Annotated in this window: 52 protein-coding genes (2 of these 52 running past the window's edge); 28 read left to right on the top strand and 24 right to left on the bottom strand. The window is 66.1% G+C overall.

Annotated elements, in window-relative coordinates; genetic code table 11:
* Positions 1-208: the start of an MBL fold metallo-hydrolase gene (locus AB7F10_RS04985; RefSeq protein ID WP_428564878.1), read on the bottom strand. It extends 668 nt beyond the left edge of the window; only the first 208 of its 876 coding nucleotides appear in the window; its start codon is at positions 206-208; its stop codon lies beyond the left edge, outside the window.
* Between the two features lie 87 nt (positions 209-295).
* Here AB7F10_RS04985 and AB7F10_RS04980 point away from each other — a divergent pair, with 87 nt between their 5' ends.
* From AB7F10_RS04980 to AB7F10_RS04965, 4 genes are all read left to right on the top strand, one after another.
* A complete protein-coding gene (locus tag AB7F10_RS04980; RefSeq protein ID WP_428564881.1) occupies positions 296-637 on the top strand; it encodes an ArsR/SmtB family transcription factor in 342 nt (113 codons plus the stop codon).
* A 27-nt stretch (positions 638-664) separates the two neighbouring features.
* Positions 665-1201 carry a rhodanese family protein gene (locus tag AB7F10_RS04975; protein WP_428564884.1) on the top strand — a complete coding sequence of 179 codons (537 nt, stop codon included), beginning with the start codon at positions 665-667 and terminating at the stop codon, positions 1199-1201.
* Between the two features lie 4 nt (positions 1202-1205).
* On the top strand, positions 1206-1994 hold the full coding sequence (locus tag AB7F10_RS04970; protein WP_428564887.1) for a sulfite exporter TauE/SafE family protein: 789 nt from the start codon (positions 1206-1208) through the stop codon (positions 1992-1994).
* Positions 1995-2067: 73 nt separating this feature from the next.
* The gene (locus AB7F10_RS04965) at positions 2068-2466 is read left to right on the top strand and encodes an MAPEG family protein (protein ID WP_428564890.1); all 399 of its coding nucleotides are present in this window, start codon (positions 2068-2070) and stop codon (positions 2464-2466) included.
* A gap of 64 nt (positions 2467-2530) precedes the next feature.
* Here AB7F10_RS04965 and argC read toward each other — a convergent pair whose 3' ends face one another.
* From argC to AB7F10_RS04950, 3 genes are all read right to left on the bottom strand, one after another.
* Positions 2531-3589, bottom strand: a complete 1059-nt coding sequence (argC, locus tag AB7F10_RS04960; RefSeq protein WP_428564893.1) for an N-acetyl-gamma-glutamyl-phosphate reductase — start codon at positions 3587-3589, stop codon at positions 2531-2533.
* 288 nt (positions 3590-3877) lie between these two features.
* Positions 3878-5260: a heterodisulfide reductase-related iron-sulfur binding cluster gene (locus AB7F10_RS04955; protein WP_428564895.1), complete on the bottom strand. Its 1383-nt coding sequence runs from the start codon at positions 5258-5260 to the stop codon at positions 3878-3880.
* Positions 5261-5374: 114 nt separating this feature from the next.
* Positions 5375-6358 (bottom strand): MBL fold metallo-hydrolase, encoded by a 984-nt coding sequence (locus tag AB7F10_RS04950; RefSeq protein WP_428564898.1) that lies wholly within the window; start codon positions 6356-6358, stop codon positions 5375-5377.
* A gap of 306 nt (positions 6359-6664) precedes the next feature.
* On the opposite strand from AB7F10_RS04950, the gene AB7F10_RS04945 reads away from it, so the two are divergent.
* Positions 6665-7144 carry a GlcG/HbpS family heme-binding protein gene (locus AB7F10_RS04945; RefSeq protein ID WP_428564901.1) on the top strand — a complete coding sequence of 160 codons (480 nt, stop codon included), beginning with the start codon at positions 6665-6667 and terminating at the stop codon, positions 7142-7144.
* 50 nt (positions 7145-7194) lie between these two features.
* On the opposite strand, the gene AB7F10_RS04940 is transcribed toward AB7F10_RS04945, so the two are convergent.
* A complete protein-coding gene (locus AB7F10_RS04940) occupies positions 7195-7725 on the bottom strand; it encodes a DedA family protein (RefSeq protein WP_428564904.1) in 531 nt (176 codons plus the stop codon).
* A gap of 156 nt (positions 7726-7881) precedes the next feature.
* Between AB7F10_RS04940 and parE the strand changes: the two genes are divergently transcribed.
* The 3 genes from parE to AB7F10_RS04925 all read left to right on the top strand — a co-directional run bounded on the left by parE (position 7882) and on the right by AB7F10_RS04925 (position 12945).
* Positions 7882-9969, top strand: a complete 2088-nt coding sequence (gene parE, locus AB7F10_RS04935; protein ID WP_428564907.1) for a DNA topoisomerase IV subunit B — start codon at positions 7882-7884, stop codon at positions 9967-9969.
* A 291-nt stretch (positions 9970-10260) separates the two neighbouring features.
* On the top strand, positions 10261-11697 hold the full coding sequence (locus tag AB7F10_RS04930) for a DEAD/DEAH box helicase (protein ID WP_428564910.1): 1437 nt from the start codon (positions 10261-10263) through the stop codon (positions 11695-11697).
* Between the two features lie 183 nt (positions 11698-11880).
* The gene (locus AB7F10_RS04925) at positions 11881-12945 is read left to right on the top strand and encodes a GGDEF domain-containing protein (RefSeq protein WP_428564913.1); all 1065 of its coding nucleotides are present in this window, start codon (positions 11881-11883) and stop codon (positions 12943-12945) included.
* 25 nt (positions 12946-12970) lie between these two features.
* On the opposite strand, the gene AB7F10_RS04920 is transcribed toward AB7F10_RS04925, so the two are convergent.
* The 10 genes from AB7F10_RS04920 to AB7F10_RS04875 form a co-directional block, all read right to left on the bottom strand.
* Positions 12971-14212 carry a porin gene (locus AB7F10_RS04920; protein ID WP_428564916.1) on the bottom strand — a complete coding sequence of 414 codons (1242 nt, stop codon included), beginning with the start codon at positions 14210-14212 and terminating at the stop codon, positions 12971-12973.
* 110 nt (positions 14213-14322) lie between these two features.
* Positions 14323-14778, bottom strand: a complete 456-nt coding sequence (locus AB7F10_RS04915) for a TfoX/Sxy family protein (RefSeq protein WP_428564919.1) — start codon at positions 14776-14778, stop codon at positions 14323-14325.
* A gap of 9 nt (positions 14779-14787) precedes the next feature.
* Entirely contained in the window at positions 14788-15180 is a 393-nt protein-coding gene (locus AB7F10_RS04910) for a HesB/IscA family protein (protein WP_428564922.1), read from the bottom strand.
* A 65-nt stretch (positions 15181-15245) separates the two neighbouring features.
* The gene (locus AB7F10_RS04905) at positions 15246-15644 is read right to left on the bottom strand and encodes an SUF system Fe-S cluster assembly protein (protein WP_428564925.1); all 399 of its coding nucleotides are present in this window, start codon (positions 15642-15644) and stop codon (positions 15246-15248) included.
* A gap of 10 nt (positions 15645-15654) precedes the next feature.
* Positions 15655-16902: a cysteine desulfurase gene (locus AB7F10_RS04900; protein ID WP_428564974.1), complete on the bottom strand. Its 1248-nt coding sequence runs from the start codon at positions 16900-16902 to the stop codon at positions 15655-15657.
* Positions 16903-16924: 22 nt separating this feature from the next.
* Complete coding sequence (sufD, locus tag AB7F10_RS04895; RefSeq protein ID WP_428564928.1) at positions 16925-18244, bottom strand: Fe-S cluster assembly protein SufD; 1320 nt, start codon at positions 18242-18244, stop codon at positions 16925-16927.
* Entirely contained in the window at positions 18241-18999 is a 759-nt protein-coding gene (gene sufC / locus AB7F10_RS04890) for a Fe-S cluster assembly ATPase SufC (protein WP_428564931.1), read from the bottom strand. The genes sufD and sufC overlap by 4 nt, the downstream gene beginning before the upstream one ends.
* A gap of 9 nt (positions 19000-19008) precedes the next feature.
* Positions 19009-19329, bottom strand: coding sequence for an antibiotic biosynthesis monooxygenase (locus tag AB7F10_RS04885; RefSeq protein ID WP_428564934.1), 321 nt, complete (start codon positions 19327-19329; stop codon positions 19009-19011).
* Positions 19329-20852 carry a Fe-S cluster assembly protein SufB gene (gene sufB, locus AB7F10_RS04880; protein WP_428564937.1) on the bottom strand — a complete coding sequence of 508 codons (1524 nt, stop codon included), beginning with the start codon at positions 20850-20852 and terminating at the stop codon, positions 19329-19331. The genes AB7F10_RS04885 and sufB overlap by 1 nt, the downstream gene beginning before the upstream one ends.
* A 98-nt stretch (positions 20853-20950) precedes the next feature.
* Positions 20951-22108 (bottom strand): cysteine desulfurase family protein, encoded by a 1158-nt coding sequence (locus AB7F10_RS04875; RefSeq protein WP_428564940.1) that lies wholly within the window; start codon positions 22106-22108, stop codon positions 20951-20953.
* Positions 22109-22343: 235 nt separating this feature from the next.
* Between AB7F10_RS04875 and AB7F10_RS04870 the strand changes: the two genes are divergently transcribed.
* A complete protein-coding gene (locus AB7F10_RS04870; RefSeq protein ID WP_428564942.1) occupies positions 22344-23006 on the top strand; it encodes an alpha/beta hydrolase in 663 nt (220 codons plus the stop codon).
* Between the two features lie 26 nt (positions 23007-23032).
* Here AB7F10_RS04870 and AB7F10_RS04865 read toward each other — a convergent pair whose 3' ends face one another.
* Positions 23033-23239, bottom strand: a complete 207-nt coding sequence (locus AB7F10_RS04865; RefSeq protein WP_428564944.1) for a hypothetical protein — start codon at positions 23237-23239, stop codon at positions 23033-23035.
* A gap of 158 nt (positions 23240-23397) precedes the next feature.
* Between AB7F10_RS04865 and AB7F10_RS04860 the strand changes: the two genes are divergently transcribed.
* Complete coding sequence (locus tag AB7F10_RS04860) at positions 23398-23658, top strand: GlsB/YeaQ/YmgE family stress response membrane protein (RefSeq protein WP_428564947.1); 261 nt, start codon at positions 23398-23400, stop codon at positions 23656-23658.
* A 117-nt stretch (positions 23659-23775) separates the two neighbouring features.
* Complete coding sequence (locus AB7F10_RS04855; RefSeq protein WP_428564950.1) at positions 23776-24387, top strand: SET domain-containing protein; 612 nt, start codon at positions 23776-23778, stop codon at positions 24385-24387.
* Here the strand turns inward: AB7F10_RS04855 and AB7F10_RS04850 are convergent.
* On the bottom strand, positions 24371-25453 hold the full coding sequence (locus AB7F10_RS04850; RefSeq protein ID WP_428564953.1) for an anhydro-N-acetylmuramic acid kinase: 1083 nt from the start codon (positions 25451-25453) through the stop codon (positions 24371-24373). The genes AB7F10_RS04855 and AB7F10_RS04850 overlap by 17 nt on opposite strands.
* A gap of 144 nt (positions 25454-25597) precedes the next feature.
* Here AB7F10_RS04850 and tyrS point away from each other — a divergent pair, with 144 nt between their 5' ends.
* Positions 25598-26851 carry a tyrosine--tRNA ligase gene (tyrS, locus tag AB7F10_RS04845; RefSeq protein ID WP_428564956.1) on the top strand — a complete coding sequence of 418 codons (1254 nt, stop codon included), beginning with the start codon at positions 25598-25600 and terminating at the stop codon, positions 26849-26851.
* 103 nt (positions 26852-26954) lie between these two features.
* Here the strand turns inward: tyrS and AB7F10_RS04840 are convergent, their stop codons facing one another.
* On the bottom strand, positions 26955-30500 hold the full coding sequence (locus AB7F10_RS04840) for a hypothetical protein (RefSeq protein ID WP_428564959.1): 3546 nt from the start codon (positions 30498-30500) through the stop codon (positions 26955-26957).
* A gap of 279 nt (positions 30501-30779) precedes the next feature.
* On the opposite strand from AB7F10_RS04840, the gene AB7F10_RS04835 reads away from it, so the two are divergent.
* Positions 30780-31256: a peroxiredoxin gene (locus tag AB7F10_RS04835; protein ID WP_428564962.1), complete on the top strand. Its 477-nt coding sequence runs from the start codon at positions 30780-30782 to the stop codon at positions 31254-31256.
* 112 nt (positions 31257-31368) lie between these two features.
* The gene (locus AB7F10_RS04830) at positions 31369-32709 is read left to right on the top strand and encodes a peptidoglycan DD-metalloendopeptidase family protein (protein ID WP_428564977.1); all 1341 of its coding nucleotides are present in this window, start codon (positions 31369-31371) and stop codon (positions 32707-32709) included.
* Positions 32710-32817: 108 nt separating this feature from the next.
* On the opposite strand, the gene prfB is transcribed toward AB7F10_RS04830, so the two are convergent.
* A protein-coding gene (prfB, locus tag AB7F10_RS04825; protein ID WP_428564965.1) for a peptide chain release factor 2 occupies positions 32818-33952 on the bottom strand; the annotation gives its coding sequence in 2 pieces (ribosomal slippage) (positions 32818-33882 and positions 33884-33952; 1134 coding nt in all).
* A gap of 183 nt (positions 33953-34135) precedes the next feature.
* On the opposite strand from prfB, the gene AB7F10_RS04820 reads away from it, so the two are divergent.
* Positions 34136-34600 (top strand): hypothetical protein, encoded by a 465-nt coding sequence (locus tag AB7F10_RS04820; RefSeq protein ID WP_428564968.1) that lies wholly within the window; start codon positions 34136-34138, stop codon positions 34598-34600.
* 7 nt (positions 34601-34607) lie between these two features.
* Here AB7F10_RS04820 and AB7F10_RS04815 read toward each other — a convergent pair whose 3' ends face one another.
* Together AB7F10_RS04815 and AB7F10_RS04810 are read right to left on the bottom strand one after the other, a co-directional pair.
* The gene (locus AB7F10_RS04815; protein WP_428564971.1) at positions 34608-37064 is read right to left on the bottom strand and encodes a penicillin-binding protein 1A; all 2457 of its coding nucleotides are present in this window, start codon (positions 37062-37064) and stop codon (positions 34608-34610) included.
* Positions 37065-37270: 206 nt separating this feature from the next.
* Positions 37271-38464: an N-acetylmuramoyl-L-alanine amidase gene (locus AB7F10_RS04810; protein WP_428564980.1), complete on the bottom strand. Its 1194-nt coding sequence runs from the start codon at positions 38462-38464 to the stop codon at positions 37271-37273.
* A 645-nt stretch (positions 38465-39109) separates the two neighbouring features.
* Here AB7F10_RS04810 and AB7F10_RS04805 point away from each other — a divergent pair.
* A complete protein-coding gene (locus tag AB7F10_RS04805; RefSeq protein ID WP_428587109.1) occupies positions 39110-42016 on the top strand; it encodes an Rne/Rng family ribonuclease in 2907 nt (968 codons plus the stop codon).
* Positions 42017-42019: 3 nt separating this feature from the next.
* Positions 42020-42292: a PsiF family protein gene (locus tag AB7F10_RS04800; protein WP_428557415.1), complete on the top strand. Its 273-nt coding sequence runs from the start codon at positions 42020-42022 to the stop codon at positions 42290-42292.
* 39 nt (positions 42293-42331) lie between these two features.
* Here AB7F10_RS04800 and AB7F10_RS04795 read toward each other — a convergent pair whose 3' ends face one another.
* The gene (locus tag AB7F10_RS04795; protein WP_428557416.1) at positions 42332-43507 is read right to left on the bottom strand and encodes a pyridoxal phosphate-dependent aminotransferase; all 1176 of its coding nucleotides are present in this window, start codon (positions 43505-43507) and stop codon (positions 42332-42334) included.
* A gap of 258 nt (positions 43508-43765) precedes the next feature.
* Between AB7F10_RS04795 and AB7F10_RS04790 the strand changes: the two genes are divergently transcribed.
* The 9 genes from AB7F10_RS04790 (at position 43766) to AB7F10_RS04750 (ending at position 53127) form a co-directional block, all read left to right on the top strand.
* Entirely contained in the window at positions 43766-45175 is a 1410-nt protein-coding gene (locus AB7F10_RS04790; protein ID WP_428557417.1) for a M48 family metalloprotease, read from the top strand.
* Positions 45176-45236: 61 nt separating this feature from the next.
* Positions 45237-46001: a DsbA family protein gene (locus AB7F10_RS04785; RefSeq protein WP_428558380.1), complete on the top strand. Its 765-nt coding sequence runs from the start codon at positions 45237-45239 to the stop codon at positions 45999-46001.
* Between the two features lie 260 nt (positions 46002-46261).
* The gene (locus tag AB7F10_RS04780) at positions 46262-47389 is read left to right on the top strand and encodes a carboxylate-amine ligase (RefSeq protein WP_428558381.1); all 1128 of its coding nucleotides are present in this window, start codon (positions 46262-46264) and stop codon (positions 47387-47389) included.
* 185 nt (positions 47390-47574) lie between these two features.
* Positions 47575-48027 carry a type II 3-dehydroquinate dehydratase gene (gene aroQ / locus AB7F10_RS04775; RefSeq protein WP_428557418.1) on the top strand — a complete coding sequence of 151 codons (453 nt, stop codon included), beginning with the start codon at positions 47575-47577 and terminating at the stop codon, positions 48025-48027.
* Positions 48028-48061: 34 nt separating this feature from the next.
* A complete protein-coding gene (gene accB / locus AB7F10_RS04770; RefSeq protein WP_428557419.1) occupies positions 48062-48514 on the top strand; it encodes an acetyl-CoA carboxylase biotin carboxyl carrier protein in 453 nt (150 codons plus the stop codon).
* Positions 48515-48643: 129 nt separating this feature from the next.
* A complete protein-coding gene (accC, locus tag AB7F10_RS04765; RefSeq protein WP_428557420.1) occupies positions 48644-49996 on the top strand; it encodes an acetyl-CoA carboxylase biotin carboxylase subunit in 1353 nt (450 codons plus the stop codon).
* A gap of 114 nt (positions 49997-50110) precedes the next feature.
* Positions 50111-51634, top strand: a complete 1524-nt coding sequence (locus tag AB7F10_RS04760) for a sensor histidine kinase (protein WP_428557421.1) — start codon at positions 50111-50113, stop codon at positions 51632-51634.
* Positions 51631-52068 (top strand): response regulator, encoded by a 438-nt coding sequence (locus AB7F10_RS04755; protein ID WP_428557422.1) that lies wholly within the window; start codon positions 51631-51633, stop codon positions 52066-52068. Before AB7F10_RS04760 ends, AB7F10_RS04755 begins: the two co-directional genes overlap by 4 nt.
* 9 nt (positions 52069-52077) lie before the next feature.
* On the top strand, positions 52078-53127 hold the full coding sequence (locus AB7F10_RS04750; RefSeq protein ID WP_428557423.1) for a sensor histidine kinase: 1050 nt from the start codon (positions 52078-52080) through the stop codon (positions 53125-53127).
* A 6-nt stretch (positions 53128-53133) separates the two neighbouring features.
* Here the strand turns inward: AB7F10_RS04750 and AB7F10_RS04745 are convergent, their stop codons facing one another.
* On the bottom strand, positions 53134-53511 hold the full coding sequence (locus tag AB7F10_RS04745; protein ID WP_428557424.1) for a response regulator: 378 nt from the start codon (positions 53509-53511) through the stop codon (positions 53134-53136).
* A 477-nt stretch (positions 53512-53988) separates the two neighbouring features.
* Between AB7F10_RS04745 and AB7F10_RS04740 the strand changes: the two genes are divergently transcribed.
* Together AB7F10_RS04740 and aat are read left to right on the top strand one after the other, a co-directional pair.
* Positions 53989-55872 carry an autotransporter outer membrane beta-barrel domain-containing protein gene (locus AB7F10_RS04740; RefSeq protein ID WP_428557425.1) on the top strand — a complete coding sequence of 628 codons (1884 nt, stop codon included), beginning with the start codon at positions 53989-53991 and terminating at the stop codon, positions 55870-55872.
* A 31-nt stretch (positions 55873-55903) separates the two neighbouring features.
* A complete protein-coding gene (gene aat / locus AB7F10_RS04735) occupies positions 55904-56575 on the top strand; it encodes a leucyl/phenylalanyl-tRNA--protein transferase (protein ID WP_428557426.1) in 672 nt (223 codons plus the stop codon).
* A gap of 4 nt (positions 56576-56579) precedes the next feature.
* Here aat and AB7F10_RS04730 read toward each other — a convergent pair whose 3' ends face one another.
* Positions 56580-56712, bottom strand: partial view of a DUF2155 domain-containing protein gene (locus AB7F10_RS04730; RefSeq protein WP_428557427.1) — the 3' portion only. The gene runs 881 nt beyond the window's last position; only the last 133 of its 1014 coding nucleotides appear in the window; its start codon lies beyond the right edge, outside the window; its stop codon occupies positions 56580-56582.

Below are 56712 nucleotides of genomic sequence, written 5' to 3'. Positions count from 1 at the left end.
CCCACGTAATCGTAACGCCCTCCTTTGTCGCCGCCGACAGCAGGGCGTCGGCCGACGTCGTCGACCCCTTGCCGCTGCGGTAGTCGAAATCGAGCACAGGATCGATCACCGCGCCCAGCCGGCTCACCGGATCCCACACCAGATAGCTCACGGTATTCGTCGGCTCGTCGAAAAACGCCCGGATCGCGGGCTTCGTCTGCTGTGGCATTGCTGCCTCCGTTATCGGCGGTTCTTGGTATTGACTTATATATTAGAAAATACTAATTTAGCAATATCTAACGTACAGGATACACCGATGAACGCTCTCGCCGCCCGCTCCCGTTCCAAGGCTGCCGCCATGCCCGGCATCAGCGACTTGTCTCGCAAGGCTGGGGAAGCAGCCTTGCTGCTGAAGCTGCTGGCCAATGAAAACCGGCTATTGATCCTGTGTCAGCTCGCCGCCGAGCGTGAAATGTCGGTCGGCGCCATTGCCGGTGCGGTCGGGTTAAGCCAGTCCGCCCTCTCGCAGCATCTTGGACGGATGCGCGAGGACGGTCTCGTCGCCACCCGTCGCGACGGCCAGACCATTTACTACCGGATCGCCGATCCGAACGCGAGCAAGCTGTTGTCCGTGCTGAAGGCGATCTACTGCCCGTAATAATCGAGAAGAAGAAAGGCCCTCGTGATGACAGACCTGAAGACGATTTCACCGCAGCGTGCCGCCGAGCTTATGCGCCAGGGCGCCGTTCTCGTCGATGTGCGCGAGGCCGATGAGTATGCGCGCGAAAAGATTCCCGGCGCGCGCCATCACGCGCTGAGCCGCATCGATGCCGAGCATCCTGCCCGTCCCGGCGACGAAATTCTCATCTTCCATTGCCGCTCCGGCGCCCGCACCAAAGGCAACGCGCCGCGCCTTGCGCAGGCCGCTGGCTCATGCGCAGCCTTCGTACTTGAAGGCGGGCTCGATGCGTGGAAGAAAGCCGGCCTTCCCGTCGCGCAGGATCGCCGCCAGCCGCTCGAGATGAATCGCCAGGTCCAGATCGCAGCCGGCAGCCTGATCGTCGCCGGCGTTGCACTCGGATGGCTGGTGAATCCAAACTTGTTTGCGCTCTCCGGCTTCGTCGGCGCGGGTCTGATGTTCGCCGGCATCACCGGCACCTGCGGCATGGCGCGCTTGCTCGACCTAATGCCGTGGAACCGCCGCACCGCTTCGGCAGCGTAACGGCATGACCGTGTTGCCGACCATTCTGGCGCTCGGCTCCGGCGGTCTGGTCGGCTTTAGCCTCGGTCTCGTTGGGGGTGGCGGCTCGATCCTTGCCGTCCCGCTCCTCACCTACGTGGTCGGCGTGCCTTCAACTCACGTCGCGATCGGCACGAGCGCGATTGCCGTAGCCGCCAGCGCCGCCTTCAATCTCGCCGGTCATGCACGCGCGCGGACCGTAAAATGGCCGTGCGCCGTCGTCTTCGGACTCTCAGGTGTGACGGGAGCCGCGCTCGGCGCCCATCTTGGCAAGCTGATGGACGGCGGGCGGCTGCTGACCCTGTTCGGCCTGCTAATGATTGTAGTCGGGGCGCTGATGCTGCGCACCCGCCATCACGGCGGCGATCCCGACGTGAGGCTCGGCGCGGACAACGTGAAACATCTGCTGCCGCTATTGGTCGGCATCGGCTTCATCGTCGGTCTCGCGTCCGGCTTTTTCGGCATCGGTGGCGGCTTCCTGATCGTGCCCGGACTGATCGGGGCCACCGCCATGCCCCTCATCAACGCCATCGGCTCGTCGCTCGTTTCGGTGACGCTCTTCGGCCTCACCACCGCCGGCAGCTATGCCCTTTCCGGTTTCGTCGACTGGGCGTTGGCCGGCCTGTTCGTCGCCGGCGGCGCGGTCGGCGGCCTCGCCGGCATCGGCCTTGCTCGGCACCTCGCCAGTCATAAGCACGTCCTGTCGATCACCTTTGCCGGCATCATCATCGCCGTTGGGGTCTATGTCGTCGTGAAGTCGTTGATAGCTTCGTGACGCCATAGTCCGGCGACACCCCGCATCCGTTCCGCTACACTCCCGGCGGCGAGTCTCGCGAGGGAGTGACCCCATGACCAAAGAACTGATGTGGCTGGCGCTGACGGCGATGCTGACCGGCGTGCTGTGGATTCCCTACATCCTGGACCGCATCGTGGTGCGCGGCCTCGTCGGCTCGATGGCCAATCCCTCGCGCAACGACAAGCCGCAGTCGCCCTGGGCGCAGCGGCTCTATTTCGCCCACACCAACGCGGTCGACAATCTCGTGGTGTTCGCCGCGCTGGTGCTGGTGATCGACGCCGCCGGCAAAGGCTCGGCGACCACCGCGACGGCCTGCGCGGTCTATTTCTGGGCGCGGCTCGCCCACGCCGTCATCTACGCGCTCGGCATTCCGTTCGCGCGCACGATCGCCTTCGCGATCGGCTTTGCCGCGCAGGTGGTGCTCGCGCTCGCGATCTTCAATCTGGCCTAGGGCACGATCCCGAAAAGCGGGAACCGGTTTTCGGGCAAGATCATGCCCGAGCAAAAACCGGCTCCTACGGGAACAGCGCGACCTGCTCGATCCCGAGCGTCTCGGGAAAGCCCAGCACGAGATTCATGTTCTGGATCGCCTGACCCGAGGCGCCCTTCACCAGATTGTCGAGCGCCGAGATGACGATCGCGCGGCCGGCGATGCGGTCGCTGGCGACGCCGATGAAGGTCATGTTGGAGCCGCGCACATGCCGCGTCTGCGGCGTCTCGCCGAACGGCAGCACATGCACGAACGGCTCCTTCGCATAGGTCTTCGACAGGATCGCATGCAGATCGGCCGGCGTGCGGCCGCGTCTGCCCCGCACATAGATGGTCGAGAGGATGCCGCGGTTCATCGGCACCAGATGCGGCGTGAAGGTGACGACCACCTCTCGCCCGGCGGCGGCTGAGAATTCCTGGTCGAGTTCCGCCATGTGCCGGTGGTGCCCGACGCCATAGGCGTGGAAGCCTTCCGACACCTCGGAAAACAGCATCGCTTCCTTGGCCGAGCGCCCTGCCCCGGTCATGCCGGACTTCGCATCGACGACGATCTCGCCGAGCTCGATCGCCTTCTCCTTGATGAGCGGAACGAGCGGCAGCTGCGCGCAGGTGGTGTAGCAGCCCGGATTGGCGACCAGCCGCGCCTTCTTGATGGCGCGCCGGTGAACTTCCACGAGGCCGTAGACCGCTGCCTTCTGCAGCTCCGGCGCGTGATGCTCGTGGCCGTACCATTTCGCGTAAGCCGCGGTGTCGGACAGCCGGAAGTCGGCGGACAGATCCACCACCTTTACGCTCGGCGCCTTGTCGAGCAGTTCCTTGATCACGTTCTGCGTCGTCGCATGCGGCAGCGCGCAGAACACGAGGTCGAGACCGAGCGAGACCCAGTCGAGCCCTTCGATCGAGACAAGCTTCGGCAGTTCGAACGGCGAGAACTGCGGGAATACCTCGCGCATCTCCTGCCCGGCCCGGCGGTCGGCGGTGAGCAATGCAATCTCGACGCGCGGATGCCGCAACAGCATCCGCACCAGTTCCGATCCGGTGTAGCCCGAGGCGCCCAGCACGCCGACTTTCGCTTGCCTTGCCATCGCAGTTCTCTCTTCCCGAAGCCGGCAACCGGCCGGCATGACGCATTATGTCATAATGCCCGCGAGGGGCGCTTCACGCTCGATGCCGGAAGGAAATATCGCGACGATGACCTGCGCGCCGCGGATCTCCGTCCGGCGGCACGGAACCTGTCACGCAGACGTGCGGGCCCGTGCCGTGACGATACGGCGGCGGCGCAGCGGACGTGCGGTTGCTGTCATCATGGGCGCGGTAAATAGGACCGTGCGCCGCCGCCGTCAAGCCGGGCGCGGCGGGAGCCCGGCATGCGCTCAGCCGCCCTTCAGCGGCAGCGGCTGCTCGCCCAGCATCGCCTTCATGACCGCCTTGCGGGCCGCCTCCGGCGCGATGCCGTGCGTGGCCAGCAGGTCGCGGCAATCGGCCAGGATCGCGTCGGCGTCCTGGCTCATCTTGAGACGCTTAAAATTGTCGTCATAGGCCGGCAGACCCATGCTGGCCGCGACGATCTCCATCATGTTGACGATGCGGAACGGCCAGTCGCGCTCATGCGCGCACAGTTCGCGGTGGTCGACATGATAGAGATTGACCAGCGCGTCCACCCCGGCCTTCTCGCAGGCTTCGAGCGTCGCAAGCTGCAGGCCGCGCTTGAACTCCGGCAGCGCGTTGAGCGAATTGTTCATCAGCCCGACCGACGGCTGGCCGATATCGACGATCTCGATGCCGGGCACGGCAGCCAGCAGATCGCGGCACACGGCCGCGACGCCGCGCACGCCCGGCGGCACATGCAGCGCGACACGCATCGCGACGCGACGCGTCAGCATCGGCTTCAGCGCATCGAACTTGCCAGAGAGAAACAGCATGAACGGCGTCATCTCGAACGGCCGCGCGCCGGTCATCTTCTCGACCGTCGGCAGCATCGTCTCGGTGAACTGCACATGGCAGCTGCCGCACCAGGCGAGCACGCCGGTCTTGCCTTCAGCGAGCTTGCCGAGCGTGTTGGCGCCCATGCGGCCCGACATCTCGGTGTCGCCGGTGCGCAACTGGATCACGCCGCAGCAATGCGACGGCCCGCCCATCACGCGATAGGTGATGCCGAGCGCGTCCATCAGGTCGAGCGCATGCATCGCGATGTGCGGCGTCTTGAGCACGTTGCAGCCGGTGTAGAACACGAAATCCGGCGCCTCGCCGGGTTTCGCGGTCGAACCGCTGCTCAGGCGCTCCGTCATCCGCTGTCCGAGCCGCCCCAGCGCCTCGTCGCCGAGTTGCATGCGCGACAGCACGGTCACGCCGTCGGCCATCAGGCGGTAATTCTCGACGCCGGCCTTGCGGCGTTCGCGCGGCTCGACGGTGCTCTTCGCAAGCGCCACCCGCGCCATCGACAGCAGGAAACGCGGATTGACGTCCTCGTCGCAGGCCTCGATGCAGTCGCCCGACAGCGCGCAACCCTTGGCCCAGACACGCGAGGCGGCAGGCCCCTCGCCGGTGCGCAGGATATCGATCACGCCGCCGATCACCTCGGACGGCGACACCGCGCCGCCCGACAGGCCGACGCCGGCGGCATCCGTCACCGGACAAACCTCCACGCATTTGCCGCAGCGCGTGCAGGCAGCCGCCATCTCCTCCGCGCGCGCGGAGAGAGCGGCCTCGAAACTGGCACCATCGAACGCTGCGGCTTGCGACGACATCGCGCTCATGACCCCATTGTAACGCCTTCGCGCGGCGCCCGCCAATGAACGCAGGTTATCGGAGCGTGAAAAAAGAAAGGGCCGCCGGCGACGGCGGCCCTCCCTCGCAATCGTGCGAACCGCTCAGGTCAGCGCGTGAACCTGAATCAGCCGGTAGCCGTTGCCGTCCTTCTCGACATAGCCGGCCGCCGGGAACGGGAAATGATAGCCGACCACCGGCATCTTCTCGGCCATCGCCATGTCGTAGAACTTGCGGCGCGTCGCTTCCGCCATCGCGCCGTCGTTGTCGAACACCAGATGCCAGTTCGGGTTGCGCATGAAAACGCCCGGCTGGTTGGTGACGTCGCCCTGCACGACGAGCTTCTTCGAGCCGCTGCTGATGATGAAGGAGACGTGGCCCGGCGTGTGGCCCGGCGTCGCGATCGCGGTGATGCCGGGGGCGACTTCCTTGCCGACCTCGAACGGCGTCGTCTTGAGGCCGTCGAACACCTTCTTCACGTTGGCGAAGTTGCCCTTGTTGGCGCCGTTCGCCTTGCTCTGGTTCGACTCGTCGGTCCAGAACTTCTGCTCGGCCTCGGGCACCTTGATCTCGGCGCTCGTGTAGGCCGGCGTGCCGTCGGCATTCTTCAGGCCGTTGATGTGGTCGCCGTGGAAATGCGAGATCAGCACGATGTCGACCGCCTTCACGTCGATGCCGGCCGCCTGCATGTTCGCGCGCGTATTGCCGACCGCGCCCTTGGTCGCCGCGAAGGCGCCGAGGCCGTTGCCGGTGTCGATCGCGATGGTCTTGCCGCCGGACTTCACGATCAGCGGGCTGAACGAGATCGTCACCTGCCCTTTCGGCATGTAGAGGCCTTCGAACGCCGCGGCTGCCTGCTCCTTGTCGACATTGGCGACGAACTTGTCCGGCATCGGGAAGGTGCGCGCACCGTCGAGCACCTGGATCAGCTCGATGTCGCCGAGCTTGTAGCGGTAGACGCCGGTGGTCGATCCCGCCACGCCTTGCGCATTCGCCGACGCGAGCGTCAGCGGGTTGAACCCTGCGGCAGCCGTCGCGGCGGCGCCGGCCGCCGTCGCGAAGACGTCACGGCGCGTAAACTGAGTCATCGTTGTTCCTCCGATGTCTGGTCTTGTGTTGCAGCGAAAAAACGTATTCTGAAACTCGCATTCAAGCAGACGCATCCTTGCGAGAATGCGACAGGCGATTGCAAAATTCTTTCACATTGCGGTGATTTGAACCGCATTCTCCCTGCCGGTCTAGCCCCGATCAACGATCCTTATTCCGCACTGCGAGGCAGCCCAATAGGCGTTGCTCGCGGGTTCCGATAATCTCGGCCCGCCTGAGAAAACAGGCCGCGGCGACGGACCCTTTGGTCCGCATTGCCCGGCCATCACACAGACTGGGAGGAGTGAATGCGTCGTCTGACTGTCGCCGCGGCCCTCGCTGCCGCGGTTCTTGCCGGCACTGCCAGCGCCCAACAGGCTGGACCGCCGGCGATCGGTACACCGGTCTCGCTGGAACTCGCGCAGAAAATTCTGGCCGCCGCGCAGGCCGAAGCGAAGAAGAACAACTGGAGCATGGCCGTCGCCATCGTCGAGCCGAACGGCTCGCTCGTCGCGTTCCAGAAAATGGACAACACGCAATACGGCTCGATCAACGTCGCGATGGACAAGGCGACGTCGGCCGCGCTGTTCCGCCGCCCGACCGCGGCGTTCCACAATGCGCTCAAGGCGGGCAATACCTATGTGATGCAGCTGCGCGGCGCCAATGCGGTGCCGGGCGGCCTGCCGATCGTGGTCGGCGGCAAGATCGTCGGCGGCATCGGCGCAAGCGGCGGCACCGGCGAGCAGGACACGCAGGTGTCGGAAGCCGGCCTCGCCGCGGCGAAGTAAAACTCCAGCACGCAACACGACAACCTGCCGGCCCGCGCCGGCAGGTTTTTTTATTTGCTGAACATCGTCAGCGTCTTCGACAGGCCGTCGCCGAACAGCAGCAACACGCCGGCCCACAGAAAGGCCGACGCGAAATTGGCGGCCTGAAATCGCCAGTACGGCATCTCGAAGATGCCGGCGACCAGCGGCACCGAAGCGCGCAGCGGACCCGAGAAGCGCCCGATGACGATGCCGAGCACGCCCCACTTCTTCACGAAGGCTTCCCCGCGCGGAATGAGACTCGGATTGCGCGACAGCGGCCAGATATGCGCGACGCGGTGCTCGAGCTTGCGGCCGATCCAGTAGGACAGCCAGTCGCCGCAGGCGGCGCCGAGCGAGGCCGCGATCCATACCGGCACCAGGTTGACGCCGCTTTGCCCGAGCGCGACCCCGATGGCGACGAGCGCGCCCCAGGCCGGAATGATGAACGAAATAAAGGCGAGCGACTCGGCGAAGGCGAGCGCGAACATGATCGGCAGCGCCCAGGCCTGATGCTCGCGGGCAAACGCCGACACCTGCTCGAAATAGCTTTCGATTCCCATAAAAGCCCGGTTCCCTGCGCGGCCGCTTTGTCTAGCCTGCCCGCCTCAGCCGCGCCAGCAGGCCAATTCCGCGGCGGCAATTCTGCAGCCTTTTGCCGCCCCTACCGTGGCATAGTCCTCGTAATTGATTCGGCTTCACCCCATATCAGTCCCGCAATGGCCAAATCCGCGACCAAGAAAAAGACCGCCAAACAGACCGACCTGTTCGACATGCCCGCCAAGCGCGGCGGCGAGCGCAAGACACCCGGCAAATCCGCCAAGGAGTCCGCGCGCGGCAAAGCCGCGAAGGGCGGCTCGGGCGGCGGCGACTACACCGCACGCGACATCGAGGTTCTGGAGGGGCTCGAGCCGGTCCGCCGCCGGCCCGGCATGTATATCGGCGGCACCGACGAGAAGGCGCTGCATCACCTGTTCGCCGAAGTCATCGACAACGCGATGGACGAGGCGCTGGCCGGCCACGCCAACTGGATCGAGGTCGATCTCGAAGCCGACGGCTTCATCAGCATCAACGACAACGGCCGCGGCATTCCGGTCGATCCGCATCCGAAGTTCAAGAACAAGTCGGCGCTCGAAGTCATCATGTGCACGCTCCACGCCGGCGGCAAATTCGACTCCAAGGTCTATGAGACCTCCGGCGGCCTGCACGGCGTCGGCGTCTCCGTCGCCAATGCGCTCTCGGAGCGCATGGAGGTCGAGGTCGCCCGCGACCAGACGCTCTACAAGATGGTGTTCGAGCGCGGCAAGCCGAAGGGCAAACTGGTCAAGGCCGGCCGCGCGCCGAACCGGCGCGGCACCAAGATCCGCTTCCGTCCCGATCCGCAAATCTTCGGACCCAAGGCCGGCTTCAAGCCGGAGCGCGTCTTCAAGATGGCGCGCTCGAAAGCCTATCTGTTCGGCGGCGTCGAGGTGCGCTGGCATTGCGACAAGGCGCTGCTGAAAGACGAAGGCGACGTTCCGGAGAAAGCTGTCTTCCACTTCGCGGAGGGTCTGAAGGATTATCTCTCCGCCAGCATCGAGGGCGCGACGCTGGTTCACCCGGACATCTTCACCGGCTCGCACAGCAAGACCGGCAAGCATGGCGCCGCCGAATGGGCGGTGGCGTGGACCGCCGACGCCGACGGCTTCATCAACTCGTACTGCAACACGATTCCGACGCCGGACGGCGGCACGCATGAGTCCGGCCTGCGCACCGCCCTGCTCCGCGGCCTGAAGGATCACGCCGAGCGCGTCGGCATGGACAAGCGCGTCGCTCCGGTGACCAGCGACGACATCATGACCGGCGCGGCCTGCATGCTCTCCGTCTTCGTGCGCGAACCGGAATTCCAGGGCCAGACCAAGGACCGCCTCGCGACCGCGGAAGCCGCGCGCATCGTCGAGCAGGCGATCCGCGATCCGTTCGACCACTGGCTCGCCGGCAATCCGGCGCAGGCCAACAAGCTCCTTGAATTCGTCATCGAGCGCGCCGAGGAGCGCATCCGCCGCCGTCAGGAAAAGGACGTGCAGCGTAAGTCCGCGGTGCGCAAGCTGCGGCTGCCCGGCAAGCTCGCGGACTGCACCGACTCCGCCGCCGACGGCTCCGAACTCTTCATCGTCGAGGGCGACTCGGCCGGCGGCTCCGCCAAGCAGGCGCGCGATCGCCGTTCGCAGGCGATCCTGCCGCTGCGCGGCAAGATCCTCAACGTCGCCTCCGCCGGCAAGGACAAGCTCGCGCAGAACGCGCAGCTCGCCGATCTGGTGCAGGCGCTCGGCTGCGGCACCGGCGCGCATTATCACGAGAAGGATCTGCGCTACGAAAAGATCATCGTGATGACGGACGCCGACGTCGACGGCGCCCACATCGCCTCGCTGCTCATCACCTTCTTCTACCGGCAGATGCCGAAGCTGATCGACGCGGGGCGGCTCTATCTCGCGGTGCCGCCGCTCTATCGCCTCTCGCACGGCGGCAAGATCGTTTATGCGCGCAACGACAAGCACAAGGACGAGCTGCTCAAGAAGGAGTTCAACGCCAACGCCAAGGTCGAAGTCTCGCGCTTCAAAGGCCTCGGCGAGATGATGGCGGCGCAGCTCAAGGAAACCACGATGGACCCGCGCAAGCGCACGCTGCTCAAGGTCGTGCTGGCCGACAAGGACCGCAAGCCGACCGACAAGTCGGTCGAGCGCCTGATGGGCACCAAGGCCGAAGCCCGCTTCGAATTCATCCAGGAAAAGGCCGAATTCGCCGCCGAGGATCTGCTCGACGTCTAGCCGTCCGGTATCCGCGTCCCGCCGGGACCGCGGGAAACCGCAGCAATGGCGGCGGCGTTAAGAACGTTGGCGGCGAATAGCCGTTCTGCGCCCGCCGAACATTGACTTTCCGCCCTTTCACCTTATGTTCCCGGCGAACGGGCCGACCATGGAATCGGCCGCTTTTCCCCGCGCATTCAAGGCCAGAGCAACGGTCGACACCGGCAAGGTCCGGGACCAGCGACGGCCACCGCAAATTGAGCGCGGGGGACCAACGATCCCACTTCGAGGTTGACCCTCGCCTGAGGTTTTATGTCTTTTTCGCATCTCGGCCTGTCCGACAAGGTTCTCTCCGCCATTGAGGCGGCCGGCTACAAGACCCCCACTCCGATCCAGGAACAGGCCATCCCGCAGGTGCTCGCGCGCCGCGACGTGCTCGGCATCGCGCAGACCGGCACCGGCAAGACCGCCGCCTTCGTGCTGCCGATGCTGACGATGCTCGAACAGGGCCGCGCCCGCGCACGCATGCCGCGCACGCTGATCCTCGAGCCGACGCGCGAACTCGCCGCGCAGGTCGCCGAGCAGTTCGAGAAATACGGCAAGAACCACAAGCTCAATGTCGCCCTGATTATCGGCGGCGTCTCGTTCGGCGATCAGGATTCCAAGCTGCTGCGCGGCGTCGACGTGCTGATCGCGACGCCGGGCCGCCTGCTCGATCATTCAGAGCGCGGACGCCTGCTGCTGTCGGGCTGCGAACTGCTCATCATCGACGAAGCCGACCGCATGCTTGACATGGGCTTCATCCCCGACATCGAGCGCATCGGCAAGCTCGTGCCCTTTACCCGGCAGACGCTGTTCTTCACCGCGACCATGCCGCCGGAAATCCAGCACATCGCCGACACCTTCCTGCACAACCCGGCGCGCGTCGAAGTCTCCCGCCCCGCCACCACCGCCGCGACCATCACCCAGCTTCTGGTCGCGACCGGCCGCGAGGATTACGAGAAGCGCGACACGCTGCGCCGGCTGATCCGCTCGGCGGACAACTTCAAGAACGCCATCGTGTTCTGCAACCGCAAGCGCGAGGTCGCGACGCTGCTGCGCTCGCTCCAGCGCCACAACTTCAACGCCGTCGCCCTGCATGGCGACATGGACCAGCCGGCTCGCATGGCCGCGCTCGACCGCTTCAAGAAGGGCGAGGCCGATCTGTTGATCGCCTCCGACGTCGCCGCGCGCGGTCTCGACATCCCGGATGTGAGCCACGTCTTCAATTTCGACGTGCCGCATCATCCGGACGATTACGTCCACCGCATCGGCCGCACCGGCCGCGCCGGCAAGTCCGGCACGGCGATCACCATCGTCGCGCCCTCCGACCAGAAGTCGCTCGGCGCGATCGAGCGGCTGACCGGTCAGTCGATCAAATGGGCGGACGGTCCGCCGCCGGACGACACGGCTGCCGCTCCTCAGGACGAGAGCCGCGGACGTGGCCGGGGCCGCCAACGCGGCGGCCGTGGCCGGTCGCGCGACACGCGGTCCGCCGATTCGCATCAGCCGCGTGAGCAATCGCGGTCTGCGCCCCGGCAGGAGGCCGAGCCGCGGACCGAGACGGCGGCAAAGCCCGCCGGCAAGCCGGCGCGCCCCTCAGCCAAGCCCGGACGCGGTGGCGGCGAACAGCGCCAGCCGCAGCATGACGAGCCCGATACCTCGCATTTGCCGGCTTTCCTGCTGCGCCCCGTCTCCATCAAGGCCTGACGCGATCCGCGTCGCAAAACGGCGCATTTTCTCCACAGGGAGGAAATTTATGCCGCCTTCTTGGGGGCATTTACTCCCGATTCATCCCTGTGGCCTAGGCTCTGGCTCATAACGCGCGGTTATTGTGCCGCGCGCGCAGTGAAATTCTTTGGGTCAATCGGTCGGACGCCTATGGGTCTTGTGATGACAGGGCACGCGGACGAGCACGAGCGCACTTTGGCGTTTGCCGAAATTGCGCTCGGGCAGATCAAGGCGCTCCGTCAGCCGGCGACTCCGCGCAATTACGAGATCTGGTACACCTACGCCACCGGCTACAATCCGTCGCTGAACCAGCGCATCAACGACATGCTGGCCGCGCAGGACGCGCTATCCGACGCCGATCTCGAACAGATCTACGCCGAATTCCTTTCGCCGACCCGCCTCACCGACCGTATCGACAGCGTCGGCGACCGGGTGATGGGCGAGATCGAGCAGGTCATGGCGATGATCGACGCCGCGGCCGGCACCGCCAACAGCTACTCGGAAAGCCTCGCCGGCATGACCGAGCAGCTCGGCCAGTCCAAGGACCGCGAGGGCCTGCGCGCCATCGTCGAGGGCCTCGTCCAGTCGGCCAAAGACATGGAAGCCTCGAACCAGAAGCTCGAGGCCCGCCTCTCCGCCTCCAAGCAGGAAATCACCGAGCTGCAGAACAATCTGGAGGCGGTGCGCACCGAAAGCCTGACCGATCCGCTGACGCAGCTCTCCAACCGCAAATTCTTCGACGGCACGCTTGCCCGCGCGATGGAAGAAGCGCGGGAAAAGAACGAGCCGCTGTCGCTGATCCTGACCGACGTCGATCACTTCAAGAAGTTCAACGACAACTACGGTCACCTGACCGGCGACCAGGTGCTGCGCCTCGTCGCGATGTCGATGCGGCAGAACATCAAGGGCCAGGACACCGCTGCGCGCTACGGCGGCGAGGAATTCGCCATCGTGCTGCCGAACACCGTGCTGCGCTCGGCCGCTACCGTCGCCGACCACATCCGCAAGGCGGTGATGACGAAGGAACTGATGAAGCGCTCGACCGGCGAACGGCTCGGCCGCATTACGGTGTCGGTCGGCGTCGCCACGCTCCGCAACGGCGACACGGTGCAGAGCCTGATCGAGCGCACCGACTCCTGCCTCTATGCCGCCAAGCGCCACGGCCGCAACCGCGTGATTTGCGAAACCGATCCGGAAGCGACGCCCGAGGCCGCCAAGGTCGCGTAACGCGCTTGCCGCGCCGCCCGCTCCTTCAGAAGTCGACCGAGGCGAACAGATAGCCGGTCAGCCCGCGTCCGGTGACGCCGCGAACCGCGGCCAGCGCGCCGGTCGGGATGTCCGTGCGCACATCGAGAAATCCGAGTTCGCCGCCGAGCTTCACATAATCATACGGCTTGAAGATGAGATTGCCGGCATAGCGCGTGCTGGTCAGCTTCGGATCGCCGAACGGCGTCGAAATGTCGAGCGTCAGGTGGCTGACGAAGACATTCGACTCCCATTGCTCCGACCATTGCCGGTGATAGGACGCCACCACGCTCCAGCCGCGGGTTTCGACCGAGAACGGCAGCGCGCTGGCGAAGGTGGACAGGTCGCTGTTGGTGCCGAGATAGGCCGAGGCGTTGTCGGCATAGGTCACCTGCGTGCTGATCTCATCGTCCTCGCCGATCGGCAGCACCTCGAAGGTGGTGCCGGCGCTCACCACCCAGCCGCGGATCTCGTCGGACGGGCTGGTGCCGGGCAACTGGCGGTCGCGCTCGACCTTGGCGCGATGGATCATGCCGGCCAGATGCAGCGACAGCGGATCGGTCTGGTAGAGAAACCGCGCGGCCAGCACCGGATCGTCGGAGTAAACCGGCGCGAACAGCTTGGAATTGGTCTGCCGGGTCGCCACGCCGGTTTCGAGCGACAGACCGAGCTTGCCGTTCGGGATCACCTCATATTCGTATCGCGCGACGGCGACGGTGCGCTGCGGAGACGTCGCGCTGAACTGGAAATCGCCGCTCCAGAAATTCATCACGCTGCTGGTGTAGCCGGCCGTCGCGCCGGCGAGCGCCACGGTGCCCTCGCTCAGTGTCGTGTAAATATAGGTGTCGCCGCTGCTGCGCTGGACCTGGACGCCGAGCACCGTCTCGAGATCGCCGAGCCGGGTTGGCGTCGTCGTCGCCATGCGCGACTCGAACGTGACGGTCTTGACCTCCGGATTGCCGATCGACGCCGTGCTGGAGCGCAACGGCGTCGGCAGGCTTCCCGACGACTGCATCAGCTTCTGGTAGACGACGCTGAGGCTGTTGGTGAATTCGACGCAGGTGTCGCCGGATTTGACCTTCTGCCAGGGAAAATTCGGCGGGTCGTCCGGATCGACGCAGGCCGCGGGACCGCTGCTTTTGCCGCCCTTCTTTGCGGCCGCCAGCGCCGGCGCGGCCGACCCGGCGGCCAGCAACGCCACCAGCGCGCCAATCGCCGCGCCTCGCCACACGCCTCCGCTACGCCACACGATGTCGTACCCCGCCAAGACCGGCCGTCGGGCCGGTCCCCCATGAAAGACGGACGTCGGGCCGGTCCCCCATCAAAGACCGGCTATTGGGCCGGATCGGCTGCGGAGGGTCAAGACGAGCGGCGGCGAGCGTCGCGCTTTGCCGCCGACTTTTTTCGGGAGGATGCCGGCTTCGCCGCGCTCCGGCGCGGCGGGCGCTTCGCAGCCGGCGTCTTGGCGGCGCGCTGATCGGCGCGCTTGCGCGCGACGCCGAGCGCGATCTGCGACCACGCCGCGAGTTCGGCCGGATCGTCGTAGAGCCGGTCCGGCAGCCGCCAGAACGACGACGGCTTGCGGCGGGGCCGCGGCTTCTTCATCAGCGGATAGACGAACGGCGCTGAGCCTTCGCTCTCGAACGCGGCCCGCGAGGCGTCGTCCGTTTTCAGATAGATCACGCCGTCGAACACGATGGCGAACGTCGCGCCGTCGACGGAAATCCCCGCGCCGCCGAACATGCGGCGCACGGAAACGGGTCCGAATTCGGAGAACAGGTCGCTGATGAAATCGGCATCGGGCGGCGACGCCACGGCAGCCGCCTAGTTGGGCTTCGCCATGTCCGCAGGGGAAAAGTCCGCGGGCGCAAGCTGCACGGACTCACCGCAGCCGCAGGCCGAGGTCTGGTTCGGGTTGTTGAACACGAACTGCGAGGACAGCTTGTCGATCCGGTAGTCCATTTCGGTGCCGAGCAGGAACAAAACCGCTTTCTGGTCGATCAGCAGCTTGACGCCCTTGTCCTCGATCACCTCGTCGCCCGGCTTCACCTCGGCGGCGTAGTTCATGGTGTATTCCATGCCGGCGCAGCCGCCGTTCTTGACGCCGACGCGCAGGCCCGCGACCGGCGTCTCGGACTGCGCCATCACAGCCTTGATGCGTTCCGCGGCGGCTTCGGTGAGCCGCATCACCTGGGGTCGGGGTCGAACCTGAGCCATGCTGTCCTCGTTCTCGCCAATCCTAGATGGGGACGGTTAAGCCTTCCATCAACACCCCGCTCCGCTCACCACATATTGAGCACGAGTCGCGCCTCGTCGGACATCCGGCTCGGGTCCCACGGCGGATCCCACACCACGTCCACCGAGACCGGGCCGACGCCGGCCACGCTCGCCACCGCGTTTTCCACCATGATCGGCAGTTCCTGCGCCGAGGGGCAGTTCGGAGTGGTGAGCGTCATTTCGACATGGACGGAGCGGTCGTCCTTGATGTCGATCTTGTAGATCAGCCCCAGTTCGTAAATATCGGCCGGGATTTCCGGGTCGTAGACCGTCTTGATCGAGCCGACGATGTCGTCGGTCATGCGCGTCAGCTCGGCTTCCGGAATTGCGGAGCCGCTCGCGTCCACCGTCGCGACATTCGGCGCAACGGCCGGCTTTTCGGCGGTCGGTGTCTCGTCGCTCATGATCGCGGCCTCATGTGAAGAACTCCTGCGCCTTCATCAGCGACGCGGCCAGCGCGTCGACTTCTTCCTTGGTATTGTACATCGCGAACGAGGCCCGGCATGTGGCGGTCACGCCGTAGCGCGCGAGCAGCGGCATCGCGCAATGGGTGCCGGCCCGCACCGCGACGCCGGCGCGGTCGATCACGGTCGCGACGTCGTGCGGGTGTGCGCCCTTCATCTCGAACGAGACGATGGCGCCCTTGTCCCGCGCGTTGCCGATGATGCGCAGCGAATTGATCTCGCGCAACCGGTCGTGCGCATATTGGACCACTTCTAATTCATGCGCGCGAATGCGCGGCTTGCCGATCGAATTGACGTAATCGATCGCCGCCCCAAGCCCGATCGCCTGCACGATCGGCGGCGTGCCGGCTTCGAAGCGGTGCGGCGGCTCGCCATAGGTGATGCGGTCCTCGAACACCTCGTGGATCATCTCACCGCCGCCGTTGAACGGCGGCATGGCGGCGAGCAGATCGTATCTGCCCCACAACACGCCGATGCCGGTCGGGCCGTAAAGCTTGTGGCCGGTGAAGACGTAGAAGTCGCAACCGATGTCCTGCACGTCGACGTCGAGATGCACCGCCGCCTGGCTGCCGTCGATCAGCACCGGAATGCCGCGCGCCTTGGCGAGCTTCACGACCTCCTTCACCGGCACCGTAGTGCCAAGCACGTTCGACATCTGCGTGATGGCGACGAGCTTGGTCTTGGGCGTCAGAAGCTTCTCGAATTCGTCGATCAGGAAATTGCCGTCGGCATCGACCGGCGCCCATTTGATGACGGCGCCCTGCCGCTCGCGCAGGAAATGCCACGGCACGATGTTGGAATGGTGCTCCATGATCGAGAGCACGATCTCGTCGCCCGCCTTGATGCGCTCGCGGCCGAAGGTCTGCGCCACGAGATTGATCGCCTCGGTGGCGTTGCGGGTGAAGATCACCTCTTCGCGCTTCGGCGCGTTGAGAAACGCCTTCACCGCGTCGCGCGCGCCCTCATAAGCCTCGGTCGCCTCGTTGGCGAGGTAATGCAGCCCGCGATGCACATTGGCGTATTGCTGCGTGTAGGCGCGTTCCAGCCGCTCCAGCACGGCCTTCGGCTTCTGCGCCGACGCCGCGTTGTCGAGATAGACGAGCGGCTTGCCATAAATCTGCATCGCCAGCGCCGGGAAGTCGGCGCGGATGCGCGCGACGTCGTAGCCGTTCGCGGCGATGGCGGGATGGGATTTCAGCGGCGCATTCATGACCGCACCCTCACGCCCGCCCGGCGAGCCAGCGCTCGACCGCGCCGTTGAGCGCGGCGCGCACGCCCTCATGCGCGACGGCCTCGATCGGCTCGGCGACGAAAGACTGGATCAGCAGCGCCTCGGCTTCCTTTTTCGGGATGCCGCGGGCGCGCAGATAGAACAGCAGATCCTGCTGCAGCGCGCCGACGGTCGCGCCGTGGCCGCACTGCACGTCGTCGGCGAAGATTTCGAGTTCCGGCTTCGCATTGGCCTCGGCGTCGTCCGACAAGAGCAGCGAGTGACTGGCCATCTTGGCGTCGGTCTTCTGCGCGTGCGGCTGCACGACGATCTTGCCCTGGAAGATGCCGCGGCTTTCGCCGTCGAGCACGGTGCGGAACCGCTCGCGGCTTTCGCAGCCGACCGCCGCGTGATCGATCAGCAGCGTGTTGTCGACATGCTCGCGCCCGCGCGCCAGCGTCGCGCCGCCGATATTGGCCTGCGTGTCCTCGCCGGCAAAGCGAAGAAACATCTGGTTGCGCGTCAGCGCACTCGCAGCGGTGAAAGCGAAGGTGTTGAAGACCGCCTTGGCGCCGACCGACGCCATCAGGCTCGACAGATGCAGCGCGCCGGCATCGACGGTCTTGACGTGCTCGACGGCCGCGCCGTCCGCGACGCGGATTTCAAGCGCGGTGTTGGCCTGCCCCGCCGCGCTGTCGTGGCTTTCGAGCAGCGTGACGCTCGCGCCCTTCTCGATCACGACGAGCGAGCGCGTGACGCTCGCAGCGGCCTGCGATCCGAAGAACACCAGATGGATCGGTTTTTCGATCTTGGTGCCGGCGGCGACATGGATCACCGCCCCGTCGCCCATCAGCGCCGTGTTGAGCGCGACCCCGACATCCTTCGTCTCGACGGTCTTGCCGACATGGGTGGCGACCAGCGCATCGCCCTTTGCCAGCGCCTCTGCCATCGACGCGATGGTGAGGCCGGCCTCCGCAGACAGATCGGACAGTTCCGGCACGAAGGCGCCATCGACGAAGACAAGCTTGCGCGCCGCGATGCCGGCAAACAGCGCGCCGGCATTCTTCGCTTTGGCTTTCGCAGCCGCGTCGGGCGCGCCGGCCAGCGGCTGTGCCTCGCGCATCAACGCGCGCAGATCGGTGTATTTCCATTCCTCGACACGGCGGTGCGGCAAGCCCGACGTCTCGAACCGTTTGAAGGCGTCCGCGCGCAACGCGGCGACCGCGCCCTTGCCCGGCAGCGTCGGCTGCGCACCGGCAAAAGTCTCGGCCAGCGCCTGCTCGGCGGCCGTCTTCATCGTCCGGACATTGGTCGGGACATTCGCGTTCATTTACGCCCCTCGCCGACGAAATCGGCATAGCCCTTGGCTTCGAGTTCGAGCGCCAGATCCTTGCCGCCGGACTTCACCACCTTGCCCTTGGCAAGCACATGAACGACGTCCGGCACGATGTAAGACAGCAACCGCTGATAGTGCGTGATGACCACCATCGCGCGGTCCGGCGCGCGCAGCCGGTTGACGCCGTCGGCGACGATGCGCAGCGCGTCGATGTCGAGGCCGGAATCGGTCTCGTCGAGCACCGCGAGTTTCGGCTCCAGCATCGCCATCTGCAGAATCTCGTTGCGCTTCTTCTCGCCGCCTGAGAATCCGACATTCACCGCGCGGCGCAGCATGTCGTTGCTGATGCCGAGTTCGCCGGCCTTCTCGCGCACCTGCTTCATGAAGTCGGGCGTCGAAAGCTCGGCGAGGCCGCGCGCCTTGCGCTGCGCGTTCACCGCAGTGCGCAGGAAGGTCATCGAGGCGACGCCGGGAATTTCCATCGGATACTGGAACGCGAGGAACACGCCCTTGGCGGCGCGCTCTTCCGGCTCCATGCCGAGCACGCTCTCGCCGTTGAGCAGGACTTCGCCCTCGGTCACCTCATAGCCGGACTTTCCGGCAAGCACATAGGCGAGCGTCGATTTGCCGGAGCCGTTCGGCCCCATGATCGCGGCGACCTGCCCCTGCTCGACCGTCAGCGTCAGCCCGTTGAGGATCTGGCGCTCGCCGACGCGGGCATGGAGGTTCTTCACTTCAAGCAACGACATCACAAACCCTTAGTAAGTTCTGGTCTCGACCAGGTCGTAGTGCATCGACCGCTGATCGAACCGCTTCAATACCGCCCGCGCCTTTTCCGGCACATAGACCGTCTCGTAATCCTCGCCGACGAAGGATTTCACCGCATCGAGATCGTCGAAGGTCATGATCGTGACGAACTCGACCTCCTCGCCCACCGGCTTGCGCAGCAGTTCGATCGAGCGATAGCCCTTCACGTTCTTCGCCTCGATACCCGGAAAGACGTGCGTCTTGAGAAGCTGCTCATAGGCGTGAGCGTTCTCCGGCGTCGTCCAGCCGTGCCAGATGCGCTTGACCGGCATCAGCCCACCGAGCCTTCCAGCGAGATCGAGATCAGCTTCTGCGCCTCGACCGCGAATTCCATCGGCAACTGCTGCAGCACGTCCTTGACGAAGCCGTTGACGACGAGCGCGGTCGCCTCTTCGGCGCTCATGCCGCGCTGGCGGCAGTAGAACAGCATGTCCTCGGAGATTTTCGAGGTGGTCGCCTCGTGCTCGAAGGTCGAGGACGAGTTCTTCGCCTCGATATAGGGCACGGTATGCGCGCCGCATTTGTCGCCGATCAGCAGCGAGTCGCAGTTGGTGAAGTTGCGCGCGCCGGTCGCCTTGCGATGCGCCGAAACGAGCCCGCGATAGGTGTTGTTCGACTTGCCGGCCGAAATGCCCTTGGAGATGATCCGGCTGACCGTGTTCTTGCCGAGATGGATCATCTTGGTGCCGCTATCGACCTGCTGGCGGCCGTTCGAGATCGCGATCGAGTAGAACTCGCCGCGCGAATTGTCGCCGCGCAGGATGCAGCTCGGATATTTCCAGGTGATCGCCGAGCCGGTCTCGACCTGCGTCCAGGAAATCTTGGCGCGCGCGCCGCGGCAGTCGCCGCGCTTGGTGACGAAGTTGTAGATGCCGCCCTTGCCTTCGGCGTCGCCCGGATACCAGTTCTGCACCGTCGAATACTTGATCTCGGCGTCCTCGAGCGCGATCAGCTCGACCACCGCGGCGTGCAGCTGGTTCTCGTCGCGCATCGGCGCGGTGCAGCCTTCGAGGTAGCTCACATAGGAGCCCTTGTCGGCGATGATGAGCGTGCGCTCGAACTGGCCGGTGTTTTTCTCGTTGATGCGGAAATAGGTCGACAGTTCCATCGGGCAGCGCACACCCGGTGGCACATAGACGAACGAGCCGTCGGAGAACACCGCCGAGTTGAGCGTCGCAAAGAAGTTGTCGGTCACCGGAACGACCGTGCCGAGATACTGCTTCACGAGATCGGGATGCTCGCGCAGCGCCTCGGAGATCGGCATGAAGATCACGCCGGCCTTCTTCAGCTCTTCCTTGAAAGTGGTCGCGACCGACACCGAGTCGAACACCGCGTCGACCGCGACGCGGCCGGGCTGGTAGCTGCCGCCGGTCTCGTCATCGTCGAGTTGGCTCGGCTCGCCCTGCTTGCGCACGCCGGCGAGGATCTCCTGCTCCTTGAGCGGGATGCCGAGCTTCTCGTAGGTGCGCAGGATTTCGGGGTCGACCTCGTCGAGCGACTTCGGCGCCTTGAACGCCTTCGGAGCCGAATAATAGTAGAGGTCGTTGTAGTCGATCTTCGGATACTCGACCCGCGCCCAGGTCGGCTCCTGCATGGTCAGCCAGCGCTTATAGGCGTCGAGCCGCCACTGCAGCATCCAGTCCGGCTCGCCCTTCTTGGCCGAAATGAAGCGCACGATGTCATCCGAAAGACCCTTCGGGGCCTTTTCGGATTCGATCTTGGTCTCGAAGCCGTATTTGTATTGATCGACGTCGATGCTGCGGACCTGATCGACGGTCTCTTGTACAGCCGGCATTCATCCCTCCGCTCACGGTTTCAAGGACCGCGGGTTGGACTGGTCGGTTATGGTCGTCTCGCGTTGTCCGTTCGCGTTTGACCCTTTGTCACGCCGCCTCAGGCGGCAATTCCTCGCCCCTTAGATAAGGCCGAAGCCACTTTTCGCCAAGCATTTAGAACGTTTCCAGCATCGTCTTCCGTCGTCTCCCAGCCCAGACTGAGCCGGATCGCGCCGCCCGCCAGCGCCGGATCGACCCCCATCGCGGCCAGCACATGGGACGGCTGGACCTTGCCGGAGGAACAGGCCGCCCCCGACGACACCGCTATCCCGTTGAGATCGAAAGCGATTATGGCGGTTTCCGCCTTCATGCCGGGCTTCGAGAAGGAAATGGTATTGGGCAACCGTTCCGCGCCGGCCCCGAATATCACAACGTCGGGGTTTTCGGCGCGCAATCCGGCCTCGATGCGATCCCGCAAGCCCGCCATGCGCGAGGCGGCCGCCTCCCGCTCCGCGAGCGCCGCGCGCGCCGCCGCCCCGAATCCGGCGATCGCCGCCACGTTCTCGGTGCCGGCCCGGTAGCCACGCTCCTGGCCGCCGCCGCGGATCAGCGCCGGCAAGTGCAGATCGGCCCGGCGGACCAGCGCACCGACGCCCTGCGGACCGCCGATCTTGTGGCCTGAGACTGTCATCAGGTCGGCGCCGAGCGCGACCATGTCGCAGGCGACGCGCCCCGCACCCTGCACGGCATCGACATGCAAAAGCCCACCCGCAGCGTGGACGATGGCGCCCATATCCGCGATGGGCTGAATGATGCCGGTCTCGTTATTGGCGAACATCACCGAGACCAGCGGACGTTCGGTCTGTTCAACCTTTTTCTGAAGTTGAACCGGATCGACGCGCCCCTGCGCGTCCACCGGCACGATCTCGACTTGCGCGAAGCGCCCGCCCGCCAGCACGGACGGGTGCTCGACCGCCGACACCAGCAGCGCGCCGCGCGGGGTCTTGTCGGACCCCGCCTCGAGCTGCGGCGTCAGCGCGAGCGCGTTCGCCTCGGTGCCGCCTGCGGTGAAGATGACCTGCTTTGCCTCCGCGCCGACCAGTGCCGCGACGTCGGCGCGCGCCTGCTCGATCAGCGCCCGCGCCGCGCGCCCCTCGGCGTGAACCGAAGACGCGTTGCCGGTCGTCGCGAGCGCTGCCTGCATCGCCGCGCGCGCCTCGCCGCGCAGCGGCGCGGTCGCGTTCCAGTCGAAATAGCTGCGGCGTGGCGTGCTCATGGTTCCGATATCGGGTCCGGCCCGTGCGATCCCCCGGATATTGCTTCGCAATTTCCTTGCATTTCGCCCGGGTGACTGTGTTAGAACGCCGCGACGCGGCTTTCCAGCGCCGTTGTCGTACACTGAAAACATAAATCGCGTCAAAGCGTTACATTAAGTTGCGAAGCCGGTCCGTGAACCGGAATCACGACAGATGGCCGCACGGCCGCCTGTCCCAGCCGTCGAGGTGCCGTTCATGCCTGAGGTCATTTTCACCGGTCCCGCCGGCCGCATCGAGGGCCGCTATCATCCGGCCCGGCAGAAGAACGCCCCGATCGCCATCATCCTGCATCCGCATCCGCAGTTCGGCGGCACGATGAACCACCCGATCATCTACCAGCTCTACTACGCCTTCGTGCATCGCGGCTTCTCGGCGCTGCGCTTCAACTTCCGCGGCGTCGGCCGCTCGCAGGGCTCGTTCGACCACGGCACCGGCGAACTGTCGGACGCGGCCTCCGCGCTCGACTGGGCGCAGACCATTTCGCCCGAAGCCAAGAGCTGCTGGATCGCCGGCTTCTCGTTCGGCTCGTGGATCGGCATGCAGCTGCTGATGCGCCGCCCGGAGATCGAGGGCTTCATCTCGATCTGCCCGCCGGCCAATCTCTACGACTTCTCGTTCCTCGCGCCCTGCCCGTCGTCGGGCCTCATCATCCACGGCGACAAGGATGCGGTGGTGCCGGCCAAGGACGTCACCACGCTGGTCGAGAAGCTCAAGACCCAGAAGGGCATCGTCATCGAGCAGAAGGTGGTGCAAGGCGCCAACCACTTCTTCGACGGCAAGGTCGAGCCGCTGATGACCTCGGTGACCGGCTATCTCGACAAGCGGCTCCAGTCAGGACGCAAGCCGACCGCGGCGTAAGCCGCGAACGCGGATCGACGCGCCCCTTACAGCGTCCGCTGCTTGTGCCCGCATTCCTTGCAGGCGAACTCCACGCGGGTCTCGCCGGGGGCGGCGGAGACGCGGTTCGGCGCGCCGCATTTGCCGCATTTGGTCTCGATCCGGGTCTGGCCCTGCTTGATGGTCAGTCCCTTCTTCTCCATCGCTTCGCGGATCAGGCGCTCGGTCTCTTCGCGTGCAGTCTGTTTTGACATGTTGCCTCTCCGGCCGGGGTCGTAGCATGTCCGCCGCCGGGTGAGCCGACTTTTTCTCCCCTGTCCGCCGCCGCCGTGGGGTGGCCAAGGCGAACGGTCGCTGGAACTTTCCGCCCGGTTTGCCCATTATCGAGGCGGACCACACCAAGGGAGGTCTCATGGGCATTCTCTGGACCATCGTCATCGGCTTTCTCGCCGGCATCGTCGCCAAGCTGCTGCATCCGGGGCCGAACGAGCCGTCGGGCTTCATCCTGACCACCCTGCTCGGCATCGCCGGCGCCTTCGTCGCGACCTATCTCGGACAGATGCTCGGCTGGTATCAGGCCGGTCAAAGCGCCGGCTTCATCGGCGCGGTGGTCGGCTCGATCATCGTCCTCGTGGTCTGGGGCCTCCTGGCGCCGCGCAACAGCGCGCCCTGACCGGCTGGCCGACAGTCATCCACGACTTTTATATTTGCGGGATATAGCTGCCGGACCAAAAGCCCGGCATTAATTCGTGTCGGTTGGTCAACAGGCGCGATTCGCCCTTCAACTCCCATGCTCCTCGTCAAAACCTATCTCGACCGGAGTCCGATCCACGGGCTCGGGGTCTTTGCTGCCGAGCCGATCCCGAAGGGCGCGAAAATCTGGCGCTACGTCGAGGGCTTCGACCGCTCCTGGACACCGCGGCAATTCGCCAGGCTGCCGCGGGAAGCGCAGGAGTTCATCGCCTATTACGGCTATCGCGTCGACGGCGAGATCCTGCTGACGGTCGACAACGACCACTTCATCAATCACTCCGACGACTCCAACACCTATTGGCGCTCCGGTCATATCCGCGCCAGGCGCGACATCGCCAAGGGCGAGGAGATCACCAACAGCTACCGGCTGTTCGACACCGCCTTCTGCGCGGCCTTCCTCGACAAGAAGAAAAAGCCGGCGGCGGTGAACGGCGTCAACGGCCACAAAACCAACGGCCACAAGGCCAACGGACATGCGCCGGCCGGCGGCATCGCGGCGGATATCCATCTCGCCAACGGCCACGGCGCGACCGGCGGCAAGGACAACGCCGCGATGGCGCGCGCGATGGCGCAGCGGGCCGCGGCGGTCATCGCCGCCAAGCGCAAGTCGGCCAAACGCCGGTCGGAAAAGCTCAAGGCCGCACGATAATCCCGCCGCGCATCGGCGCCGGCGTGCCGGTCGTCTTCGGGAAGGTGATCGGCAGGCCCTTCAGCGTGCGCACCGCGAGAAACGCGAAGGCCTGCGCCTCGAGCGCATCGGCCGACCAGCCGACCTCGTCCGCGGTTTCGACACTCGCCGGCGCAACGCGCTGCCGCAGCATCGACACCAGCGTCGCATTGCGCGCGCCGCCGCCGGCGACAATCCACGCCTTCGGCGGCTCGGGCAGATGCGCGATGATGCGTCCGACCGCCTGCACGGTGAGCGCCGACAGCGTCGCCGCGCCGTCCGGTACCGAATGGTCGGGCAATCCGATATTGGCGAACGCAAAGGCATTGCGGTCGAGCGACTTCGGCGGCTTCAGGCCGAAGAAGGTGTCGGTCAGCACGCGGTCGATGAACGCCTGATCCGGCGTGCCGGTCGCGGCGACGTCGCCGTGGTTGTCGTACGGCGCGCCGGTGCGCGCGCGCATGAAGTCGTCGATCATCGCGTTGCCCGGTCCGGTATCGCAGGCGACCGGATCGCCACCGTCGACGAAGGTGACATTCGCGACGCCGCCGATGTTGAGCACCGCGATCGGATGCTCGCGCGCAAGATCGTTCGCCATCGCCTGATGGAACACCGGCACCAGCGGCGCGCCCTGCCCGCCGGCCACGACGTCCGCCGCGCGGAAGTCGCAGGCGACCGGCAGCGTGAGGCGCTTCGCCAGCGCCACCGCATCGCCGATCTGGACCGTGAGCTTCTCGGCCGGCTTGTGAATGACGGTCTGCCCGTGGAAGCCGACGATATCGACGAGGTCGTGGCCGATCTCCTCGGTCGTCATGAAGGCTTCGACCGCCTCGGCATGCGCCCGCGTCACCAGCGCCTCGGCCTCGCCGAGACAACCCGGCCGCGTCGCGCGGTCGGTGAGCGCGGCGCCTTCGGCGAGCGCCTGCCGCAGCAGGTCGCGCTCGGCGTCGGAATAAGGCCGGTAGCCGGTCGGTCCCAGCGCCACAATGCGCTCGCCGTCGGTCTCGACGAACGCCACATCGACGCCGTCGAGCGACGTGCCGCTCATGAGCCCGATTGCCTTGACCGCCGCCACGCCCCGCCCCTGCCTGATTTCGAGCCCGATCCGGGTCTGTTGAATCCCGCGCCGGACCTGTTACACCACCGCTCCTATCAAATCGATAAGGCGGCGCGCGAGACGCGCATACCCGGCATGAGCGCGTACAAGTCCGATTTTCTCAACGTTCTGGCCACCCGCGGCTTCATCCACCAGGTCTCGGATGCCGAAGGCCTTGATGCGCTGGCGGGCAAGTCCGGGGTCGTCGCCTATGTCGGCTACGACTGCACGGCCTCCTCGCTCCATGTCGGGCATCTCCTGTCGATCATGATGCTGCACTGGCTGCAGGCGACCGGCAACAAGCCGATCGCGCTGATGGGCGGCGGCACCACGAGGGTCGGCGACCCCTCCGGCCGCGATGAGACCCGCAAGCTCCTGACCTACGAGCAGATCGACGCCAACAAGGCCTCGATCCGCACCACCTTCGACAAGTTCATCAAATTTGGCGCGGGCAAATCCGACGCCGTGATGGCCGACAATGCCGAGTGGCTGACGAAACTGAACTACATCGAGATGCTGCGCGAGGTCGGCCGCCATTTCTCGATCAACCGCATGCTGACGATGGATTCGGTGAAGCTCCGGCTCGAGCGCGAGCAGGAACTCTCCTTCATCGAATTCAACTACATGATCCTGCAGTCCTACGACTTCGTCGAGCTCGCGCGCCGCTACGGCTGCAACCTGCAGATGGGCGGCTCAGACCAGTGGGGCAACATCGTCAACGGCATCGATCTCGGCCGCCGCATGGGCACGCACCAGCTCTACGCGCTGACCTGCCCGCTGCTCACCACTGCCTCCGGCGCCAAGATGGGCAAGACCGCCGCCGGCGCGGTGTGGCTCAACGCCGACATGTTGTCGCCGTACGACTACTGGCAGTTCTGGCGCAACACCGAGGATGGCGACGTCGCGCGCTTCCTCAAGCTGTTCACCACGCTGCCGCTCGGCGAAGTCGACCGCCTCGCCGCCTTGCACGGCGCCGAGATCAACGAGGCGAAGAAGACGCTCGCCAACGAAGCGACCGCGCTGATGCACGGCCGCGCGGCGGCGATGCAGGCCGAGGAGACCGCGCGCAAGACCTTCGAGGAAGGCGCGCTGGCGGAGTCGTTGCCGAGCGTCGTCCTTCCGGCGGGCGCGCTCGATGCGGGCTATGGCGTGCTCACGGCGGCCGTCGCAGCCGGTCTCGTCGCCTCCACCGGCGAAGCGCGCCGCCAGATCAAGTCCGGCGGCCTGCGCATCAACGACGCCGCCGTGACCGACGAGAAGCTCGCGCTCTCGCGCGCCAACCTGACACCCGAAGGCGTCATCAAGATCTCGCTCGGCAAGAAGAAGCACGTCCTGCTGAAGCCGGAATAAACAAACTTGTCATGGCCGGGCTTGTCCCGGCCATCCACGTCTTGAGCAGACATCAAGAAAGTCGTGGATGCCCGGCACAAGGCCGGGCATGACAAAGTTGTTGCTACCGCGTCGGCCGCACGAAGTTCGGATCGAACGGGCTCGGCGCCGGCAGCATCTTGCGCAACAGGCCCGGCGCCACCGCCGAAATCGGATTGACGGTGATGCGCGGCGAACTCGGCGGCCCCGATGCTTCGTAATTGATGCCGAGCAAGCCTTCCTTGCTGCCGCCGCCGAGGAACAGGCCGACGATCGGGATCTGCCCGAACACATTGTTGATCGCATAGAGCGGCACGAAGGTGCCGCGCAGCCGCATCGCGTTGGCGCCGAAGTCCACCACCCCGTCGATGGTCGCGCCGATGGTCGGCCCGCGCACCACGCCGTCGCGGATCGTCATGCGGCCGGCCTGCCGCGTGAAGTCGGCGCGCATCTCGCTGAATTCGACCGCATTGCGCGCGCTTTCCGGCGTGCCGGCGATCACCCGCTCGAGGCCCGGCTCGCCACGCACCACGAAATTGCGAATGCTCAGGATGCCGACCTGCGGCGTATCGGCGGCGTTCGGCGGGTCCATCGCCATCCACATCTGCCCGCCGAACATGCGCGGATAGGCGTCGGTGAAACGGAACAGCGCGCCGGCGTCGTCGGTTTCGAGATAGACGACCTGATGGCTGTCGCGCGCACGCAGCCGCATGTCGCCGTTCAAAGGCGCGTCGCGGCCGATCTTCGCCTTCAAGGTGAACGTGCGGACCTGCCCGCTGCGGCGGTTGAAACGCAGGTCGAGGCCGCGCAGCGTCTCGCCGTTGAACCCCGCCACCGTACCGAGCCGGATGTCGAGATCGACGTCCGGCGGCTTCTTCTTGTTCCGCTCATGCGAACTGCTGAGCAGGGATTTCACCGCCTCGCGGCCGTCATAGACGTCGCCGCGCATGGACACGCGCAGCACGCCGCCGCTGCGGTCGGCTTTCAGCGTCGCCTTGTCGCCGTCCGACAAGCCGAACACCGGGAAATTCGCGGCGACGAGATCGCCGTCGGCGTCGAGTTCGACCGTCCCCTTCACCGAGGCGCCGCTGCCGGAAATTTCCAGCCCCTCGAACCGCATCGCCTTGCCGTCGCGGGTCAACTGGAACGTCGCCCGCGCCTCGCGGCCCGCCGGCTTGACCCAGCCCGGCAGCAGGTTGTCGATCGCGGCGCCGGTGAAGTCCGCCTCGACGTCGAGACGGATGTCGGACGAGCCGGGCTCCATCTCGCCGGTCAGCTTGACCGGCACGGCGCCGTTGACCGCGGTGCCGACATCGATGCCGAGCCGCCGCCGCGCGGCCGCGTCGAGCTCGGCCGTGAGCCGGACATCCGCCTTGCGCTTCGCGCGATCCTTGCGGAAGTCGAGATTGGCCGCCGTGCCGTTGACCTTGATGTCGCCGCGCACGGCGTAGCCGCTCGAATTCGCGCTGACGCGCAGGATGGACGACTCCACCTTCTGCCCCATCACCAGCCGGTCGGCGGAGAAATTGGTCAGGTCGGCGGTCAGCGCGTAGCGGGATTTCACGTCCTCGTATTTCTTCGCCAGCACGAGATCGAGCGCGATCTGCGCCGACATCGTGCCGCGGCTGGTCGCGGGATCGATCACCATCGCCGCGACATCGCGCAGGTGATCGCTCGCGAGCAGAGCGGCGGCCGCCGCGACCGAGCCGTCGATGCGGAACAGCGCCTTCGCCGGCGGGTTTTTCGGATGCGTGTCCGGCACCTCGAAATGGCCGTTGGCGATGTTAAGCCGCCGGCCGTTGCCGACGTCGAGCGTGCCGCGGCCGAGGCTGACGCGCGCGCTGCTGCCGGTGATCTTCACGCTCAGATCGGCGTCGCGGATTTCCGGCAGCGTCTCGACCGGGCGCAGCACCGTTCCGCTCGTATCAATCTCGATCGACAGGCTGTCGTCGGGAATCGGCACGCCGGGTTCCAGCATCACCGGCAGGCTCATGTTTCCGGCGATCAGCACGCGCTCGACCGTGCCGGCCGAGATATGCGCATCGACCCAGTTCCGCACCGGCGGCGCGACCGGTTTCGGCCACAGCCGCTTGAGCACCGTCACCGGCATGCGTGTCGCGGCGACGCCGAAATTCAGCCGCGGATCGATGCCGGAATAGTCGAGCGTGCCCGTCACGGCGACGCCGACGTTATAGAGCGAGCGCGTGTCTTCGCGCCCGAAATCGCCCTGCTCGACCACGATGCGCTGGCGCGCGGGATCGATCTTCGCGGCGATCGCGACGCGGTTGAACGAAAATCCGCTGCGCTCGGTGTCGGCGTCGGGCGACAGGATGATCGGATCGATCACGTTGTCGCCGCGCGTCACCGACAGCCGCCAGATGCCGTCCTCGTGCGGGTCGGCCTGGACGCGCGCCAGCATCGTCATCTGCAGGCCCTGCGCCTGGAGTTGGAACGGCATCACCAGGCTCTTCTGCCGCGCGTCCCACACCGCGCGAATGTCGGCGCGCTCGAGCTTGATCTCGGTGCCCGCCTGATCCGGATCGCGGATCGAGCCCGCGCCGGCCACCACCTGCCCGCGCGCCGCGCGCAGCACGCCGCCGGTCGAGAGTTCGGCGCGAAGGCTGGCCGAGATCGGAAAATCCGCCTCGAGGCCGCCGGCGCGCATCGCCAGCAACAGATCGTGAGCGGGAACCTGACGCGCCTCGATGCCGACGGCGCGGATGTTGCCTTCGACCGGACGGATCGCCGCGCTGATCTGCCAGGCGCGGTCCGGCGCGTCGGAGGCGATGCGGAAGATGATACCGCCCTGCGCCGGCCGCGACAGCCCGACACTGATATCGGTGAAGGTCCAGCGCTTGCCGGTGCGCCGGTCGTCGACCGTGAGGTTGCCGCTCTTCAGGCCGAGCTCGCGCAGGTCATAGCTGTCGAGATCGGTCGAACCGATGCGGTCGAGCCAGGCGAGCGCCGCGCCGATCTCCTTGAGACCCTGCGGCAATCCGCTGGCGTCGGGCACGCCCGGCGTCGGCGCGGCCGCGCCCGGCTCGGGCAGCGGCGCGCGCGCGATCGGCTTCGACTGCGCGCCGGCGAAGATCGTCACCTGCCCGTCGGTCTCGATGCGCACCGACAGTTCCGCGCCGACCAGATTGAGGCTCGAGGCGCGGAAGTTTCCGGACAGCAGGCCGGAGCCGGACAGTCCGATTTCCGCTTTCGGCGCGGCGGCGACGATGGCGCCATCTTCGTCGCGCACCGCGATGTCGCGGATGCGCAGCGAAGGCCGCCCGTTCTCGTCGCGCTCGAACTGCGTGCCGCCGATCGCGACTTTATATTTCGGACCGAAGTTCTGCTCGATCGCGGATTTCAGCCATGAGGTCGCAAGGTCGAACTCGATCGGACCGCTCGACAGCCGCCACCACAGGCCGAGGATCCCGACTGCCGATACGAGAACGACCGCGCCAACGCCGATCAGCGAGCGCAGCACCCACTTCCGGCGAAAGAAACGATAGAGGCTGCGGCGGACCGCGCTCCACTTCACGCGCCCGCGCGGCGGAAACGGCCAGCGCCCCGGCCAACGCCAGTGGCGCGCAAAACCCTTCGCCTCGCCGGAGCCGGAACTGTGGTGATTGTCCGTCATCCCTTCCGGCCGCGTCCTAGAGCATGATCCCGAAATTCGGAAACCGGTGTTCGGAACAGATCGAGCGCGAACTCGCGGCGGAGACCCGGCGACGATCCGGAGAATCTGTCATCCCGCCCGAGCCCCCCGCTCCCGACCGCCGATTTTGGGCCGATTCGTCCGTCTTGTGACTGCCGCCAGCCGGTTTGCTTCGGCCGGAACCCCATGGCAAGTCAACCCGGTACGTTGACGCTATTGACCCGGCGAAAGCGACGAAAGGAAGGCATATGAGGAGCCTGGATGGCGCGCAAACCCTCGCCTGAGCTGGCCGAAGGCACGGCCGCCCCCGCCTTCACCCTGCCGCGGGACGGCGGCGGAACCGTCTCGCTGAAGGACTTCAAGGGCCGCAAGCTCGTCCTCTATTTTTACCCGAAGGCCGACACTACGGGCTGCACGCGCGAGGCGCTCGACTTCACGCGGTTGCGCCCGAAATTCTCCAGGGCCGGCGCCGCCATCCTCGGCGTCTCGGCCGATCCGGTCCCCGCCCTCGACAAGTTCAAGGCCAAGCACGACCTCGCGATCGACCTCGCCACCGACGAGACCCACAAGATGCTCACCGCCTATGGCGCGTGGGGCGAGAAGTCGATGTACGGACGCACCTTCATGGGCGTCATCCGCAAGACCGTGCTGATCGGCGAGACGGGCAAAATCCTGCATGTCTGGCCAAAAGTTAAGGTCGACGGTCACGCCGACGAGGTTCTGGCAGCGATCCGCTAAGCCTGTCGCGCGGGCGGCAAACGGCGTTACCGAAATCTTAACCATGAGCGGCTGATATCGCACCCGCTGGATCTCCGGCTTCCCCGCCGGACCGGCTGGGGTATCCGTGTCGATGTCGTCGCAGTCGTATCAAGCCCATTCCGAGCACGCGGCGCGGCACGCGCGGACTCAGACCGCCTCCAGCGTTTCCCGTCATCTGCATCAGCGCGCCGGCGACAGCCGCAGCTACACCTTCACCCATGCGGGACATCAGGTTCGCATCGGCCCGGTCGCATTCTGGATCGTGGTCGGCACGCTGGTCGTCATGGGCACCTGGACCATCGCCACCGGCACCTATTTCGCGTTCCGCGACGACGTGCTGACGCGCCTCATCGCGCGGCAGGCCAACATGCAGTTCGCCTATGAGGACCGCATCGCCGAATTGCGCGCGCAGGTCGATCGCGTCACCAGCAACCAGCTGCTCGATCAGGAACAGTTCGAGCGGAAGCTTCAGGCGCTGCTGCACCGCCAGACGACGCTCGAACAGCGCACGTCGACATTGACCGGTGAAATCGCGCCGGGCGCCGGCACCTCGCGCTCCGGCCGTGAGCGGCCATCGGCGTCGAGCCACGCGCAACCGCGCCCCTCACCGATCAGCGACACCGTCATCTTCGTCGCGCCGCCCGACCGCGAGGCGCGCCTGCAATCGCGCGGCCTGCCGGACACGACGACACAACTCGCGGCGAAGGCCGGCAGCGGCGGCCTCGACGGCATGCTGGCCAAGGTCGCGCTGTCGCTCGACCGCGTCGAGAAGAAGCAGACCGGCGCGCTCGCCGCGGCCGAAGAAGAACTCGACACCAAGGCGCGGCGCATCCACAGCGTGCTTGCGGACCTCGGCATCAATCTCGGCGGCGGCGGCGGAAAATCGCGCGGCGATGTCACCGGCGCCGTCGGCGGCCCGTTCGTGCCGCTGCGGGCCGGCATGACGTTCGAGCGGCAGCTGTCGCGCATCAGCCGCGCGCGCAGCGAACTCGCGCGCTACCAGCGTGCCCTCGTCACCGTGCCGATCCGCAAGCCCATCGTCGGCGACGTCGACATGAGCTCGCCGTTCGGCGCGCGGATGGACCCGTTCCTGCGCGGCCCCGCCATCCACACCGGCATCGACCTGCGCGGCCAGAAAGGCGATCCCGTCCGCGTCACCGCCGCGGGCAAGGTCGTCACCGCGAGCTGGCAGGGCGGCTACGGCAACATGATCGAGGTCGATCACGGCCACGGCCTGTCGACACGGTACGGCCATCTCTCCGCGATCGAGGTGAAGGTCGGCCAGCACGTCACGCCGGGACAGACGATCGGCCGCATCGGCTCGACCGGCCGTTCCACCGGTCCGCATCTGCATTATGAAACGCGCGTCGACGACGTCGCGGTCAATCCGCAGAAATTCCTGCGCGCGGGCGTGCGGCTCGGAAATTCGTAATTCTCCGTCCGTCCCCGCGAAAGCGGGGACCCATAGCCCAATTCACAAGATTCGCAATTTGCAAAATTCTGGATTCCCGCTTTCACGGGAATGAGCGGAGGCCAGGCCCTACTCCACGTCCTCGACCTCGAGCGGTCCGCCGCCGAACGCCTTCTGCGCCAGCGCGGCCTGCATGAACTCGTCGAGGTCGCCGTCGAGCACCGCCCCGGTGTTCGAGGTCGAGACGCCGGTGCGCAGGTCCTTCACCATCTGATAGGGCTGCAACACGTAAGAGCGGATCTGGTGGCCCCAGCCGATGTCGGTCTTGGCGTCCTGCTCCGCGACCGCCTGCGCCTCGCGCTTCTTCAACTCGATCTCGTAGAGCTTGGCGCGCAACATGCGCCAGGCTTCGGCACGGTTCTTGTGCTGCGAACGTTCGGCCTGGCACACCACCGCGATGCCGGTCGGAATATGCGTGAGGCGAACGGCGGACTCCGTCTTGTTGACGTGCTGGCCGCCGGCGCCGCCTGAGCGCATCGTATCGACGCGGACGTCCTTTTCCTCGTTGATCTCGATGACGATGCGATCATCGACCACCGGATAGACATTAACGCTGGCAAATGACGTATGCCGCCGCGCATTGGCGTCGAACGGCGAGATACGCACCAGCCGATGCACGCCGTTCTCGCTCTTCAGCCAGCCATAGGCGTTGCGGCCCTTGATGATGACGGTCGCCGACTTGATGCCGGCGCCCTCGCCCTCGGTTTCCTCGACCCATTCGATCTTGTAGCCGTGCTGGTCGGCCCAGCGCGTATACATGCGCATTAGCATGCCGGCCCAGTCCTGGCTTTCGGTGCCGCCGGCCCCGGCATGGACCTCGAGATAGCTGTCATTGGAGTCGGCCTCGCCGGCCAGCAAGGCTTCGAGTTCCCGCCGCCCGACCTCGACGCGCAGCGCCTTCAGCGCGGCCTCGGCTTCAGCGACCACGCCGGCGTCCTTCTCGGCCTCGCCGAGTTCGATCATGCCGATATGGTCGTCGAGTTCCTGCTCGATGCGCGCGATCGCGCCGAGTTGATCCTCGAGCGCATCGCGCTCGCGCATCACCTTCTGGGCGCGCTGGGTATCGTTCCAGAGATTGGGGTCTTCGGCCTCGCGGTTCAGTTCCGCGAGCCGGCGCTGCGCTTGATCGACGTCAAAGATGCCTCCTCAGCAGTCCGACAGACTGCTTGATGTCGTCAACAAGACTCTCGGTTTCCGCGCGCATGTCCAAATCTCCGCCTCGCGATGTAACGGCAGTCCGGATTCGATGCAACCCGTGGCCGGCAAGACACGTTACCGGCACAATGCGACAGCTTTGACGCCGCCATCTTGCCGTGCCATCGCGCCTCCCCCTATGATCGCTTTCACAGTCCCGAAGGGGCAAGTTCGAAAGAACTGGCGGGGGAGTATGAAAACTGCTATCGGCGCCGCCGTGGCGCTGTACCTTATTTTTGCCCCGGCCGTGCATGCCGAGTCGGTACGCCAGACGCTGGACGAATTCGGTTTCCTCGGCTCCTGGGCGCAGGATTGCGAGCGTCCGGCCGACCGCGAGAATGTCTGGCGCGAGGTGACGGCGACCGACGACGGCGCGCGCTTCACCGAAAGTCTCGGTGCCGGTTTCGTTCCCAGTTCCTACCGGGTGCTCGCGGCGAAGCGCGCCGGCGCGGACGGCATCGTCCTCTCGATCGAGCTTAACGGACACATCCAGCAGGAGCTGACGATGGTCCGGCGCGGCAACCGCATCCGCACGATGGTCAACCAGCCGTTCGGCAGCGACGCACCCGTCGTGCGCGACGGCGTCGTGACCGCCAACGGCTTGTCGACGCCATGGCTCACGCGCTGTGAGGCCTCGCGCCTTCGCGCCGCCCTGTGATGGCTCGCTAGTAAAGTCCGCCGGTGCCCGAGCGCACCGCGCGCCCGGCTTCCGCCGGCACCTGTCCGCCGTAAGCGCCGCCGGCATCGCCGAAGCCGATCTGCGAATAGCCGTCGGGCGGCGCGGTCGCCGGCTTGAAGGCTTCGAGGATGACCTTCTGCGTGCCGGGTCCGGCGCGCGCGCCGGTCTTGGCGTCGACACGGATCAGCTTGATGCCGGGCGGCACGCGGAACGGCACCGGCGGCTTGTCGGCCAGCGCCGCCTTGATGAAGTCGCGCACCACCGGCGCAGAGAGATGTCCGCCGGTCGCGCCGCCCGGATAGGACAGGTGCCGCGGCTTGTCGTAGCCCATGTAGACGCCGACCACGATGTCCGGCGTGAAGCCGATGAACCAGGCGTCCTTGTTGTCGTTGGTCGTGCCGGTCTTGCCGGCGACCGGCCGGTCGACCGAGCGCACGATCGTCGCGGTGCCGCGCAGGACGACGCCTTCCATCATCGAGGTGATCTGATAGGCCGTCATCGGATCGATCACCTGCTCGCGGCGGTCGATCAGTGTCGGCTCCGGCTGGTCCGCCCATTTCGGCGCCGAGCAGCCCTGACATTCGCGCTCGTCGTGCTTGTAGATGGTGTGGCCGTAGCGGTCCTGGATGCGGTCGATCAGCGTCGGCTTCACGCGGCGGCCGCCATTGTCGAACATCGAATAGGCCGAAACCATGCGCGTCAGCGTCGTCTCGCCCGCGCCGAGCGAGAACGACAGATAAGGCGGCAATTCGTCATAGACGCCGAAGCGCTTGGCATAGGCCGCGATCATCGGCATGCCGACATCCTGCGCGAGCCGCACCGTCATCACGTTGCGCGAATGTTCGATGCCGAAGCGCAGCGTCGAAGGACCGTAGAATTTGCCTTCATAGTTTTCCGGCCGCCACACGCCGACGCCGGCGCCCTGATCGATCTCGATCGGCGCGTCGAGCACCAGCGAGGACGGCGTGTAGCCGTTGTCGAGCGCGGTCGCGTAGACGAACGGCTTGAATGAGGAGCCCGGCTGGCGCAGCGCCTGCGTCGCGCGGTTGAACTGGCTCTGGTCGTAGGAGAAGCCGCCGACCATCGCCAGCACGCGGCCCGTGGTCGGGTCCATCGCGACCAGCGCGCCGGAGACTTCCGGCACCTGATGCAGGCGGAACTGACCCGCGGTCTTGGCCGGCTCGACATAGATCACGTCGCCCGGCTTCAGGACGTCGCTGACTTTCTTCGGCGCCTTGCGCTCGACCTTCGCCCACTTCATCTCGTCGAACGGAATGATGCCGACCGGGCGCTCCTTGCTCACCGCCCCGCCCGGCTCGCGCTCGGGCTGCAGGCCGACGCGCGCGGACTTGTCGCCGGTCTCCAGCACCACGGCGAGTTGCCACGGCGCGACGTCGTTGAGCGCCTTGATGTCGGCGAGCTTGACGCCCCAGTCGCCAGCGATGTCGATCTGCTGCACCGGGCCGCGCCAGCCGTTCGCCTCGTCGTAACGCACGAGGCCCTCGGTCAGCGTCTTGCGGGCCAGCACCTGAAGCTTCGGATCGAGCGTGGTGCGCACCGACAGCCCGCCTTCATAGAGCTTCTTCTCGCCGTAGCGCTCGTAGATTTCGCGGCGCACTTCCTCGGTGAAGTATTCGGCCTGGAAGGTCTTGGTGCCGAGCGCGCGCTGCGCGACATTGAGCGGCTGGCGCTTGGCCTTGTCGCCGTCCGCCTTCTTGATGAAACCGTCAGCGACCATCTGATCGATCACCCAGTTGCGACGCTCGATCGCGCGCTCGCGCTGGCGGAACGGGTGGTAGTTGTTCGGCGCTTTCGGCAGCGCGGCGAGATAGGCCGCGTCCGCAATCGTCAGCTCGTGCACCGACTTGTCGAAATAGCCGAGCGAGGCCGAGGCGATGCCATAGGCGCCGAGGCCGAGATAGATCTCGTTGAGATAGAGCTCGAGGATCTTGTCCTTCGAATAGGTGCGCTCGATCTTCAGCGCCAGCAGCGCTTCCTTGATCTTGCGGTTGAACGACACCTCGTTGGTCAACAGGAAGTTCTTGGCGACCTGCTGCGTGATCGTCGAAGCGCCCTGCGGACGGCGGTTGCTGCCGAGGTTCTGGACATAGCTCAACGCAGCGCGCGCGATGCCGGTGAAGTCGAGGCCGCCGTGCTCGTAGAAGTTCTTGTCTTCCGCCGCGAGGAAGGCGTGGATGACGAGCTCGGGCACCGCTTGGATTGGAATATAGAGCCGGCGCTCGCGCGCATATTCGGCGAGCAGCGCGCCGTCGGAGGCGTGCACGCGCGTCGTCACCGGCGGTTCGTAGTCCTGCAACTGCGAATAGTCCGGCAGATCCTTGGAGAAGTGCCACATCAGGCCGGCCGCCGCCGCGACGCCGATCACGAACAGGATCGTCCCCGCGGCGAAACAGAAGCCCAGAAAGCGCAGCATCAGCCTCATGTCAGTCTCTTTGGCCGAGAGTCCAGTCCGAAGTCCACCACCGCCGCCCTCAGGCCCGGGCGCGGCGCGTCAAGCCATAGTCCCGAACGCGCGTTCCCGCAAAACACCAGAAAGTGTGGGGCAAATCGGTTAACCGCCAATCGTTTTTCCCGCCGTTTTATGTTGAAACTGAGGCTGGCGCGCCGCCCGGCAGACGCCGGATCGCGTCAATTCGCGCCTCCCGCGCGGCGTCCCCCGGCCAGCCGGGGAACGAAATAGGTGTCGATCGCCCGCGCCATCGCCGCGGCGGTGCGGTTGCGCCACTCCTCGGACTTCAGCGAGCGCAGGTCTTCCTTGGAGGAGACATAGCCGAGTTCGATCAGCACCGAGGGCACGTCCGGCGCGCGCAGCACGATAAAGCCGGCCGAGCGGACCGGATTGGCATGAAGCCGCGTCGCCGTCTTCATTTCGGTGACGAGACTGCGCGCAAGCTGGACCGAGAAGCTCTTGGTCTCGCGCTGGGCGAGATCGATCAGGATGTCGGCGACGTCGTTCGGCTCGCGCGTGAGATCGAGCCCGGCGATCACGTCGGCCTTGTTCTCCGCTTCGGCGAGCCGCGCGGCCGCCGCGTCGGACGCCTTCTCCGACAGCGTATAGACGGTCGCGCCCTGCGCCTCGCCTTCCGCCTTCGGCAGATAGTCGGCGTGGATCGAGACGAACAGCGACGCCTTCAAAGCCCGCGCTATGCGCACCCGCTCGTTGAGCGGAATGAAGGTGTCGTCGCTGCGCGTCAACGCGACCCGGTATTTGCCGGACTTTTCCAGATGGTCGCGCAACGCCAGCGCGAAGTTCAGCACCATGGTCTTTTCATCGCCGCCATTGCCGGGCGCCTTGGCGCCGGTGTCGATGCCACCGTGGCCGGGATCGATCACGACCAGCGGCCGCGGATCGCCCGGATCGACCGCCGGCAGGCTTGGCTTGGCCGGCACCCGCGGCGCATGGCTGGCGAGCGAAAGGTGCCGCATGAAGCTGTCACGATCGGTCGCGGCAAGGTCCACCACCAGCCGCGCCGGCTGGCCGTCCGCCGCGGCGAGCACGAAGGACTTCTCGACCTTCACCGGCCCCTTGGCGTCGATCACGATGCGCGAGCCGCCCTGCATGATGAGGCCGTAGCGAAACGCCTTGATGAGGCCGCGGCCCTTGTCGCCGGCCCGCGCGGGAAGCTGGAAGTTGATCTGCGGCAGGTCGATCACCACGCGGTACGGGTCCGCGAGCGTGAAGGTGGCGACGTCGATCCTGTCGGTGAGGTCGATGACAAGGCGGGTGTGCTGGTCGTCGCCGCCAAGCCGCACGTCGGTCGCGGCCGGAAACGGGCCGGCGGCGAAGGCCGCCGCGGACCAAAGACCGGCGCAAGCCAGCATCAGGCCGCCCGCGGCAAGCCGGTAAAATCTCGCGGCAAATCTGGCGATAACCGTCACGAATCCGGTCTCCGGACGGGGCGATTCTACCCGAATTGGTAGCCGTATGGTTAACGGGCCCTGCTTTGCCTCGAAAAGAGGCAGTGTTTGTTTGAAATCCAAGTTTTCCTTGCCGAACCGGCGAGTCCGGCCTTATGAAGATCGGGCTGACGGAGCAAACGCCGGTTGTGCCGCGTTTGGTCGTCCCGCGAGCCTAACTTCGGATCGCCGCCCTGATCGAGGCCGGCGGACGGACGGCTTCCCGACGGGACGCCCCTTGTGAAGGACTACCGGTTCTGCGCCTGACCTGCAAAGGCCCTGCGCATCCGGCTCCGGTAAGCGACCTGAAACTGCGGCCGCGCGCCCCAAGTCCGCGTCGCCGCCCACGGATCGCAAGACCCATGCTGCAGATCTCGCAGCGAGCACAATTCGACGGTTTCACCGGGGCAACCCGCGCCGCGCATGCGCGCGCGCCCGGCGACACCAGACTTGTGCGCGGACACGCGCTCCATTCCTTCAACCACAATCGGACCGGAAACCCGTCGCGCCAGATCGCGCCGACGTTGACGCGCGGACGCGCGGGTGAACCGCTCCCAGTGAGAATTGTCTATGGCCAACAAAATGCTGATCGACGCAACCCACCCGGAGGAGACCCGGGTCGTGGTGTTGCGCGGCAATCGCGTCGAGGAATTCGACTTCGAGTCCGCAAACCGCAAGCAGCTTCGCGGTAACATCTATCTCGCCAAGGTCACGCGGGTCGAGCCGTCCTTGCAGGCGGCCTTCGTCGATTACGGCGGCAACCGCCACGGCTTCCTGGCGTTCTCGGAAATCCATCCCGACTACTACCAGATCCCGATCGCCGACCGTCAGGCGCTGATCGAAGCCGAACAGCGCGCCCAGCAGGACGCCGACGATGAAGCGGAAGACCGCGCGCAGCGCCGCCGCCATCGCCGTCACCGCGAGCGCCGCTCCGACCGCAACCGCGACGCCGTGCAGAGCGCGCCGGTTGCCAGCGACGAACACGCTCCCGAGGCAAACGCCGCCGAAGCCCCGGCCTATCCGGAGAACGCCGACTTCGCGCCGGACACCGCGGAAATCCCCTCCTCCGACCGCTCCGTCGAGGCCGCCGCACATCACGACGAGCCGCCGGCCGCGCAGGACAGCGCACCGGCTGTCGAGGACAGCGCGCCGCTGGCCGAGACCGCGCCGGACGAAGCCCCGCTCGCGACCGAAGAACCGCCGGTCAACGGCGAGACCGCCGAGGTTTCCGGCGATGACACGCCCGCGACGGCGAGTGACGAGCATCACGACGACACCGACGACAACGGCGAACATGACAACGGCGAGCATGCCGAAGCGACCGCCGAGGAGCATGTCGAGTCGGTCGGCGGCGCCGACGCGCTCGAGGAAGTGCGCGAGCGCGCGCCGCGGGTGCGCCCGCGCATCTACAAGATCCAGGAAGTCATCAAGCGCCGGCAGGTCATGCTGGTGCAGGTCGTCAAGGAAGAGCGCGGCACCAAGGGCGCGGCGCTCACCACCTACCTGTCGCTCGCCGGCCGCTATTCGGTGCTGATGCCGAACACGCCGCGCGGCGGCGGCATCTCGCGCAAGATCACCAGCGCCGAAGATCGCGGCCGCCTGAAGGAAATCGCGCAGGAGCTGGAAGTGCCGGAGGGCATGGGCGTCATCCTGCGCACCGCCGGCGCGAGCCGCACCAAGACCGAGGTGAAGCGCGACTTCGAATATCTGATCCGCCTCTGGGAGCAGGTTCGCGATCTCACGCTGAAGTCGACCGCCCCCACCCTCGTCTACGAGGAAGGCTCGCTGACCAAGCGCTCGATCCGCGACCTCTACAACAAGGACATCGACGAGATCGTCGTCGCCGGCGAACAGGGTTACACCGAAGCCAAAGAGTTCATGCGCATGCTCATGCCGAGCCATGCCAAGAACGTGAAGCTCTACCGCGACAACCTGCCGGTCTTCACCCGCTTCGGCATCGAGAGCCAGCTCGACGCGATGTTCTCGCCGACCGTGCAGCTTCGTTCGGGCGGCTACATCGTCATCAACCAGGCGGAAGCCCTCGTCGCGATCGACGTCAACTCCGGCCGCGCGACGCGCGAGCACCATATCGAAGACACCGCGGTCAAGACCAACGCGGAAGCCGCGGAGGAAATCGCCCGCCAGCTTCGCCTGCGCGACCTCGCCGGCCTCATCGTCATCGACTTCATCGACATGGATGAAGGCCGCAACAACCGCACGGTCGAGCGCAAACTCAAAGAAGCGCTGAAACACGACCGCGCCCGCATCCAGGTCGGCCGCATCTCGCATTTCGGCCTGCTGGAAATGTCGCGCCAGCGCATCCGCACCTCGGTGCTGGAAAGCTCGACCGACAAGTGCCCGGTCTGCGGCGGCTCCGGCCACGTCCGCTCGGTCTCCTCGGTCGCGCTGCAACTGCTGCGCTCGATCGAAGAGCAACTGATGAAAGGCGCGACGCACAATCTCGTCGTGCGCACCCGCTCCGAGGTCGCGCTCTATGTGCTCAACCACAAGCGCGCGCATCTGCGCGGGCTGGAGGAGCGCTTCCGCATCGCCATCACCGTATCGGCCGATCCGACCGTGACGGCGCTGCAGTCCTTCGTCATCGACCGCGGCGAGCAGGTTCATGCGCCCGACGCCGCGCGCGCGATCGCCGCGCAGGCCGGCGCGTCCGCCCCCGTCATCGAGGAGGATGAGGCCGATCTCGCCGACGCCGAATACGCCGAGACCGACGACGAGGCGATGGCCGAAGTCGCCGAGGCCGAAGCCCAGGATGGCGAAGGCAGCGGCGAAGCCGATGGCACGCGCCGGCGGCGGCGGCGGCGCCGTGGCGGACGCGGACGGGGCGGCGACCGTGGCGACCGCAATCGCGAGCCGGCCGGCGAAGGCCAGCCCTTCACGCAGGAGGCCTCGGGCGAACACACCGTCGGTCATGAGGATCGCGAAGGCGGCGCGGCCGCCGACGAACAGGGCGACGACGGCGCGCAGGATGCGGCAGCGGACGGCGCTTCGAACGGCGAAGGCCGTGGCGAAGGCGACGGACGGCGACGCCGGCGTCGTGGCCGCCGTGGCGGACGGCGCAACCGTCAGGGCCGCAACGGCGACGGTCCGCGCGACGAGCAGCATCTCGGCGACACCGAGAGCGACGAGGCCGCGGCCGCCGAGGCCGGCAACGGCCGCTCGCCTTCGTTCGACGACGCAACACACGACGAGCAGCCCGGCATCGGCCAGCCCGAAGCCTCGCCCTCCCCCAGCGCAGCGCGTGCCGCGCCGCCGGCCGCCGAGCCGGAGGACGCAGCGCCTGCCACAGAAACGCCGCGCCGCCGCTCGACCATCCGCGAGCCTGCCGGCTTCGTTCCCGAGGCTGCGCCTTCGCCCTCATCCGAAACGGGGTCGGTGGTGTCGAGCAGCTCGACGGACGAAAGCGCGCAACCCAAACGCGGCTGGTGGGGCCGTCGCCTGATGGGCGGAAAGGACTGACGCATGATGACGATGACGAAACGGATCGCCTTCGCCGCCTTCGCGGGCCTTGTAGTGGCGTCGTTCGCCGCGATGCCGGCCTCCGCCGCGACGTCGAAGCAGAAGCAGGACACCTGCAAGTTCGGCGCCGACCACCAGAAGCTGACGGGCGCCAAGCGCAAGGCGTTCATGACGAAGTGCCTGTCGAGCAAGAACGACCCGACGGGGCCTGCGCAAGGCGCCTCGCAAGGCGCCGCGGCTCCGGCCGCCGCGCCGATCAGCGACGACAAGAAATAGCGGCGCGCGCCGGACACCGGCGCGTTCAGCCGTCTTTCCTCAGCCCTTGAGCCAGCGGCCGATCCGTTCGACCGCTTCCGTCATTTCTTCCGCCGAGCCTGCGTAGCAGAAGCGGATGAAATGCTTGCCGTCGATCGGATCGAAATCGATCCCCGGCGTCGCGGCGACATGCGCCTCGGCCAGCATGCGCTTCGCGAAGTCATAGCTGTCGTCGGAGAATTTCGCGATGTTGGCGTAGAGATAGAACGCGCCGTCGACCGGCAGGAACCGGTCCAGCCCGGCGCGCGGCAATCCTTCGGTCAGGATGCGGCGGTTCTCGACATAGCCCGCCTTCACGCGCTCCATCTCGTCGCGGCCGTCGAACGCGGCAGCGCCCGCGATCTGCGCCAGCGTCGGCACCGAGATGGCGAGATTGCCGTGCAGCCGTTCGACCGGACGCACCAGATCGTCGGGCATCACCAGCCAGCCGACGCGCCAGCCGGTCATGCAGAAATATTTGGAGAATGAATTGATGATCGTCGCGTTGGGCGACAGCGCCGCCGCCGTCACCGCCGGAAAGGCGTAATCGAGCCCGTGATAGATCTCGTCGGAGATGACGCGGATGCCTTCGGCTTCCGCGGTCGCGATCAGCGCCGACAGCGCCGCCTTGTCCATCATGGTGCCGGTCGGATTGGCCGGGCTTGCCACCACGACGCCCTTGATCGGCGTCTTGCGATGCGCGGCGATCAGCGTCTCGCCGGTCAGCGCCCAGCGCGTCTCGGCGGAGGTTTCGATCAGCACCGGCTCGCAGCCGAGCGCGGTGAGGATATGCCGGTACGGCGGATAACCGGGATTGGCCAGCGCGACGCGGTCGCCGGGCTCGAACAGCGCGAGGAACGACAGGATGAAGGCCCCCGACGAGCCGGTCGTCGCGACGACGCGCGCCGGATCGAGATCGACATCGTAGGTGTCGCGGTAGTGCTGCGCGATGCGCGCGCGCAGCGCCGGAATGCCGAGCGTTTCGGTATAGCCGATGCGCCCTTGCGCGAGCGCGGCCTGCGCGGCGCGAATCGCGATCTGCGGCGCAGCCGCTGCGGGCTGCCCGACCTCCATGTGAATCACCCGATGACCCGCGGCCTCGAGTCGCGCCGCCGCCGCCATCACGTCCATGACAATGAATGGCGGTACGTCGCTGCGCTTCGACGCCGTCAGCAGTGATTTCGCCCGCTCGAGCATGAATTCGGTCCCCGGCGGCCGGTTCGCCGCCCCGCTGATGCCGCAATCGGGCGGCTTTCTGGCGCTCTATTTACACGAAATTTGCGCGGCCACATCCCGCCGATGCGAAGCGAAAACAGGGGCCGAGACGGGGCAAGGCGCGCCGGAAAGCGCACAAAAAAGATTGAAGGCCGCCGCCCCGCACCCGCGTTGACCCCTCTCCACCGCGTTACTAGGTTGCGGCGCAAGCGCCGGCAAAGGCACCGAAACTCCCGAGCCATGACCACGAGAGCCGCCACGATCCTCCGCACCTCCCGCGCCACACTCACGGGCCGCGCCGTTGCGCTCGTCACCGCCGCCGCGCTCGCGAGCGCGAGCCTGCCCGCCCCGGCGCGCGCGCAGGGCGTGCCGACCATCCGCGACGCGGAGACCGAGCAGTTGCTGCGCGACTACATGCGGCCGCTGCTGCGCGTCGCCGGCCTCACGCAGCAGAACATCCAGGTCGTCATCGTCAATGACGGCTCGTTCAACGCCTTCGTCGTCGACGCGCGGCGCATCTTCGTCAACGCCGGCGCGTTGATGCAGGCGCAGACGCCGAACGAGATCATCGGCGTGCTCGCCCACGAGACCGGCCACATCGCCGGCGGCCATCTGTCGCGGATGCGCGAGCAACTCGCGCATGCGCAGACCGCCTCGATCATCGGCCTGTTGCTTGGCGTCGGCGCGATGGTCGCGGCCTCGCAGGCGCGCGGCTCGAGCGGCAATGCCGGCGCGGCGATCCTCGCGCCGCAGGAAGCCATCCGCCGCTCGCTGTTGTCCTATCAGCGCGGCCAGGAAGAACAGGCCGACAAGGCCGCGGTGAAGTTCCTCAATGCCACCGGCCAGTCGCCGAAGGGCATGTACGACACCTTCAAGCGCCTCAGCGACCAGATGATGTTCCAGACGCGCTACGCCAATCCCTATCTGCAATCGCATCCGATGCCGGCGGACCGCGTCGAAGTTCTCGAAGGTCTCGCCAAGACCTCGCCCTACTGGAACAAGAAAGACTCCCCCGAGCTGCAGCTGCGCCACGATCTGATGCGCGCCAAGCTCTACGGCTTTCTCGACCGCGGCGGCACCATCGCGCGCCGCTATCCGATGAGCGACCAGAGCCTGCCCGCGCGCTATGCCCGCGCGATCGCCACCTATCGCCACGCCGATCTGCGCGTCGCCATCGCGCAGATCGACGCGCTCATTCAGGCGCGGCCGAACGATCCCTATTTCTACGAGTTGAAGGGACAGGCGCTGATGGAAGGCGGCCACCCGCTGCAGGCGATCCCCGCGCTGCGCAAGGCCGCGCAGCTCGCGCCCGAGCCGACGCTCATCAACATCATGCTCGGTCAGGCGCTGGTTGCGACCAACGATCCGCGCCACGCCGACGAGGCGATCGGCCTGCTGTCGCGCGCCGTCGCGCGCGACACCGAGTCGCCGGAAGCCTATTCGCAACTCGCGATGGCCTATGGCCGCAAGGGCGACATCGCCCATGCCGACCTCGCGTCCGCGCAGGCCGCCTTCGCCCGCGGCGACTACACCACCGCGCGTCAGCTCGCCGCGCGCGCCAAGACCCGCCTCAAGGTCGGCACGCCCGCCTGGGTCCGCGCCGACGACATCGCCACCGTCCGCATGCCAAGCCGCCCGCAACCGCATTAATTAACCGCTCCATGCTCCAATGGCCGGATGTCACCCGGCCCATCACAGGATTGATCGCATGATCGCCACCCTCCGACGCACCGCCCTCGCCGTCGCGCTTTTGGGCGCGACGCTCGCTCCGGCGGCTGCCGCCGACAGCTTCTCGCCCGCCCAGCGCGACGAGATCGGCCGCATCGTGCGCGAGTACCTCGTCAAGCACCCCGACGTGCTGCAGGAGGCCTATCAGGAGCTGGAGAAGCGGCAGGCCGCCGCCGAAGCCGAGAAGCACAAGTCGGCGGTGAAGGATCACGCGCCGATGCTGTTCGCTTCGCCGCGTCAGGTCGTGCTCGGCAATCCGAACGGCGACGTCACGATGGTCGAGTTCTTCGATTACAACTGCGGCTACTGCAAGCATGCGATGGCCGACATGCTCGCGCTGCTGAAATCCGATCCGAAGCTGAAGGTCGTGCTCAAGGAATTTCCGGTGCTCGGTCCCGGCTCCGTCGAGGCCGCCAAGGTCGCCGCCGCCGTCCATCTGCAGGACAAGAGCGGCAAGAAATATCTCGAGTTCCACACCAAGCTGCTCGGCGGCCGCGGTCAGGCCGACAAGGCGCGCGCGCTGAGCGTCGCCAAGGAGATCGGCATGGATGTCGGCCGCATCGAGAAGGACATGGACGGCCCTGCCGTGATGGAGGTGCTGAAGGAAAGCGCGATCCTGAGCCAGGCGCTCGGCCTCAACGGCACGCCGAGCTATGTGGTCGGCGACCAGGTCGTTGTCGGCGCGGTCGGCCTCGCGGCGCTGAAGGAAAAGATCAACACCGCGCGCTGCGGCAAGGCAAGTTGCTAAGTGCGCTGTTAGCGTCCGCACAATAAGAAATCGCGCCGGCGGGCAACCGCCGGCGTTTTTGTTTCCGGCGGCCGTCCCGGTAAAAGCCGGCTTCGCGCCAGATCGCCGCCACAAAGCCCGCCTATCTCACAGACGTTGCAGCATCCCGTGACCGGTCCCCGTTGTCGACCGGCTGCGGGTTTTGCGTCAGACTTGCTTATTGATCCGCTGTTTTTGGTTGAACCGCTTTCTTTTTTGCTTTGGCCCCGCCAGCGACGGAGCTGTCCTTGCACGCATTTTCATTCGGCATCGAGGAAGAATTTTTCGTGTTCGACGCGCGCACCCGCCGCGCCGTCAGGCGAATGAGCAGGCGTTTTCACGCCGCCGCCAAGAAAGCGCTCGGCGAGCGCGTCTCCCGCGAGATGCTGCAATCGCAGATCGAGGTGGCGACGCCGCCATGCGAGACCATGCCGGATGCGCGCGCGCACCTTGCCCAATACCGGCGCACGATCGCGGCCATCGCGAAGGAGCACGGCTACGGCCTCGCCGCGACGGGAACCTTCCCGCTCGCGTTCTGGCCGGAAATGACCGTGACGCAGAAGCCGCGTTACGACGCCATCATGGACGACCTCCAGATGATCGGTTACCGCAACATGCTCTGCGGTCTTCATGTCCATATCGAAGTGCCGGACGTTTCCGCGCGCATCAATCTGATGATGCGGCTCACGCCCTATCTGCCGCTGCTGCTTGCGCTGTCGGGGTCGTCGCCGTTCTGGCAGGGTCACTTCACCGGCCTGCACGCCTATCGCCTCGCCGCCTATGACGAGTTGCCGCGCACCGGACTGCCGGAGCTGTTCCGCACCGAAATGGACTATCAGGACTACATCGCGGCGCTGTCCGGCGCCGGCGTCATCCCGGACGCCAGTTACATCTGGTGGGCGATGCGTCCCTCGCTCAAGTTTCCGACCATTGAGCTTCGCGTCGCCGACAGTTGCACGCGGCTCGACGACGGCGTCGCGATCGCCGCCCTGTTCCGCTGCCTGGTGCGCGCGCTCGACCGCGACCGCAACCGCAATGCCGGCTTCGATCGTGTCGGCCGCGCCATCACCGCGGAGAACAAATGGCGCGCGCAGCGCTACGGCCTTGCCGCGAGCTTCGTCGACCCGATGGAACGGCAGGCCATGACCGGAGCCGAATGGCTCGAAGCCGTTCTCGCGACGGTCGCGCCGGACATCGAGGCGTTGCGCTGCGAATCGCAGGCCGCGCGGTTGCGCACGCTGGTGCGCGAGGGCGCGAGCGCCGACCACCAGATCGCCACCTACAAGACGGCCATCGCCGCCGGCAAACGCCGGTTAACCGCGCTCAGGGATGTCGTCGACTGGGCGGCCGAAACCACCGCGGCAGTCTAGCGCATGGTCCCGAAAAGTGGGGACCGGTTTTCGGGCAAGATCATGCGCAAGCAAAATCCAAAGCGGGATGGCCTTTCCAAGAAAAGCTATCCCGCTTTGGACTTTCCCTCAGCCGTCAGGGCACCTATAAAGCGGCCGGTACGGAATTTCCGGCAATTTCGGCACGCACCCAGGGCGCACCCCCTTTGGCCTCGACACTCTATATCCTCAACGGTCCCAACCTGAACCTGCTCGGCACGCGCGAGCCGGAGAAGTACGGCCGTCTGAGCCTCGCCGAGATCGAGGCGCTCTGCCGCGCCGCCGCCAAGGCGCATGACTTCGAGATCGTGTTCCGCCAGTCGAACCACGAAGGCGAACTGGTCGACTGGATCCAGGAAGCGAAGGCCAAGGGAGCCGTCGGCATCATCCTCAACCCGGCCGGCTACACGACCACGTCGGTCGCGATCCTCGATGCGCTGCTGGCGGTACAACTGCCGATCATCGAGATTCATCTGACCAACATTCACGCCCGCGAGGAGTTCCGTCATCACTCGCTGGTGTCGCGCGTCGCGACCGCGGTGATCTGCGGCCTCGGTCCGGGCAGCTACGAACAGGCGATCGCCGGCATGGCCGGCCTCATCGCGCGCGGCAAAAAGTAATCATCAGGACGAAGCGACGCACAAGACAGGGCATATGGCAAAGTCTCCGAAATCCATCACGGTCGATCACGATCTCATCAAGGAGCTGACCAAGCTTCTCGACGAGACCGGCCTGACCGAAATCGAGATCGAGCAGGACGACCACCGCGTCCGCGTCGCGCGCCAGTCCGGCGTCGTCGCGGCGGCCCCGCTCGCCGCCCCGCCGGTGCCGCAGGCGGCGCCTGCCCCCGCCACCACCGACCCGGTCAAGCATCCGGGCCTTGTCGTCTCCCCGATGGTCGGCACCGCCTATGCATCGTCCGAGCCCGGCGCGCGCCCGTTCATCGAGGTCGGCAGCAAGGTGAAGGCGGGCGACACGCTGCTCATCGTCGAGGCGATGAAGACCATGAACCAGATCCCGGCGCCGCGCTCCGGCACCGTGGTGCAAGTCCTGTTCGAGGATGGCCAGCCGGTCGAGTTCGGCGAGCCGCTCGTGATTATCGAATAGCCTCCGGTTGTCATCGTCCGGCTTGACCGGACGATCCAGTAAACGAAATGCGAAGTCGAATGCGCGGCATACAGATTGACCTCGGGATACTGGATGCCCCGCCTTCGCGGGGCATGACGGAAAACTGAGATGTTCGACAAGATCCTGATCGCCAATCGCGGCGAGATCGCCATGCGGGTGCTGCGCGCCTGCAAGGAACTCGGCATTCCGACGGTCGCCGTGCACTCGACCGCCGACGCCGAGGCGATGCATGTGCGCTTTGCCGACGAAAGCGTCTGCATCGGCCCGCCGGCGGCGAAGGACAGCTACCTCAACGTGCCGGCGATCCTCGCAGCCTGCGAGATTACCGGCGCCGACGCGCTGCATCCGGGCTACGGATTCCTGTCCGAGAACGCGCGCTTTGCCGAAATTCTCGAAGAGCACAAGATCAAGTTCATCGGCCCCAAGGCCGAGCATATCCGCGTGATGGGCGACAAGATCGAGGCGAAGCGCACCGCGAAGCGCCTCGGCATCCCGGTCGTGCCCGGCTCCGAAGGCGGCGTCACCTCCGACACCGAAGCGATGAAGATCGCCAAAGAGATCGGCTTTCCGGTGCTGGTGAAGGCGGCTGCCGGCGGCGGCGGACGCGGCATGAAGGTCGCGAAAAGCGCCGAGGAACTCTCAAGCGCGCTGTCGACCGCGCGCGCCGAAGCCAAGGCCGCATTCGGCGACGATGCGGTTTATCTCGAAAAGTATCTGCAGAAGCCGCGCCACATCGAAATTCAGGTGCTCGGCGACGGTCGCGGCAACGCGGTCCATCTCGGCGAGCGCGACTGCTCGCTGCAGCGCCGCCACCAGAAGGTCTGGGAAGAAAGCCCCTCGCCGGCGCTCAACACCCAGCAGCGCGACAAGATCGGCGAAGTCGTCGCCAAGGCGATGCGCGAACTGTCCTATGAGGGCGTCGGCACCGTCGAGTTTCTTTACGAGGATGGCGAGTTCTATTTCATCGAAATGAACACCCGCATCCAGGTCGAGCACCCGGTGACCGAGGCGATCACCGACATCGACCTGATCTTCGAGCAGATCCGCGTCGCCGCCGGACAGGCGCTCACGCTCAAGCAGAGCGATATCAGCTTTCGTGGCCACGCCATCGAATGCCGCATCAATGCGGAAAACCCGGTGTCGTTCCGCCCCTCGCCCGGCAAGATCCGCCACTATCACCCCTCCGGCGGGCTCGGCGTGCGCATCGATAGCGCGGTCTATCAGGGATACACGATCCCGCCCTATTACGACTCGCTGGTCGGCAAGCTGATCGTCCACGGCAAGACCCGCACCGAATGCCTGATGCGGCTCAAGCGCGCCCTCGACGAGCTGGTGGTGGACGGCATCGAGACCACCGCCCCGCTGTTCCGGGCCTTGGCTCGCGAGGCCGACATCATCAACGGCGACTATCACATCCACTGGCTCGAGCAGTATCTCGCCCGCGGCGGCGGCACCGAATAAGTCGGGTTTCCGACCTAAAAAGCCAAAAATCGACGCTTTTTCGCGGAACCTTTTCCGCATTCACGCGTTATTTGAGGCTATTCTGTTGTCAACGCAGCACCTATCGATTGCCGGATGGTTTCCCTTACCCGCGCTCTTGAACGCTACTGGCAGCCTGCGCTCCTGAGCGTCGCGTTCCTGATCCTGATCGGGATCGGCGTCATCGCCGCCAATCTGGCGGAACGCTTTCAGACGGATTCGCAGCGGGTCACGGAGTCGCTGTCCGTGCAAAGCATGCTGGCCAACCTCCTGTTGACCATCCGGCGCGCGGAGTCCGGCGAGCGCGGCTACATCATCACCAATGACCGTGGCTATCTGGAGGAATACCGGCTGGCGGAGACCGAGGCCCGGCGCCTTCTGGAAAAGCTCGTGGCGGAGAGCAAGGATAATCCCGCGCGCGTCGCGCAACTGGCCGAGGTCGACAAGGTGGTGGACGCCAAGTTCGACGAGCTTGATGAAGCCATCGCGCTGGTCGACGCCGGCCGCCGCGAGGATGCCCGCAATCTCGTGCTGACCAATCGCGGCCGCAATCTGATGCGATCATTACGCACGAGCGCCCAGCAACTCATCGAGGCGGAAGGCGCCGTCCTCGACGCGCGAACCTCCGCCTCGCAGGCGACCAGCCGCAGCCTCCTGCTTATTCTGCTCGCCGGCATCGTCCTGATCCTGCTGATCGGAAGCCTCTCCATCATTCTCGTCCAGCGCACCAACCGCGCCCGGCTCCGCGCCATGACGGAGCTGGAATCGACCAACGCCAATCTCGAAACCATCATCAGCCATCGCACCTCCGACCTCACCGAGGCCAACGAGGAGATCCAGCGGTTCGCCTATATCGTCAGCCACGACCTGCGCTCGCCGCTCGTCAACGTCATGGGCTTCACCAAGGAGCTTGAAGGCCTGCGCAACGATATCCTCGAGGAGCTTCAGGTCGCCCGCCAGGCTCGCGCCGCACAGGCCGGCACCGCCGAGGACACGGTCGAAAACACCACGGCTCACAATATCGACGTCGTCAGCAAGGAGTTCGACGAGGCGCTCGGTTTCATCAAGGCGTCGATCGCCAAGATGGACCGCCTCATCAACGCGATCCTGCGGCTGTCGCGCGAAGGCCGGCGCGAATTTACGCCGGAACGCATCGACATGAAGGCGCTGATCGAGAATATCGAGCAGACCCTGAGCCATCAGGCTGCCGTCAAAGGAACGACCATCAATATCGGCGAGCTGCCGCCGGTCGAAAGCGACCGGCTGGCGCTCGAGCAGGTGTTCTCCAACCTCGTCGACAACGCGCTCAAATATCTGCGGCCGGACACGCCCGGCCGGATCGAGATCAACGGCCAGGAAACTACGAGCCTCGTCACCTATGAGGTCCGCGACAATGGCCGCGGCATCGATGCAGCGGATCATCAGCGCATTTTCGACCTGTTCCGCCGCGCCGGTACGCAGGACGTGCCGGGCGAAGGCATCGGCCTCGCCCATGTCCGCGCCCTCGTCCGCCGTCTCGGCGGCTACATGGGCGTCAGCTCGGAACCCGGCCGGGGCAGCATCTTCACAGTCACTCTGCCGAAACGCTTCGGCACACGCGGAGAAAGGAAAGCGGCATGACCGGAAGCCAGCCAGTCAGCATCGTCATGATCGAGGATGACGAAGGCCACGCTCGTCTCATCGAAAAGAACATCCGCCGCGCCGGCGTCACCAATGAAATCATTCCGTTCACCAACGGAACCGACGCGGTCAATTATATGTTCGGCGCCGATGGTTCGGCCAAGGTCAGCAAGTCGCGCGCGCTGCTGATCCTGCTCGACCTCAATCTGCCCGACATGACGGGCATCGACATTCTCAAGCGCGTCAAGGGCAACGACGTTCTCAAGCGCGTCCCCGTCGTGGTCCTGACCACCACCGACGACGCGCAGGAAATCCAGCGTTGCTACGATCTCGGCTGCAACGTCTACATCACCAAACCGGTCGACTACGAAAACTTCGCGCAGGCGATCCGCCAGCTTGGTCTGTTTTTCTCCGTCATTCAGGTTCCAACCTAACCTTCGTCCATGCCGAAACGCATCCTCTATATCGACGACGATCAGGGCATCTGCACGCTGGTGCAGAAATCGCTCGAGCGCCTCGGCGTCGAGGTGGTCTGCGCCAACGACGCCGTGGCCGGCCTCGCCTTGCTGACGAACGGCGGCGAGTTCGACGCCGTGGCGCTCGACAACTACATGCCGACGATGGACGGCATGGCCGCGCTGACCGAAATTCACAAGATGCCGAACCATCCGCCGGTTATCTTCGTCACCGGCGCGCAGGACTTCAGCCTCGCCGTCAAGGCGCTCAAGGCCGGCGCCTTCGACTATGTCGTCAAGGACATCCAGGGCGAGTTCATCGCGCTGCTGATGAACGCCATGCAGACCGCCGTCAATGCGATGCGCCTGCAGCGCGACAAGGAAACCGCCGAAGCGGAGCTGCGCGACCAGCGCGACCGTTTCGAGGCGCTCGCCGCCGAGCGTGCGATGCTGCTGGGCGAGGTCAACCATCGCGTCGGCAACAGCCTGCAGCTCATCGCGTCGCTTCTCATGCTTCAGCGCAACGCGACCTCCCAGGAAGAGATCAAGTCAGCGCTCGGCGACGCGATCAACCGCGTGCATGCGGTCGGAGAGCTGCATCGCCGGCTGCACTCGGCGGAAAACGTCCAGGAAATCGATCTGACCAGCTATGTCACGCAGGTCGTCGACGATCTGCGCAAGTCGTCGGAGAGTTCGGAGATCGCCACGCTGTCGGTGACCGCCGACGACGTCGTATCCCGCCCCGATCTCGCGGTGTCGGTCGGCATGATCGTCAACGAGCTTGTCGTCAATGCGATGAAATACGCCTATCCCGGCGGCAGCGGTCCGATCCGCGTCAGCTTGAAGAAGGCCGAGGACAATCAGATCGCGGTGACCGTCGAGGATGACGGCGTCGGCTCCGACGACGACGCCGGCGGCACGGCCCATTCGGGATTGGGAACCCGCATCGTCAAGGCGATGGCGCAGAAGATCAACGGCGTGATCGCGCGCGATCCCGATCACAAGGGAACGCGGATCACCGTCACCTTCACTCCGTAGACGGAGTTACATGCCTTCCGTCATGCGACGCAGCAACGCGCTGACCTCGCCCGGCCGATAGGGTTTGGGAATGAACATCGAGCGCGACACCATCGGCCGCAGGCTCGACTCGGTCATGAGCCCGGAGGAATAGACGATCGGCAGTTCCGGCCGGCGCGCGCGCAGCACCCGCGCCAGCGTCGCGCCGTCCATCCCGTCGTCGAGATTGACGTCGGTGAACACCACATCGACCTGTTTGCCGCTCTCGACATGGTCGAGCGCCTCGTCCGCGTTCCGCGCGGCGGCGACCGCAAATCCGTCATCGCGGAGCGCGTCGCAGATCATGTCGCTCAACAGGAACTCGTCCTCGACGACGAGTACATGAACGTGCTGCCTGGGTTCCATGACCGGGCCTCATTGAACGGTTGTTCATTTTCACTCGCAAGAACAACGCGCCCAATCGCCGATCGTTCAATATTTAGCGAAAATTCCGTCCGCCCTTGGTTACTAACTGCATAATTTTGATCGAGATTTCGGCCTGACGGGCGGCATCCGATATCCCTCGCGACATGCGGGCAACAGCGCCGCGGACGCGCCTGACGTTCATCTTTTCCGTAATTTTATGTCTGACTGCACGTCCTGAGACTATGGGCGCGCTTTGGCCGTCCCTATAATTGCACCGCCGGGCGCAAGCGTCCGGCCGCGAACGATCCTGTACGCATGCGAAGCCCGAAATAACCGGTTGGGGCAGCGCGGCTCGGCGCAACGGGGCAATGGGCGCGTTTGGGGCGCGTTTAGGTCGCGTTTGGACGGGGTTATTCGGTGCGTCGGCGTCTTGGTTCATGGTCCGGGCTACCGGCGGCTGTGTGGTTCGGCGCGGTATTGATCGTTTCCGTTCCGGCCGTCGTGACGGGTCCGGTTCCCGCGCTCGCCGCCTGCGACACCAGCGGCACCACCGTCACCTGTAGCGGCACGACATTCGAGCAGAGCCCGCCCGAAGGTTTCGGCGACGGTTCGCAGTCCGGTCTCACCATTAACGTGCTGCCCGGCGCGTCGGTCGCCGGCAGCAATGACGGCCTGCGTCTCGACAGCAACAACATCGTCAACAATTCGGGCCTCATCGACGGCCAGGGCAATGCCGGCATCGACGCGAACGGCGCCATCTCGATCAACAACACCGCGAGCGGCACGATCCGCGGCGGGACCTACGGCATCTTCGCCAACACGGACGCAACCGTCGTCAATGCCGGCACGATCTTCGGCGGCATCGTCGGCATCAACATCAACAACATCGGCGCCGTCATCAATTCCGGCACGATTACCGGTCAGAACGGCGTGGTGATGACGCAAGGCAGCGTCGTCAACAGCGGCACCATCTCGGTCGACCGCTACGGCGTGTTCTTCCTCGGCCCCGGCACGCTGACCAATTCCGGCACGATCAGGGGCGGCTCAGGCTGGGCCGCGATCGCGTCGTTCGGGGCGCCCGGCGACCTCCTCACCCTCAATCTGCTTCCCGGCTCGCGCATCATCGGTCCGATCGTTCTCGGCTCCAGCACCACGGTGAACATCGCCACCGGCGGCGATGTCGGCAGCCTGTTGAACTTCGGCTCGTGCGGTTGCGGCGGCCTTGCCGGCGCGACGATCATCTTCTCCAACGGTACCATCGGCGTCGTGTCCGGCGATCAGATCGCCACGCTCGATCCGACCAGCTTCGCCTATGCCGACCGCACCCTGCTCGATTTCACCAATGCGCTCTCCAACGTGCTCGGCGGCCGCCTCGGCGTCGGTCCCGCCGCCAGCGCGGCCGCCTTCGCCGCCGCGAGCCCCGTCGCCGCCGAAGCGAACGACGCCTTCGCCCATATCCCGGCGCTCGCCTACGCCAACGAGGGCCGCATCGCCAACGCGGCGAGCTACGACCGCGCGAGCGGCTTCGGCGTGTGGTCGCGCGGTTTCGCCGCCGCGCGCCACCAGAACGCCGACGGCGCGCTGCTCGCCGCCGACACCACGAGCTATGGCGGCATGATCGGCCTCGACAGGATGGTCGCCGCCGACCTGCGGCTCGGCGCCTTCGTCGGCGCCGGCCACGCCCGGCTCAGCGTCGATCGCGACTCGCAGACGGTCAAGACCGACGCGCTGTTCGCCGGCGTCTATGGCCGCAAGACCTTCAACACCAATGCCTTCGGCGCGCCGTTCCTCGATGTGATGGTGTCAGCCGGCCGCACGTCCAACGACTCCCGCCGTCTCGTCGCCTCGAACACGGCGGCGAGCGGCTATGAAAGCGCGACGGCCGACTACAACGGCTGGTTCGTCAGTCCGGAAATCGCCTATGGCGTCGTCATGCCGCTCGGCGGCAATTACACGCTCACGCCGACGGCGCGGCTGTGCTATCTCGCCGGTCATTTCGGCGGCTATGACGAGACCGGCTCGACGCAGACGCTCTCCGTCTCCGGCCGTACCACGCACAATCTCGAGCAGCGCGCCGAGCTTGCCCTCACCTACCACGGCGCGGGGTTCCGCACGACCTGGACCGCCGGCGCGCTCGCGGCCGAGCGCATCGGCGGCAAGACCGTCGACACCGTGCTGATCGGCACGCCGCTCAGCTTCGCGATGCCCGGCGACGACACCGTGTTCGGCCTCTATGGCGGCTTCGGCGTCGATTTCCAGGTCACCGGCTCGACGGTCGCCTATGTCGCCACGCAGGGCACCTTCACCAGCGACAGCGCCCGCACCGGCCTGATCCAGGGCGGCCTGCGCGTCGCATTTTGAGCGACACGCGCTCCTGCTCTACACTCGGCGCATGGCGAACCGCGATACGCCCTCGGTCAGGATCACCCCGGACGTGCTGCTCAAGGCCTATGCCTGCGGCATTTTTCCGATGGCGGAAAGCGCCGACGACCCGACGCTGTACTGGGTCGATCCGGAACGGCGCGGCATCTTCCCGCTCGACGGCTTTCATGTGCCGGCACGCCTCGCCCGCACCGTGCGCACGACGTCCTTCACGGTCCATGTCGACCGCGATTTCGACGCCGTGATCGACGGTTGCGCGCAGGCCGCGACAGGCCGCGACCGCACCTGGATCAATGCGCGCATCCGCGCGCTCTACCGCCAGCTGTTCGACATCGGCCACTGCCACACCGTCGAGGTCTATGACGGCGAGCGCCTTGTCGGCGGGCTGTACGGCGTGTCGCTCGCCGGCGCGTTTTTCGGCGAAAGCATGTTTCACCGCGCGCGCGACGCCTCGAAGATCGCGCTCGTCCATCTCGTCGCGCGGCTCGTGGCCGGCGGCTATACGCTGCTCGACACCCAGTTCGTCACCGCGCATCTCGCCACGTTCGGCGCGGTGGAGATCGAGCGCACTCGCTATCACAAGCTGCTCGATGCCGCGCTCGCGCGCGACGCCGATTTCGCGGCGCTCGCGACCGACCGGCCGGTCGCCGGTCGCGAGGCGCTCGCTTTGCTGTCGCGATAAGAAACTAACGCAGCGCCGGCATGAAGCCCGGCTGCTGCGGCGCGCTGCTGCGCCGTTGCGGCTGGCGCGGCGGCACCGGCACGGCCTGCGTCTTGCCGCCATCGGTCTTCTGGCTCTTGTCGTCGGTTTCGGCCGAG

The sequence above is a fragment of the Pseudolabrys sp. genome (assembly GCF_050250095.1).
In the GTDB taxonomy this organism is placed as follows: Bacteria; Pseudomonadota; Alphaproteobacteria; order Rhizobiales; family Xanthobacteraceae; genus Pseudolabrys.
This window is presented reverse-complemented; position numbering and strand designations above follow the sequence as displayed.

Excerpts from the sequence above, each read along its gene's own strand:
- AB7F10_RS04820 (WP_428564968.1), top strand. The coding sequence starts at position 34,136 with ATGAAAACTGCTATCGGCGCCGCCGTGGCGCTGTACCTTATTTTTGCC.
- AB7F10_RS04795 (WP_428557416.1), bottom strand. The coding sequence starts at position 43,507 with ATGCTCGAGCGGGCGAAATCACTGCTGACGGCGTCGAAGCGCAGCGAC.
- AB7F10_RS04840 (WP_428564959.1), bottom strand. The coding sequence starts at position 30,500 with ATGACGGACAATCACCACAGTTCCGGCTCCGGCGAGGCGAAGGGTTTT.
- AB7F10_RS04830 (WP_428564977.1), top strand. The coding sequence starts at position 31,369 with ATGTCGTCGCAGTCGTATCAAGCCCATTCCGAGCACGCGGCGCGGCAC.
- AB7F10_RS04885 (WP_428564934.1), bottom strand. The coding sequence starts at position 19,329 with ATGCCGGTCAAGCGCATCTGGCACGGCTGGACGACGCCGGAGAACGCT.
- tyrS (WP_428564956.1), top strand. The coding sequence starts at position 25,598 with ATGAGCGCGTACAAGTCCGATTTTCTCAACGTTCTGGCCACCCGCGGC.
- AB7F10_RS04750 (WP_428557423.1), top strand. The coding sequence starts at position 52,078 with ATGCCGAAACGCATCCTCTATATCGACGACGATCAGGGCATCTGCACG.
- AB7F10_RS04955 (WP_428564895.1), bottom strand. The coding sequence starts at position 5,260 with ATGAGCGCGATGTCGTCGCAAGCCGCAGCGTTCGATGGTGCCAGTTTC.
- AB7F10_RS04805 (WP_428587109.1), top strand. The coding sequence starts at position 39,110 with ATGGCCAACAAAATGCTGATCGACGCAACCCACCCGGAGGAGACCCGG.
- AB7F10_RS04945 (WP_428564901.1), top strand. The coding sequence starts at position 6,665 with ATGCGTCGTCTGACTGTCGCCGCGGCCCTCGCTGCCGCGGTTCTTGCC.
- AB7F10_RS04910 (WP_428564922.1), bottom strand. The coding sequence starts at position 15,180 with ATGGCTCAGGTTCGACCCCGACCCCAGGTGATGCGGCTCACCGAAGCC.
- AB7F10_RS04865 (WP_428564944.1), bottom strand. The coding sequence starts at position 23,239 with ATGTCAAAACAGACTGCACGCGAAGAGACCGAGCGCCTGATCCGCGAA.
- accB (WP_428557419.1), top strand. The coding sequence starts at position 48,062 with ATGGCAAAGTCTCCGAAATCCATCACGGTCGATCACGATCTCATCAAG.
- AB7F10_RS04970 (WP_428564887.1), top strand. The coding sequence starts at position 1,206 with ATGACCGTGTTGCCGACCATTCTGGCGCTCGGCTCCGGCGGTCTGGTC.
- AB7F10_RS04980 (WP_428564881.1), top strand. The coding sequence starts at position 296 with ATGAACGCTCTCGCCGCCCGCTCCCGTTCCAAGGCTGCCGCCATGCCC.
- parE (WP_428564907.1), top strand. The coding sequence starts at position 7,882 with ATGGCCAAATCCGCGACCAAGAAAAAGACCGCCAAACAGACCGACCTG.
- sufB (WP_428564937.1), bottom strand. The coding sequence starts at position 20,852 with ATGCCGGCTGTACAAGAGACCGTCGATCAGGTCCGCAGCATCGACGTC.
- AB7F10_RS04760 (WP_428557421.1), top strand. The coding sequence starts at position 50,111 with ATGGTTTCCCTTACCCGCGCTCTTGAACGCTACTGGCAGCCTGCGCTC.
- AB7F10_RS04800 (WP_428557415.1), top strand. The coding sequence starts at position 42,020 with ATGATGACGATGACGAAACGGATCGCCTTCGCCGCCTTCGCGGGCCTT.
- AB7F10_RS04950 (WP_428564898.1), bottom strand. The coding sequence starts at position 6,358 with ATGACTCAGTTTACGCGCCGTGACGTCTTCGCGACGGCGGCCGGCGCC.
- AB7F10_RS04855 (WP_428564950.1), top strand. The coding sequence starts at position 23,776 with ATGCTCCTCGTCAAAACCTATCTCGACCGGAGTCCGATCCACGGGCTC.
- AB7F10_RS04875 (WP_428564940.1), bottom strand. The coding sequence starts at position 22,108 with ATGAGCACGCCACGCCGCAGCTATTTCGACTGGAACGCGACCGCGCCG.
- AB7F10_RS04905 (WP_428564925.1), bottom strand. The coding sequence starts at position 15,644 with ATGAGCGACGAGACACCGACCGCCGAAAAGCCGGCCGTTGCGCCGAAT.
- AB7F10_RS04790 (WP_428557417.1), top strand. The coding sequence starts at position 43,766 with ATGACCACGAGAGCCGCCACGATCCTCCGCACCTCCCGCGCCACACTC.
- AB7F10_RS04835 (WP_428564962.1), top strand. The coding sequence starts at position 30,780 with ATGGCGCGCAAACCCTCGCCTGAGCTGGCCGAAGGCACGGCCGCCCCC.
- AB7F10_RS04815 (WP_428564971.1), bottom strand. The coding sequence starts at position 37,064 with ATGAGGCTGATGCTGCGCTTTCTGGGCTTCTGTTTCGCCGCGGGGACG.
- aat (WP_428557426.1), top strand. The coding sequence starts at position 55,904 with ATGGCGAACCGCGATACGCCCTCGGTCAGGATCACCCCGGACGTGCTG.
- AB7F10_RS04810 (WP_428564980.1), bottom strand. The coding sequence starts at position 38,464 with ATGCTGGCTTGCGCCGGTCTTTGGTCCGCGGCGGCCTTCGCCGCCGGC.
- AB7F10_RS04930 (WP_428564910.1), top strand. The coding sequence starts at position 10,261 with ATGTCTTTTTCGCATCTCGGCCTGTCCGACAAGGTTCTCTCCGCCATT.
- AB7F10_RS04940 (WP_428564904.1), bottom strand. The coding sequence starts at position 7,725 with ATGGGAATCGAAAGCTATTTCGAGCAGGTGTCGGCGTTTGCCCGCGAG.
- AB7F10_RS04860 (WP_428564947.1), top strand. The coding sequence starts at position 23,398 with ATGGGCATTCTCTGGACCATCGTCATCGGCTTTCTCGCCGGCATCGTC.
- accC (WP_428557420.1), top strand. The coding sequence starts at position 48,644 with ATGTTCGACAAGATCCTGATCGCCAATCGCGGCGAGATCGCCATGCGG.
- AB7F10_RS04975 (WP_428564884.1), top strand. The coding sequence starts at position 665 with ATGACAGACCTGAAGACGATTTCACCGCAGCGTGCCGCCGAGCTTATG.
- sufD (WP_428564928.1), bottom strand. The coding sequence starts at position 18,244 with ATGAACGCGAATGTCCCGACCAATGTCCGGACGATGAAGACGGCCGCC.
- AB7F10_RS04850 (WP_428564953.1), bottom strand. The coding sequence starts at position 25,453 with ATGAGCGGCACGTCGCTCGACGGCGTCGATGTGGCGTTCGTCGAGACC.
- AB7F10_RS04745 (WP_428557424.1), bottom strand. The coding sequence starts at position 53,511 with ATGGAACCCAGGCAGCACGTTCATGTACTCGTCGTCGAGGACGAGTTC.
- AB7F10_RS04925 (WP_428564913.1), top strand. The coding sequence starts at position 11,881 with ATGACAGGGCACGCGGACGAGCACGAGCGCACTTTGGCGTTTGCCGAA.
- argC (WP_428564893.1), bottom strand. The coding sequence starts at position 3,589 with ATGGCAAGGCAAGCGAAAGTCGGCGTGCTGGGCGCCTCGGGCTACACC.
- sufC (WP_428564931.1), bottom strand. The coding sequence starts at position 18,999 with ATGTCGTTGCTTGAAGTGAAGAACCTCCATGCCCGCGTCGGCGAGCGC.
- AB7F10_RS04755 (WP_428557422.1), top strand. The coding sequence starts at position 51,631 with ATGACCGGAAGCCAGCCAGTCAGCATCGTCATGATCGAGGATGACGAA.
- AB7F10_RS04965 (WP_428564890.1), top strand. The coding sequence starts at position 2,068 with ATGACCAAAGAACTGATGTGGCTGGCGCTGACGGCGATGCTGACCGGC.
- AB7F10_RS04870 (WP_428564942.1), top strand. The coding sequence starts at position 22,344 with ATGCCTGAGGTCATTTTCACCGGTCCCGCCGGCCGCATCGAGGGCCGC.